This window comes from Arthrobacter burdickii (genome assembly GCF_030433645.1).
GTDB classification, from domain to species: Bacteria; Actinomycetota; Actinomycetes; order Actinomycetales; family Micrococcaceae; genus Arthrobacter_D; species Arthrobacter_D burdickii.
Genome location: NZ_JAROCG010000001.1, coordinates 3,013,397 through 3,071,067, shown reverse-complemented (window position 1 = coordinate 3,071,067; position 57,671 = coordinate 3,013,397). Strand labels below are relative to the sequence as shown.

Sequence of the window (57,671 nt, the reverse complement as noted above, 5' to 3'; positions counted from 1 at the left end):
GGCTGGGTCGCCTTCGGCGGCGTCGGCTGGGTGGTGACGGCGGTGAGCTTGAGCGTCTGCCCCGGGTAGATGGTCGAGGTGAGCGAGAGGTTGTTGGCCGTGAGGAGGCTCTGCAGGCTGACACCGTTGCGGGCGGCGATGGCGCCCAGCGTATCGCCGGCCTTGACCGTGTAGGTACTGACAGCGGGCGCGGGCGCGGGCGCCGGCTTGACGGGCGCGGGTGCCGGCTTGACGGGCGCAGGAGCCTGGCTCGCACCCGAGAGGCGGATCTTCTGCCCGGGGTAGATGGTCGAGGTGAGCGAGAGGTTGTTGGCCGTGAGGACGCTCTGCAGGCTGACGCCGTTGCGGGCGGCGATGGCGCCCAGCGTGTCGCCGGGCTTCACGACGTAGGTCGTCCCCGAGGAGGGAGCGGCCGGGGCGGGAGCGGGCGTGGCCGCAGGCGCGCTGCCTGTCAGCCGGATCTTCCGGCCGGGGTAGATGATGGTGCGCGTGGTCATGCCGTTGAGCTTGAGGACCGCGTCCGTGGACAGGCCGTAGCGCTTGGCGATCGCCCCGATCGTGTCGCCCGGCTTGATCGTGTACTCGCTGGGGACGGTCTGCGCCGAGATGGCGATGTTCCGTGCCGGTACCTGGCCGGCGACGAGGGCTGCAGGCACGACTGCACGCGACGGAAGGGTCACTGCCGCTGCTGCGAAGTGCCGGGCGGAGGATGTCTGCGGGGCGGGGGCTGCCGACGCCGGTTGGGCGAGGGCGACGGAAGAGAGAATCACCGCGGGCAGGGCGGCGGTGGTCACGGCGACGTTCAGGCCGCGCGGGCGTGCGCCGGCAACCTTCCGGCGGTTCCCGTTCAGCGGTGCATTCGATCGCTGGGCAGTCATGTTTCGTTCCTCGTCTGTTGGCGGCTGAGTCCGCGCGGACGCATGTACCCGAAGAGCTGGTCGTGGCCGGGTACCTGCACGTGCTGATGATGCTGGTGAGTTTCCTGTTGATACTGTTACTTGTGTGACTCCTGTGAATCTACACGAAAAAGGGAGTAGCACAAGGGGTGCAGAAAACGCGGAACCCTCCGCCCGGCGTGTCGCTGGGGGAGTGCTCGGGCGTCGGTCGGATCTCCGGCCGGGCTGCGCATGCCGCACGGCCCCTCAAGTGGAGTTGGCTGCCGGAGCATGGCACGCTTGGACGGTGACTGAACTCGAACAACTCGTCCCGGCCTGGCTCAACCTCCCGGAGGTGGCCGAGGCCCTTGATCTGCCGATCACCAGGGTGCACTCGCTCATCAGCGAGCGGTCCCTGGTCAGCGTGCGGATCGGAGAGCGCAACGTCCGCAGCGTGCCCGCCGATTTCCTGGTCGACGGCGATGTCCTCGACAGCCTGCGGGGGACCGTCGTCGTCCTGGCGGACTCCGGCTACGGCGATGAGGACATCATCCGCTGGCTCTACACCGATGACGAATCCCTTCCGGGCCGTCCGATCGATGCGCTCCGCGAGGGGCGGAAGACCGAGATCCGGCGTCGCGCCCAGGCAGCCGCCTGGTAGGAGGTCCTGCCTCGCCGGTGCGGAGGTCCTGCCTCGGGTCGGCCGGCGCTGCGTCTATGCGGTCCGGGTGACCGCCGCTTCCGCCAGCAGGTGCAGTGCGCGCCTGGACACGGCGTCGATCCCGAGCCCGGCCAGAGCCGAGAACGCCTCCTCCGACTTCTCCGCGATGAGTCGCTCGGTGTGGGCCAGCGCGCCGCTCTCGACGATCAGGCCGCGCAGCCTCCCGACTCCGGCGTCGTCCAGGGAGGTGTCGCCGAGCATCGCATTGATCCCGGCGCGGGCCTTGCTCCCGCTGGACCCCAGGGCGCGCGCAATCAGGAAGGTGCGCTTGCCTTCGCGGAGGTCGTCTCCCGCGGGCTTGCCGGTCACCTCCGGATCGCCGAACACGCCGAGGACGTCGTCCCGGAGCTGGAACGCCTCACCGAGCGGAAGGGCGAAGGCGGAGTAGGCCCGCAGCACCGCGTCGTCCGCTCCGGCCAGCGCCCCGCCGAGCATGAGCGGACGCTCCATCGAGTACTTGGCGGACTTGAACCGGAGGATGTTGAGGGCGCGCTCCTCGGCGACGGCCGGTGCCTGGTCCGGGCCGACGGCCTCCTCCAGGAGGTCGAGGTACTGCCCGGCCATCACTTCGGTGCGCATGCGGTTGAAGATCGTGCGGGCGGCACTGCCCGCGGCATCCGCGCACGAGGCCGTGAAGAGCTCCTCGCTGAAGGCGAGGCAGAGGTCTCCGGCCAGGATGGCCGCCGACACCCCGAAGCGCTCGGGGTCGAGGTGCCAGCCCGCGTCCGAGTGTCGGGCCGTGAACTGCCGGTGGACGCTCGGCCGTCCCCGACGCGTGTCCGACCGGTCGATGATGTCGTCATGGATCAGTGCCGCCGCCTGGAAGAACTCGAGCGCCGTCCCGGCGACGACCGGCGCCGAGGCGGACGGTGATCCGCCCGCAGCCCGCCATCCCCAGTAGCACAGGAGCGCGCGCATCCTCTTGCCGCCCCTCGTCAGGGTGGCGATGCTCGAGATGAGGGGGAGGGACTCGTCGGAGATTCCCGCCAGCACCTCCTGCTGCTCCGTGAGGAAGTCCTCGATCGTCTGCGTGAGCGAGGACCGGAAGCGGTCCTGCTCGGCGGAGACGATGTCGGAGATGGATCCGCCCGTGTCGGGGGTGGCAGGTGCGGACGGCATGGATCTCCCGGGCAGCTCGGCTGGTCGTGGTTCGTCCACTCTATCCGGCGGGCCCGGACGTCCTGCCGCCCGGTGTGCTCCGAGGACCATGCGGCAGGCGAGGCAGGTCGGGTAGGTCGGGGGATGGCAGGGGACGGGCCCGATGGCCGAGGTGTCAGTGATGCTGCGTACGATGTGTCCGTGCCGAATGACGAGGGACCGAGGATCGCTGAACACGCGGAGTGCTCCATCCTGCACATCGACATGGACGCCTTCTTCGTCTCGGTGGAACTCCTCGACCATCCCCACCTGCGCGGCGTGCCCGTCGTCGTCGGTTCCCCGTCGGGGCGCTCGGTCGTCCTGTCCGCTTCCTATGAAGCGCGCAAATTCGGGGTGCGCTCCGCCATGCCGATGGCCGTCGCGATGCGGCAGTGTCCCACGGCCGTCATCCTGCCGCCCCATCACGCGCGGTACTCGGAGGTATCGGGGCAGGTCATGCAGATCTTCCGTTCGGTGACCCCCGAGGTGGAGCAGCTGAGCGTGGACGAGGCCTTCCTCGACGTCTCCGGGTCCATCCGGCGGCTCGGCGGACCCCGCGCCATCGGCGAGCAGGTCCGGGCCGAGATCCGATCGTCCCTCGGCATCACCGCGAGCGTGGGAGCTGCGACCACGAAGTTCGTCGCGAAGATCGCTTCGACCCGGGTCAAGCCCGATGGCCTCCTGCTGATTCCGGGGGACCAGACGGTCGCCTATCTGCATACGCTGCCCGTATCCGCGCTCTGGGGTGTCGGCGCCAAGACGCAGGAAGTGCTCGCCCGGATCGGCATCCGGACCGTCGAGGATGTCGCCCATACTCCCCTGCCCACCCTCAAGAGGCTGCTCGGGGTGTCGGGCGAGCACGTCCACCACCTCGCCTGGGGAAGGGACCCGCGGCGGGTGGTCGTGTCGCGTCCGGAGAAGAGCATCGGCGCGGAGGAGACGTTCTCCCGCGACGTCGACGATTCGGATGTCCTGCGGCGGGAACTTCTGAGGCTCGCCCACCGCACGGCGACCCGGCTCCGGGCCTCCGGGTACCGCGCCGGGGGAGTCTCGCTGAAGCTCCGCTACGCGGACTTCTCCACGCTCACCCGGTCGAAGCGGCTCGACGAGCCGGTGGACAGCGCGAACGCCCTGTACGGTGCAGCAACAGCTCTCCTCGCAGCCCTGGGGGAGCGTCCCATGTCGGTCCGGCTGATCGGCCTGCGCGCCGAGTCCCTCGAGAGCGGAGGGGACGGCTCCACGCAGCTGACCATCGACCGGCGGGACGACAACTGGAGGATCGCCGAGCGCGCCCTGGACGACGTAAACCGGAAATTCGGGGACGCAGGGGTCGTCCCAGCGGGCCTCCTGTCTCCCCGTTCGGGGAGACGGCAAACGGGCGGGTCGGGCGAGCGCCCTGCGGGGAACCATGGACCCGATCCCGGGCCCGATGGGGCGAACCGCGCGGGAGTGCCATCGGCACCGGGAGCGCCGCCGGCACAGCGGGGGGACGATGGACGGAAACCGCGCCGTTGAGCCGATCCGAAGGCGAATAGCATTCGCCGGAACGGCCAATCAACCCCGCATTGTGACTTTGCACCTACCCCGTAGCAAACTAGTCTTTAACCCGGTAGCCCAACTGCCGTGGAGTACGCAAATCTCTTCTCCGGAGCCCGTGGTCAATGACCCTTCCGCCGGGAACCTGGTCCGCGTTCGAAACGTTGGTGGGGTGAAGGAACGTTGGTACCCATATCAAGGAGGCGGTCATGGCACTCTCGGAACACGAGCAGAGGTTGCTTGATCAGCTTGAACAGCAGTTGCATGCCGACGATCCGAAATTCGCGCACTCGATGGCCTCGGACACCCGGAAGTCGATGTCGACCCGGCGTCTCGTCATCGGATCGCTCATCACGATCGCCGGAATCCTCGTCCTTCTCGCAGGGATCGTCTACCAGAACATCTTCATCGGGGTGGTCGGCTTCCTGATCATGGGCGGCGGAGTGTATTTCGCGACCACGAAGTCCAGGCAGGTGGAGGCAGGGCAGCCGATGGGCAAGCCCTCGAAGGCGGCGTCCGGTGGCAAGACCGGATTCATGTCCAGCCTGGAGGACAAGTGGGACGAGCGGAAGCGCGACCAGACCTAGACCGGGGCGGCGTCCGCCGCCTGTACTCCTGCTGACGGCACGTGCTGCCGGAACGCCCAGAAAGAACCCGCCACGGCGGGTTCTTTCTTTTTTGCGCAGCTTCGACGCAACGTCACTGCAGCTTCGCCGCAGGTCCGGCGCAGGCTCACGGCAGCTCCGGGAGCCCTTCCACCGCGCCCTCCACTCTCCTCCCCGGAAACGCCCCCGGCCTGGCCCCCGCCGGTGCCGGAAAGGCCCCGGACCACGGGAGGAGCGACACGCGCCGCGCCGCGCCAGGCTGCGTTGACCGTGGAGAGTTGTGGAGTAAAGTGGGGAATATAAGAGCAAGGCAGCACCGGGCTGGGCTTGGCGGACTCAGAACAGGCGGTCAGGGATGTTCCTCGGAACTCACACCCCCCGCCTCGACGAGAAGGGCAGGCTCATCCTTCCTGCGAAGTTCCGGGAGGAACTGAGCGAGGGGCTGGTCCTCACAAGGGGTCAGGAACGGTGCATCTACGTGTTCAGCATGAGTGAGTTCGAAAGGGTTCACGAGCAGATGCGCGCGGCACCGATCTCGTCACGCCAGGCGAGGGACTACAACCGCATCTTCCTGTCAGGAGCCTCCGACGAGGTTCCCGACAAGCAGGGGAGGATCACCATCCCGCCGGCACTCAGGAGCTACGCGGGACTGGACCGGGACCTCGCGGTCATCGGCGCAGGAAGCCGCGCAGAGATCTGGGCGGCGGAGGCATGGGAATCCTATCTCGACGAGAAGGAGGCCGCCTTCTCCGACACGGATGAGGATGCCTTCCCGGGCATCATCTGACTCGGTACCACCAGTACGACCAGCACGACGAGCAGGACCAGCAGGGCACGGACGCAGCAACGACGACGCGGATGGGCAACGTCCCTTGGATGAGATCTCCAGCCGCCGGTGGTCGAACTCCTGGCTTCACTTCCCCGAAGCCAGGCGACGACCTTCCGGCCGGATGGGGATCTGATCTAAGAAGGCGGAGCTTCCTCCCGACAGCCTGCACACACCGAGACGATGTATGACGAGCTGTATGACGAGCTGCAGGGGAGAGAGTGCGCATGGGGGATGACCGGCCGACGGGTGAGCGCCACATTCCCGTCCTCCGCGACCGCTGCGTATCCCTCATCGCTCCAGCCGTCGCCTCCGCGGAATCCGCCGGACGCCGGGCCGTGGTGGTCGATGCCACCCTCGGAATGGGCGGGCACTCCGAGAGCATGCTCGAGCGGTTCCCCCAGGCCCACCTCGTTGGCATCGACCGTGACACCGAGGCCCTCGGACTCGCCGGCGAGCGGCTCGCCCCCTTCTCCGACCGCACGGACCTGGTGCACGCCGTGTACGACGAGCTGCCCGACGTCCTGGCCGACCTCGGCATCGACGGAGTCGACGGCGTCCTGTTCGACCTCGGTGTCTCGTCCCTGCAGCTGGACGAGCGGGACCGCGGGTTCGCCTACTCCTACGACGCGCCGCTCGACATGCGCATGGACACGAGCCGGGGGATCACCGCGGCCGAGGTCGTCAACACCTACGCTGCGGAGGACCTCCTCCGCATCATCCGGACCTGGGGCGAGGAGAAGTTCGCCGGGCGGATCGCGACGGCGATCGTGCAGGCCCGGCAGATCGAACCCTTCCGGACCACCGCGCAGCTGGTGGACGTCATCCGCGGGGTCGTGCCCGCAGCTGCAGCACGCACCGGGGGACACCCCGCGAAGCGCACCTTCCAGGCCCTGCGCATCGAGGTCAACGAGGAGCTGACCGTTCTCGAGCGCGCTGTGCCCGCTGCCATCGACTCGATCGTGACCGGCGGCCGTGTCGTCGCGATGTCCTACCACTCCCTCGAGGACCGCATCGTCAAGAGCGCCTTCTTCGCAGGGACGAAGTCCTCCGCACCCGTCGGTTTCCCGGTGGAGCTCGAGGAACACAAGGCCTATCTCCGCTCCCTGACGCGTGGCACCGAAGCGCCGACGGCGGCGGAGATCGAGGAGAATCCCAGGGCGGCATCGGCCAAGCTGCGGGCAGTTGAACGAATCAAAGCAGGACCCGTCGACAGGAACACCAGATGAGCCAGGCACTGACCGTTGAGAAGCGACACAGCGCTGCGGCCTTCTCGGGACACGGCGCTCTCGCCGTCGCGCCCGAGCGGCTCGCGGGACGCTACGCAGGAACGTCCCCGAAGCCCCGGACCCCGCTGTCGGTCGTGCCCGCGCGGCCGACCCGTCGCAAGGTGCCCTTCGCGGTCTTCAGCCTGCTCGTGCTGGCTGCCGCGCTGGCCGCAGTCCTCATGCTCAATATCTCCGTCTCGGGCACCCAGTACGAACTGGTGCAGCTCCGGAACCAGCAGGTCGCCCTGAGCCAGCAGAACGAGGCCCTGGTCCTCGAGATCGAGGGCAAGGAGGCGCCGCAGAACCTGGCGGCCGCCGCCACGAAACTCGGCATGGTCTCCTCCCCGACCTTCGGGACCATCGAGCTGGATTCGAAGAAGGTGACGGGCACCCCGGAACCCGCGACGGACAGTCCCAAGCCCGAAGTGCTGATCGCCGCTCCGAAGCTCGTCACCGAGCAGCCGGCCCCGGTAGCCGTCGAGGCACCGGTCGAAACGCCCGAGGAGGCTGCGCCCGCAGGCGTGGAGAGCGACGCCGGGCTGTCCGGTGCGGACCCCGGGACCGCGGACCTGGATGTCGCAGCGGACAGCTCGGCCTCGGGGACGATCCCGGGCCCCGAGCAGCTCGGCTCGGACCAGTAGCAGGCATACCCGCCGCTCTCCGCCCTGCACGTACTGATCGACAAGGATTCCTCCGTGACCCCTGCACGCACCGGCAGCCCTGACAGCCTGCGCCTGGCCCTCGGCTCGACCCGGCTCCGTGTGGGGCTGGCCTTCGTCCTCGTGCTGCTCCTGGTCCTCGGGGTGCGCCTGTTCCAGCTGCAGGCGCTCGACCTCAACGGGATGGCGCAGGCGGGCCTGTCCAAACGGCTCACCACCACGGCCGTGCAGCCGATCCGCGGGTCCATCGTCGACATGAACGGCAAGTACTTCGCCCGGAGCGTCGAGCGCTACGACATCGTCGTGGACCAGCGCCTGAGCGCCGTCGAGGAATTCGACCGCAGCGTCCCCGATGCGGACGAGCGCGAGACGGACATCCCGATCGACCAGGGCTTCGCCGAACTCTCGGCCGTCCTCGGCATCGACGCCGAGACCCTCAAGGGCTCCATCATGGGGGACAAGAGCTTTAACTACGTCGCGAAGTCGGTGACCCCCGAGGTCAAGGACCGCGCCCTGGCCGTCGGCATCCCCGGTGTCTACGCCGACAAGACCAGTGTGCGCACCTACCCGGCGGGCCCGGTCGCAGGGTCCGTCATCGGGTACGTGGGCGCGGACGGCGCGCCCCGGTCCGGGCTCGAGGTCTCCCTCGACGACCAGCTCACGGGAGAGGCCGGCAGCCGCACCTTCGAGATCGGCGGCGACGGCATCCGCATCCCCTACGCGACCAACGAGGACGTGCCGGCCGTCGACGGCGAGAGCGTGCGCCTCACGATCGACCAGGACCTCCAGTGGTTCGCGCAGCAGACCATCGCCTCCCAGGTGAAGGACTACAACGCCGAATGGGGCAACATCGTCGTCGTCGAGACGGAGACCGGCGCCATCCGCGCGATGGCCGAGTCGACGACGCTCGACCCGAACGATCCCGAGGCGACACCGGCCGACAAGCGCAGCCCGAACTCCGTCAGCGCCTCCTTCGAGCCCGGCTCGACGACCAAGGTCATCACCATGGCGGCAGCCCTCGAGCAGGGACTCATCGAGCCGACGTCGAAGTTCGTCCTCGACAACCGCTACACGGTGGGCGACCAGACGTTCAAGGACGCGTGGGAGCACGGGACCGAGAAGCGGACGGCCGCTGGCATCCTGGCGAAGTCGATGAACACCGGAACCGTGCAGATCGGCCAGAAGCTGACCAAGCAGGAGCGCTACGACTGGCTCAAGAAGTTCGGCATCGGCGAGCCGCTCGGCACGGGACTCGGCGAGGAGAACCAGGGCCTGCTCACCACCCCGGACAGCTGGGACGACCGCCAGCAGTACACGGTCCTCTTCGGGCAGGGGCTCACGCAGACCGCCCTGCACACCGCGATGGTGTACCAGACGATCGCGAACGACGGCGTGCGCCTGCAGCCCCGCCTGATCGACGCCTACATCGACCCGGACGGCACCGAGCACAAGGTGCCCGAGGCGGAGGGCACGCGGGTCGTGTCCGAGGAGACCGCGGCCGAGACGCGGAAGATGCTCGAGACGGTCACCGAGGAGGGCTCCGGCAAGTCCGGCGAGCTCGACCAGTACCGGGTCGGGTCGAAGACCGGCACGGCCGAGGCCCCCGGCGCCACCGGCGGCTACGACGGCTACACTCTGTCCTATGCCGGGATCGCGCCGATCGAGGATCCCAAGTACGTCGTGGTGGTCACGCTCCAGCGTCCCCAGGGTGACCTGTACTACCTGATCCCCGGTCTGTCCTTCCAGAAGGTCATGAAGCAGGTCCTCAACTCGAACAACGTTCCGGCCTCGACGACGAAGCCGGACATCTACCCGGTCGAATACTGACCCGGAGGCCACAGCACCGTGCAACTGAACACTTCGCAGGGGGCCCCCGCCTCCCTGATGCGGCCGCGCGCCCCGCACCCGGTCGAGCTCTCGGCGGCCCTCGCCGCCGCCGGCGTCGGTCCGGCGGCGCAGGACGGGCTTCCCACCGTCACCGGCATCACCCTCGACTCGCGGTCGGTCCTCCCCGGCGATGTCTATGCGGCCCTGCCCGGCGCGGCCCGGCACGGCGCCGAGTTCGCGGTGCAGGCCGTCCGGGCAGGCGCACTCGCGATCCTGACGGACGAGTCGGGCGCCCGCATCGTGGCCGAGGCGGCCCGTGGCGGCGGCGTCGACCTGCGGATGCCGCCGGTCGTCGTCGTCCCCGATCCCCGGCATGCGGTGGGACCGCTCGCCCGGGAGATCTTCTCCGGTCGCCAGGACGACCGGGCAGGTGCTCCTCCGGCCCTGTTCGGCATCACCGGAACGAACGGGAAGACCACCTCCACCTACTTCCTCAATGCACTCCTCGAAGCGCTCGGCAGGTCCACCGGACTCATCGGCACCATCGAGATCCGCGCCGGCGCCGACGCCATTCCCAGCGCCCTCACCACGCCGGAGTCGCCGCAGGTGCACTCCCTCCTCGCGCTGATGCGGGAGCGGGGCCTCGACGCGGCCTCCATGGAGGTCTCCTCGCACGCACTGGAGTTCGGTCGCGTCGACGGCGTGCGCTTCGACGTCGCCGGCTTCACCAACCTCACGCAGGACCACCTCGACCTGCACGGGACCATGGAGGACTACTTCGCCGTCAAGGCCACACTCTTCACGGCAGAGCGCTGCCGCCGGGCCGTGGTGCTGGTCGACGACGTCTGGGGCCGCAGGCTCGCCGACGCGGCCGATGTGCCCGTCCTGACAGTGCGGACCGGCGAGGACGGGGGAGACCCAGCAGCGGACTGGACGGTGACAGGCGTCGGACCGAGCGGCCTCGGCCACGCGTTCGTCCTGGCGGGGCGCACGGGGGAACACCTCCGCGTCCGTACCGGCCTGCCCGGGACGTTCAACATCTCCAATGCAGCCCTCGCGACGATCATGGTCCTCGCGTCGGGGGTCGCTGTGGAGGATATCCAGCGCGCGCTGGATGCGCACGATCCCTTCACCACCGAAGTGCCCGGACGCATGCAGCTCATCGGCGAGAACCCCGCCGCGATCGTCGATTTCGCGCACAACCCCGACGCCCTCGAGCGGACCCTCGCCTCGGTCCGCCGGCCGGGCGGCCGGGTCATCTCCGTGTTCGGGGCCACCGGCCAGCGTGACGAGACGAAGCGCCCCATCATGGGTGCCGTGGGAGCGCGGCTCTCGGACATCCTGATCGTGACGGATGACGACCCGCACGACGAGGACGACGCCGTCATCCGGGCCGCCGTCCGGTCGGGTGCGGATGCGGCCGTCCGGGAGGAGGGACTCGACTGCGAGGTGCTCGAGGTCTTCCCGCGCGCCGATGCCATCGACCGTGCCGTCGCCCTCGCAACGCCCTCGGACACCATCATCATCGCCGGGCGCGGCCACGAGGTGTGGCAGGAAGTGAAGGGCGTGAACCTGTCCCTCGACGACCGCGTCGAATTGCGGTCCGCGTTGACAAGGCACGGATTCTCTGTGCTTTCCGCCTCCGGGATAGAGTCCTGAACCGTCATGATTGAATTCAGCGCAGCCGAGATCGCGGCACTCACGGGCGGTGTCCTGGTGGGAGCCGGAACCACCTCCATCACCGTCACCTCCGCAGCCACCGACTCCCGCGAGTGCGTGCCCGGGTCCCTGTTCGTCGCCAAGCCCGGCGAGGAGTCCGACGGGCACCTCTTCCTGGGAGCCGCCTTCGAACGCGGGGCCGTCCTGGCGCTGGCCGAGCGCGAGGTCTCCCGTCCCGACGGGACGCCGTTCGCCGCCGTCGTCGTGCCCGATGCCGTCCTCGCGATGGGCGAGCTGGCCGCCGAGACGGTCCGCCGGCTCCGCGGGAACGGAGAGGTGACCGTCATCGGCATCACCGGCTCGGCAGGGAAGACCACCACCAAGGACCTCCTTGCCGGCATCCTGGCGGCGGAGGGGCCGACGGTCGCGCCGCGCGGCTCCTACAACGGCGAGGTCGGGGTTCCGCTGACCGTCTTCGAAGCAGGGTGGGACACGCGGTACCTCGTCATCGAGATGGGTGCCACCAAGCCGGGACACATCGCGTACCTCGCATCGCTCGTCCAGCCCGACGTCGGCGTCGTGCTCGGCGTCGGATCGGCGCATGCGGGCGAGTTCGGCGGGGTCGAGAACATCGCCCGGGCCAAGGGTGAACTCTTCGAGGCCCTCGCACCGTCCGGCACGGCCGTCATCAACGCGGACGACGAGCGCGTCCTCGCGATGCAGGGGCGTACCCGTGCGCGGACAGCGTTCTTCACGTCCTCGGAGGACTTCGCGGCGGACGCGGACGTGGTCCGGGCGCGCAACAGCACCACGAACGCCGACGGCAACCCCTCCTTCCTGCTGGTCTTTCCCGACGGCAGCGAGCACGACGTCGTCTCGCCGCTCCTCGGCCTGCACCACACGACCAACCTGCTCGCGGCGGCGACCGTCGCCTACGAGCTCGGCTGCGCCCCGGAGCGCATCGCGTCGAGCCTCCGGGAGCAGGCCGCGGCGAGCCGCTGGCGCATGGAGCGCACCGATCGCGCCGACGGCGTGACCGTGATCAACGACGCCTACAACGCCAATCCCGAGTCGATGCGCGCAGCGCTCCGGACGCTCGCCGAACTCGGCCGCGGACGCCGCAGGACCTGGGCGGTGCTCGGCGAGATGCTCGAGCTCGGGGACCGCTCCATCGAGGAGCACGACCTCCTGGGCCGCGTGGTGGTGCGCCTGAACATCTCGAAGCTCATCTGCGTGGGACCCAACACCCGGGCGCTGTTCAACGGCGCCGTGCTCGAGGGTTCCTGGGGGAGCGAGGCCGTCCACGTCGACGACGTCGAGGCCGCCGAGCGGCTGCTCGCCGCCGAGCTGGAGCCGGGTGACATCGTCCTGCTCAAGTCCTCGAACGGCGCAGGACTGCGCTTCCTCGGGGATCGTGTGGCCCGGGCCCTCCCCGCCCCGCCGGCGCCGGCCGGCAGCCAGGGTGGCGCCCCGGACGGCCCGCCAGGGAACACCCCGGACGAGGATCCCGCCGCCAAGAACGCACACGTCGAAGCCGGCAGTGGACCTGACGCTTCCGGAAAGGCCCAGCAGCCGTGATCGCACTCCTCATAGCCTCGGCCTCGGCACTCTTCTTCGCCCTCGTCGGCACGCCCCTCTTCATCCGGTTCCTCGTGACCAAGGGGTACGGCCAGTTCATCCGCGACGACGGTCCGACGGCCCACCACACCAAGCGCGGCACTCCCACGATGGGTGGGGCGGTGATCGTCGGATCGGTGCTGCTGGCCTACTTCCTGACGCACCTGCTCATGATGGCGACAGGCTCGACGGTGGGAGGTCCCAGCGCATCGGGAGTGCTGCTGCTGTTCCTGACCGCCGGCATGGGGCTGGTGGGCTTCGCCGACGACTTCATCAAGATCTCCAAGCAGCGCAGCCTCGGCCTGAGCGCACCGGCCAAGATCATCGGGCAGACCGCCGTCGGTGTGACCTTCGGTGTCCTGGCCCTGAAGTTCCCCGACGACGCCGGGCGCACCCCGGCATCGACCGCTATCTCGTTCATCCGTGACACGCCGATCGACCTGGCATTCGCCGGAACCCTGGTCGGGGCGATCCTCTTCGTCGTGTGGTCCAACCTGATCATCACGGGGGCGAGCAACGGCGTGAACCTCACCGACGGTCTGGACGGGCTGGCAGCCGGCGCGTCGGTCCTCGTCTTCGGCGCCTACCTGCTGATCGGTATCTGGCAGAGCAACCAGAACTGCGGTTCGCCCGGCGCGGGAAGCGTCTGCTACGAGGTGCGCGACCCGCTGGACCTCGCGCTGATCGCGGGCGCCATGTGCGGAGCACTCATCGGCTTCCTCTGGTGGAACACCTCACCCGCGAAGATCTTCATGGGTGACACCGGCTCGCTGGCCATCGGCGGCGCGATCGCCGGGTTCGCGATCCTGTCCCGCACCGAGCTCCTCCTGGTGATCCTGGCCGGACTGTTCGTGATGATCACGCTGTCCGTGATCATCCAGGTGGGCTACTTCAAACTGTCGGGCGGCAAGCGCGTCTTCAAGATGGCACCCCTGCAGCACCACTTCGAACTCAAGGGCTGGCAGGAGGTCACGGTGGTCGTCCGGTTCTGGATCCTCGCCGGGCTCTTCGTGGCCAGCGCACTCGGAATCTTCTATGCGGAATGGGTCGTCGGATGAGTGAAGCGGACGGCACCGCCGGTGCCCCTCCCTGGGAGACGCCGCGCGTCAGGGACCTGACCACCTGGGATTCCGGCTGGGCGGGCCTGCGGGTCGTCGTCGCCGGCATCGGAGCGTCCGGCTTCTCCGCAGCTGACACGCTGATCGAGCTCGGCGCCGTCGTCGTCGTGGTGGACGGCGGTGCGACCGAGGAGAACGAGGCGAAGGCCGACACCCTGCGCATCGTGGGAGCGCACGCCGTGCTGCTCGGCCCGGACCATGCCGACTCGCTGCCGCTCGTCGACGGCGAGCAGGCCGACCTCGTCGTGACCTCCCCCGGCTGGCGGCCCACCCAGCCGCTCCTCGCCGAGGCAGCAGCCGCCGGCGTGCCGATCTGGGGCGACGTCGAGCTCGCATGGCGCGTGCGCATCCGCGAGGGCCGCCCCACCGCCGAATGGCTGACCATCACGGGGACCAACGGGAAGACGACCACCGTCGGCCTGACGGAATCCATGCTCCTCGCCGCCGGGAAGCGCGCGGTCGCGGCAGGCAATGTCGGCACACCGATCCTCGACGTCATCCGCGACCCTCAGGGCTACGAGTTCCTCGCCGTCGAACTGTCCAGCTTCCAGCTGCACTGGGCCCACTCCATCTCGCCGCTCGCGAGCGTCTGCCTCAACATCGCCGAGGACCACGTGGACTGGCACGGCAGCTACGAGGCCTACCTCGCCGCGAAGGCCTCGGTCTACGAGCGGACGAAGATCGCCTGCATCTACAACGTCGAGCAGCGCGAGACGGAGGAGATGGTCGAGGAGGCCGACGTCGTCGAGGGCTGCCGGGCCGTCGGCTTCACGACCGGCATGCCGTCCATCAGCATGATGGGCGTCGTCGAGGACCTGCTCGTGGACCGCGCCTTCATCGAACAGCGCAAGGATTCGGCCGCCGAGCTCGCCTCCATCAGCGAGCTCGGGGAGGTCGTCCCGCGGCACCTGGTGGCCAACGCCCTGGCGGCCGCGGCCCTCGTCCGCGCCGCTGGCATACCGGCGTCGGCTGTGCGCGACGGCATCCGGGCCTTCCAGCCCGGGGACCACAGGATCCAGGTCGTCGCGAACGAGGGGGGAGTGCTCTGGATCAACGATTCGAAGGCCACCAATCCCCATGCGGCCTCGGCGTCGCTGGCGTCGTTCTCCTCCGTGGTCTGGATCGCCGGCGGGCTGTCCAAGGGAGTCTCCTACGACGACCTCGTGAAGACCCATGCACGGCGCCTCCGAGCCGTCGTGCTCCTCGGCGAGGACCCGGAACCGCTCCTGGGCGCCCTCTCCCGACACGCAGCCGATGTTCCGGTCTCCCTCCACCCCAGCCTTCACACTGGACAGGGGAGCGGCGGCGGATCGTCCGATCCGGTGACCAGCGATTCCCTGATGCAGTGGGCCGTTGCCGAAGCCGGGCGTCTCGCCCGGGACGGCGACACGGTCCTGATGGCTCCGGCCGCTGCCTCTATGGACCAGTTCTCCTCCTATGCGCATCGGGGAGCCGCCTTCATGGCGGCCGTCGGGGCACGTGGCGGACAGGGGACAACCGCGAAGGAGTCGTAATGGTGGCCACCCCAACCAGGCCCGGAGGACGCAAGCCCTCCGTCCGGCCGGTCCGGATCAAGGAAGCGGGCAGGACCGCCAGCCCCGGCAACGCCATCCCGGCGGGCAGCACGACCGCCGGGAGTGCCGCCGCCAGGGCGAGGACCATCAAGCCCGGCGGGCCGGCGGCGGCGGAGCACCCCACCGACTCCGAGCGGGCAGGCAGGGGCGTCCGCGCGCTGGTGAAGCGCGGCTGGACCTTCCTCGAAGGCTCCGACCGGGCCCCTTCCGGGTCGAGCTACTACCTGATTCTCGGCTCGGCCCTCGCGCTGACCGCCATCGGGCTGATGATGGTCCTCTCGGCCTCGTCCGTCGAGGCCATCTCCGAGGGCAAGCACACCTTCGACCTCTTCCTCAAGCAGGCCATCTGGGCCGGGGCAGGCCTCGTCCTGATGCTCGTGCTGTCCAGGCTCGGGCCCCGCGCCTACAAGGCACTCGCCTGGCCCAGCCTCGGCATCGCCATCGCGCTGCTGGTCCTGGTGCTCCTGATCGGTGTGGAGATCAACGGCAACAAGAACTGGATCCGCATCGGCTCCCAGACCTTCCAGCCGTCCGAGCCGACGAAGCTCGCACTGGCACTCTGGTTCGCCGCGGTGCTCGAGCGGAAGAAGGGGCTCATCCGGGACTGGAAACACGCCATGATCCCGGCGCTGCCCCTCGGCGGCCTGCCGATCGGCCTCGTCCTCATCGGCGGGGACCTCGGAACCGGACTCGTCCTCATGATGATCGCAGGAGCGGCGCTGTTCTTCGCGGGTGCGCCGCTCAAGCTGTTCTCCCTCGCCGGAGCCGTCGCGCTGGCGGGGTCCCTCCTGATGGTGGCGACGAGCTCCAACCGCGGTGGGCGCATCAGCGCGTGGCTGGGCCTGAACTGTGACGACGGCGCCGACCTCTGCCTGCAGTCGAACAACGGCCTGTTCGCCATGGCCTCCGGCGGCTGGTTCGGCGTGGGGATCGGACAGAGCCGGCAGAAGTGGAACTGGATCCCGGAAGCGCACAACGACTTCATCTTCGCGATCATCGGCGAGGAGTTCGGGCTGATCGGCACCCTCGTGGTCGTGCTCCTGTTCGGCATCCTCGCCGTGGCCACCATCCGGGTGGCACTGCGCTACACCGATCCCTTCGTGCGGATCCTCATGGGGTCCGTCCTCGTCTGGATCATCGGCCAGGCCTTCGTCAACATCGGCATGGTCACGGGCCTGCTGCCCGTCATCGGTGTACCGCTGCCCTTCATCTCCTACGGCGGCTCCGCGCTGACGTTCACGCTTGCCGCCGTCGGCGTCCTGCTCTCCTTCGCGCGGAAGACACCGCACGCGCCCGCCCCGGCAGGCGCCCCTGCCACCACCTCCGGAAGAAGCCACGTCCTTTCATGACCTCCCCCTCTGAACGCACGGTTGAACGCACGGTTGAACGGACGGTTGAACGGACGGTTGAACGGACGGTGTCCGTCGTCCTCGCGGGTGGCGGGACAGCCGGGCACGTCAGCCCCCTGCTCGCCATCGCCGGAGCGATCATCGAGCAGCGTCCCGGAACACGCATCACGGCCGTCGGAACCGAAGCAGGCATGGAGACGCGTCTGGTCCCTGCCGCCGGGTTCGAGCTGCGGACGATCGACCGCGTGCCTCTGCCGCGGCGGCCGTCGACCGACCTCGTCAAGCTCCCGGTCCGCCTCGTGCGCGCCGTCCGGCAGGCGCGCACCATCCTGTCCGACGCGGCGGCCGACGTCGTCGTCGGCGTGGGCGGGTACGTCTCCACCCCGGTCTACCTCGCGGCCTGGACGCGACGCGTGCCCGTCGTGATCCACGAGGCGAACGCGCGTCCCGGCATCGCAAATCGAGTGGGTGCCCGGATCGCGGCACGCGTCGCCGTCGCGTTCGAGGGGACGGGACTCGCCGATGCGGTCCTGGTCGGCATGCCGATGCGCAGGAGCATCGCGGATCTCGACCGCGCGGCAGCCCGGGCCGAAGCCCGTGCCTCCCTCGGACTCGAGCCGGACCGTCCGACCCTGATCGTGACCGGCGGATCCTCGGGCGCGGCGAGCCTGAACCGGTCCCTTGCCGCGGCGGTCCCCGAACTGACCGCCGCCGGGGTGCAGGTCCTCCACATCACCGGGCGCGGCAAGCAGGTACCCGGCGACGACGGCGCCCCGCTGGCGGCGCCCGGCTACCATCAGGTCGAGTTCGTCGACGGGATGGAGCGGGTCTACGCAGCAGCAGACCTGCTCGTCGCCCGTGCCGGTGCCGCGACCGTGAGCGAGATCAGCGCGGTGGGCCTGCCCGCCGTGCTCGTCCCCCTGCCGCACGGCAACGGGGAGCAGCGGCTGAACGCTGCCGGACTCGTGGAGTCCGGCGGGGCCATCCTGGTCGACGATGCTGCGTTCACCCCCCGGTGGATCCGGGAGAACGTGCTGACACTCGTCACCGACCCCGTGCGGCTCGACGGGATGTCGGCGGCCTCGTATGCGCAGGGCGTCCGTGACGCGGACCGGCGGATGGCCGATCTGGTCCTCGCCGCGGCGGGAACCGGACGATGAGCGCCGGACACGAGGCGGCAGGGCCGGTGGTTCCGGCCCTCCTGAACATGGCAACGACGACGGCCCGGAGATCGGGCGGAACGGAAGGCAGCGGTATCGCAACGAGCAGCACCGCGCCGGCACGCGAGGCCGGACTGCAGGAACCCGTGCACTTCATCGGACTCGGCGGCGCAGGGATGTCGGCTGTCGCGCGGGTCCTGCTCGGCCAGGGCCTGCGGGTGTCAGGGTCGGACGCCGCCGAGTCCCGGGGCCTCCGCGCGCTGGCGGCGCTCGGCGCGGACGTGACCGTGGGCCACTCCGCCGATGCCGTCCCCGAGGCAGGGACGGTCGTCGTGTCCTCGGCCATCCGCGACACGAACCCGGAACTCGCCGAGGCCCGCCGCCGGGGGCTCCCCGTCCTGCACCGCTCCCAGGCACTCGCAGCCGCCATGACCGGGCGGCAGGCCATCGCCGTCGCGGGCACGCACGGGAAGACGACGACGACGGCCATGATCACCGTGCTGCTCCGCAGCGCCGGGCTCCGCCCGTCCTTCGCCATCGGCGGGGACGTCGCCGCCCTCGGCGTCAACGCCGAGTGGACCGGAGGGGACGTGTTCGTGGCCGAGGCCGACGAGTCGGACGGGTCCTTCCTGAACTACACGCCGGGTATCGCCGTCGTCACCAACGTCGAAGCGGACCACCTCGACCACTACGGCACCGCCGACGCCGTCCACTCGGCCTTCCGGGACTTCGCACAGCGCCTTCCCGAGGACGGGCTCCTCGTCGCCTGCGCCGACGACGCCGGGGCTGCGGCACTCGCCGCAGGCGTCCCCGCGGAACGCCGCGTCCGGACCTACGGCTACGCCGCAACGGCGGACATTCGAATCAGCGGGACCAGGGCTGCCGGCAGCACCACCGCCAGCCTGCTCTCCTTCCTCGTCGACGGCCTCGATGCCCAGCAGGAACTCCAGCTTCGCGTCCCGGGCCGCCACAACATCCTCAATGCCGCCGCGGCGTTCGCCGTCGCGCTGGAACTCGGCGTCGATCCGGCCGTCGCAGCAGCTGGGCTGTCCTCCTTCTCCGGCGCGGCGCGCCGCTTCGAGGCGAGGGGAGAGGGCGACGGCGTCCGGGTCTTCGACGACTACGCGCACCACCCGACGGAAGTACAGGCGGCGCTGACCGCGGCCAGGACGGTGGCGGGGGAGCACCGGGTGCACGTCCTCTTCCAGCCGCACCTCTTCTCGCGTACCCGGGAATTCGCCGCCGGCTTCGCCGACGCGCTGGCCCTGGCCGACACCGCGACCGTGCTCCCGGTCTATGCGGCGCGCGAGGACCCCGTCGACGACGTCGGAGGCTGGACGATCACGCAGCTCATGCCCGGAGCAGGCGCCGCATACAGTGAGGACCCTGCCGAGGCCCTGCGCACGGTGACGGGCCACGCACGGTCCGGCGACATCATCCTCACCATCGGCGCGGGGGACGTCACGCAGTACGGGAACCAGCTCGTCGGCCTGCTGAAGGAGCGCGCCACCGCACCCGGACCATCGGTGGCTGGGGCGTGACGCCGAGGAAGCCTCCCGTCACGCGTGCCGCGGACCGGGGGAGCGGGAAGGTCTCGCTGCTCGACCGGGCGGACGGCCCGCTGCCGCGGGGCAAGATCCTCGATTTCCCGGCTCCACGGCGGACGCACCGGGTGCGCAACGTGGTCCTCGCGATCACCGCGGTGCTGCTGTGCCTGGGCGGCGTCGTCGCGTACGTGGTCTTCTCGCCTGCGCTCGCGCTGCGGACCGTCGTGGTGGAGGGCAACTCGCTGGTTCCCACGGCCGAGGTCGACACGGCGCTCGCTCCGCTGATGGGGACGTCGCTGACGCGGATCTCGCCGGACCAGGTGCGCGACCTGCTGGCGGACAAGGCGCCCATCGAGGACGTCGAGATCGCGGCCGAGCCGCCGTCGACGCTCGTGGTCACGATCCAGGAGCGCGTGCCGGTCGCGGTGCTGCAGAGCAGTCGCGGGTTCGTGCTCATCGACTCCGAGGGGCGCCAGCTGTCGAGTGTCGCCCGACGCGAGGAGGTCAAGCTGCCACTGATCGACGGCGGGACCAACGCGGTCAACTCCGAAGTCTTCTCCTCGATCACCGCGGTCCTGGCCGAGCTGCCCGTCCCCGTCCTGTCCCGGCTCAAGAGCGCATCGGCCGGGAGCGTCGACTCGATCCAGCTGTCGCTGTCCGGGGACCAGAGGATCTTCTGGGGGAGCGCCGAGCGCAGCGCCGAGAAGGCGAAGGTACTCGAGGCGCTGCTGGCGATGCGCGCCACGGACCCGCCGGTGAAGGAGTTCGACGTGAGCACTCCCGACCGTCCCGTGACGCGGTGAGGTCGGAACGTGGTCATCGGAAGGCGGGCGGAAGTCTAACCTTAAGGAGGCGCACAGCGAGCGACATGCCGACACGCGGCGTTCGGTCATTGCAACGCGGAACGCTTGCACCTAGCGTCAAACATAGAAGTTACTTGACATAACGTTAACTCTCAACCTGAACGTTAACGTTTTTCGGGTAAAGGTTGAGGCCGGATTCCCGGCAGCCCCCGTACAGCACACAGATTCGAACAAGGGACACAGGACGTGGCAGCACCTCAGAATTACTTGGCCGTCATCAAGGTCGTCGGCATCGGCGGCGGCGGCGTGAACGCCGTCAACCGCATGATCGAGGTGGGACTCCGCGGCGTCGAGTTCATTGCCATCAACACCGATGCACAGGCGCTCCTCATGAGTGACGCCGACGTGAAGCTCGACGTCGGACGCGAACTCACGCGCGGCCTCGGTGCCGGCGCCGACCCGGAGGTCGGCCGCCGCGCCGCGGAGGACCACTCCGAGGAGATCGAGGAAGTCCTGCGCGGGGCGGACATGGTCTTCGTCACGGCAGGAGAGGGCGGCGGTACGGGTACCGGCGGCGCTCCCGTCGTCGCCCGCATCGCGCGTTCCCTCGGCGCCCTCACCATCGGCGTGGTCACGCGCCCGTTCACCTTCGAGGGACGCCGCCGCTCCAACCAGGCCGAGAGCGGCATCGACACCCTCCGCGAGGAGGTCGACACCCTCATCGTCATCCCGAACGACCGGCTGCTGTCCATCAGCGACCGCAACGTCTCGATGCTCGACGCCTTCCGCTCGGCGGACCAGGTGCTGCTCTCCGGTGTGCAGGGCATCACCGACCTCATCACCACCCCGGGCCTGATCAACCTCGACTTCGCCGACGTGAAGTCCGTGATGCAGGGCGCCGGCTCGGCGCTCATGGGTATCGGCTCCGCGCGCGGTGAGGACCGTGCCGTCAAGGCCGCGGAGCTCGCCATCGCGTCGCCGCTGCTCGAAGCATCCATCGACGGCGCCCACGGTGTCCTGCTCTCGATCCAGGGTGGCTCCGACCTCGGCCTCTTCGAGATCAACGAGGCCGCACGCCTCGTCCAGGAAGTCGCGCACCCGGAGGCGAACATCATTTTCGGTGCGGTCATCGACGACGCGCTCGGCGACGAAGCGCGCGTCACCGTCATCGCGGCCGGGTTCGACCAGGTCGACGCCACCTCGCAGCCCGTCGCGGCCGCTGCTCCTGCATCGAGGCCGGCCGTCGCGCCGAGTGTCGGCGGAGACCAGCACCGCATGGCCGGTGCAGCCACCGCCGGCCTCGGCGCCTGGTCGCAGCAGCGTGCGCAGAACATGCAGGCCGTGCCCGCGGACTCGGGCTTCGACGTGGACCTTCCCGCCATCGTGGAGCCCGACCTGTCCGCCGGGCGCTCGGACGACCTCGACGTGCCGGACTTCCTCAAGTAGTCCGGTCGTCCATGCAGGCAGCCGCAGGTCCCGGACACACGTCCCCGTTCTACTGGAACGAGGAGGTGCGTCTGGGACTCCGGGTGGCCTTCACCTCAACCGGTGCAGGCAACCTCGCCCTCCATGTGGGGAGCGACCCGGAGGGCGTCCGCGGCAACCGGAGCCGCCTCGAGGATGACATGGGGATCGCCGCGGGATCGCTGCGCTTCATGAGCCAGACCCACTCCGACAGGGTCGCCGTCGTGGACGGAACGGCGGATGTGCCCGACGCGGACGGCATGATCTCCCCGCGCGGGACCGAGCCGCTGGCGGTGCTCGTCGCCGACTGCGTGCCGATCGTCCTCGCGGACGCATCGCCCGCCGAGGGCGGTACCGGCGCGACGGCCGTGGTGCATGCAGGCCGGGCCGGTGTCGGCAACGGGATCATCGAGGGCGCCGTCCGCTCACTGCGGGGCCTGGGCGCGAGGGACCTGTCCGCCTGGATCGGTCCATCCGTCTGCGGCGCCTGCTACGAGGTCCCCGAGGACATGATGCGCGCCATGGCACGCACCCTCCCGGAGGCTGCAGCCAGGACGAGGGCCGGAACGCCGGCGCTCGACCTGCCCGCTGCGGTCCGGCGCCAGCTCGAGCAGTCCTCCGTCCGGGTCGAACCGGTCCAGGGCGCGTCCTGCACCCTGGAGAATCCCGCGCTCTACTCCCATCGCCGAGAACCGGGGGCCGGCCGTATCGCCGGCCTGGTGTGGCGGGCGTGACCGCGGACGGACGCATGCAGCGCGACGGTGCCCGGGCACGGGACCTCGAGGCCCGGCTCGCTGCGGTGCGGAAGCGGATCGCGACGGCGGCAGAGGCCGCGGGGCGGACGGCACCGGAGCTCATCGTGGTGACCAAGTACTTCCCGTCCTCCGACGTACGCATCCTCGCGGACCTCGGGGTCCGGGACGTCGGGGAGAACCGCGACCAGGAAGCCGCAGCGAAGGCGGCCGAACTGGACGACCTCGCACTGACCTGGCACTTCATCGGCCAGCTCCAGACCAACAAGGCGAAATCGGTCGTCCGCTATGCGCACAGCGTGCACTCGGTGGACCGCGCCACGCTGGTCGCGGCGCTGGGCAAGGCGGTCGCGGCGGAACAGGAACGGCGGGCGGGCGCCGGCCTCGGAGCCCGGGACGACCTCGAGTGCTTCCTCCAGTTCACGCTCGATGCCGCGGCGACCTCGGGCGGCCGGGGTGGAGCGCTTCCCGGGGAGGCCGGTGCACTGGCCGAGGGCGTCGCGGCCACCGCGGGCCTGCGGCTCGCCGGCGTGATGGCCGTGGCGCCGATCGGCACGCCCCCCGCGGCTGCGTTCGAGCGGCTGCTGCGCATCGCCGACTCGGTGAGGGCCGTCGACCCGTCCGCCACGGCCGTTTCGGCGGGTATGAGCGGGGACCTCGAGGAGGCCGTCGCGGCAGGGGCGACACACCTGCGGATTGGTTCTGATGTCCTCGGTCCGCGTCCGGCCGTGGGGTAGCGTCGAGGCTGTAACGGCGGCACGAAGGGTAGCCGGGTGCGGCATGCGGCACGCCCCCGGAGTCCACGATCCACTCTCTCTCAGAACAGGAGTCACCATGGCTGGCGCACTGCGCAAGACAATGATCTACCTTGGGCTCGCCGACGGTGACGAGCACTACGAGCCCGAAGCGAAAAGCGCGCACAGCAGGAACGAGGACTATTCAGTGGATTACGACCGCGACGAACGCCATCTCGAGCCGGCTCCTGCAGCCCGGGTAGCCCCCGCCGAGGAATACCGTGCCCCCGTCACGCCGATCAAGCGCGCGCCGTCGTCCCGCGAGGACTCCGCCGCCCTGCGCCAGATCACCACGATCCACCCCCGCTCCTACAACGACGCCAAGCTGATCGGCGAGAGCTTCCGCGACGGGATCCCGGTCATCATGAATGTCACCGACATGGGGGAGGCCGACGCGAAGCGTCTGGTGGACTTCTCCGCAGGGCTCGTGTTCGGTCTCCACGGCAGCATCGAGCGGGTCACCAATAAGGTGTTCCTGCTGTCGCCGTCGTATATTGAAGTCCTCGGCGAGGACCTGAAGGCCAGCGAAGCGCAGACCAGCTTCTTCAACCAGAGCTGAGCCCTGCGGCCGTCACGGTCGCGTCGACCCATCAAGGCCCGAAGGACTGGAACCGCTCTGTGAGTTTGGTATTTGCCCTGATCTACCTGGTACTGATGCTGTTCCAGCTCGCCCTGATCCTGCGAATCATCTACGACGCCGTCCAGGGGTTCGCGCGCGACTGGCGCCCGCAGAAGCTGGCCCTCGTGGTCGCATCGGGGGTCTACTCGGTCACCGATCCGCCGGTCAAGGGCCTTCGCCGGCTCATCCCGCCGCTGCGCATGGGCGGCGTGCAGCTCGACCTCGCCTTCCTTGTGCTCTTCATCCTGGTGCTGATCCTGATGTCCGTGTCGGCGGGTCTCGCAGCCTAGCGTCCTCGTCCGTTTCATGATGAAGTCCCAGAAGATATACGCTGAATTCGAGTTCGACGTGAGTCCAGCGGTTCATGTCCACAGTCCGGTACCGCAGCTCGGCCCCGCCAGCAGGCAGGCCGGCTCCTATCAGTATGAGGTGACCATATGGCTCTGACGCCAGAAGACGTTGTCAACAAGAGGTTCCAGCCGACGAAGTTCCGCGAGGGCTACGACCAGGACGAGGTGGATGACTTCCTCGACGAGATCGTCGTCGAGCTCCGCCGCCTGAACGCCGAGAACGAGGAACTGCGCAAGGCCGCGGGAGGCTCCTCGGACGTCTCGCCGGCGACCGCCGTACCGGCGCCGGTCGCCGCCAGCACGAAGACCGACGAGGTCCCCGCCGAGGACAACCTGCCGGAGGTCGCCGCCGACGTCGAAGCGCCCGCGCCGGCCCCCGCTCCCGCCGCACCCGCAGCGTCGACCGGTACTGCCGAGTCCGCCGCCGGAGTCCTCGCCATGGCCCAGCGCCTGCACGACGAGTACGTCACCGCCGGTCTCGAGCAGCGTGACAAGATCATCGCCGAGGCCCAGCTCGAGGCCAACGGCCTGGTCAACGACGCCCAGGACAAGAGCCGCACGATCCTCGGCGAGCTGGAGGACCAGAAGTCCATGCTCGAGAGCACTGTCGAGCAGCTGCGCGGGTTCGAGCGCGACTACCGCGCCCGCCTCAAGGCCTACATCGAAGGCCAGCTGCGCGATCTGGACGCCCGCGGGTCCCTCGCGACCGACGCGGCGGCTTCCTAGCAGGACGTCCCGCCCGGTTCCGGCCGGGCAGCAGGAGAAGGGCCGGTTGCCGGGGGCGCACACCCCGGGGACCGGCCCTTCCGCCGTTTCGGCCGCTCCCGCGGCACACCACCCAGTACCTACACCTTGGACAGATCGTGAACGAGCACCAGCCCGCCGAACCCGCACCCGAGCCGCAGACCGGATCGTCCGCCGTCCCGGACGCCCAGTCCCCGCATGCGAAGTCCCCGGAAGCCCTGTCACCGGACTCCGCGCCGAGCCCCGCGTTCCCGGACGCAGCCGGCCCGGGTTCCGCCTCCCCGTCACCTGCGAGCCCGGAACCTGCGAGCCCGGAACCTGTCTCCCCGAGCCCTGGCCCGGCGGTCGCCGGCGCGGCCCAGGGGCGGAGCCACGCCCGCCGGGTCCCCGCCCGGTACGGCGTCGTCATGCTCCTCTGCACGCTCGCCGCCTACGTGATCGATCAGCTCACCAAGGCCTGGGTGGTGTCGACGATGAGCGAGGGCCAGGTCATCCCCGTGCTCCCGACCCTGCTCAGCTGGCGCTTCATCCGGAATCCGGGAGCGGCCTTCTCGATCGGGACGGACTACACCTGGGTCTTCACGATCATCATGGTGGTCGTGGCCGTGGCCATCGCACTGCAGGTGCGGAACATCGCCTCCTGGGGCTGGTCGGTGGCGCTCGGCCTGGTCCTCGGCGGGGCGCTCGGCAACCTCACGGACCGGCTCCTGAGGGAGCCCTCCTTCGGCCAGGGCCACGTGGTGGACTTCATCGCGCTGCCGAACTTCGCCATCTTCAACATCGCGGACTCGGCCGTCGTGAGCGGAGTGGTGCTCATCTGCATCCTGACCCTGCGCGGCATCGGCATGGACGGCCGGCGCAGCTCAGACACGCAGGCGGCCGCGCGGGCGGCCGACGCGCCGGAGGGCAGGACCGGGGAGCGTGATGGCGATGGCCGATGAGCACCAGGAGGTCGTCGTCCCCGAGTCCGACGGCGGCAGCCGCGCCGATGCGGCCCTCGCACGCCTGCTCGGCGTCTCCCGCTCGGCGGTCGCTCAGTGGTGCGCCGACGGCAGGGTGCTGCGCGGCGGGGCCCGCCTCGCGAAGTCGGACCGCGTCGACGCCGGCGACCGCCTCGACGTGGACCTGCCCGATCCCGAGGACAAGCACCGCGTGATCCCCGAAGCCGTCGACGGCATGGGCATCCTGCTCGACGACGAGGACTTCGTCGTCGTGGACAAGCCGGTCGGCGTCGCCGCGCATCCGTCGCCGGGCTGGGTGGGGCCGACGGTCGTCGGCGCCCTCGCCGCCGCGGGATACCGGATCTCGACGTCGGGCGCGCCCGAGCGCGTCGGGATCGTGCACCGGCTCGACGTGGGGACCTCCGGCGCGATGGTGGTCGCCAAGACCGAGCCCGCCTACACCGCGCTGAAGCGTGCCTTCAAGGAGCGGACGGTCGACAAGGTGTACCACGCCGTCGTGCAGGGCCTGCCCGAGCCGCTGAAGGGGACCATCGATGCTCCCATCGGACGCCACCCCCACCACGAGTGGCGGTTCGCCGTCATGGAGGGAGGCCGGGACTCGGTGACCCACTACGAGGTGCTGGAGGCGTTCGGCCGTGCGAGCCTGGTGGAGGTGCACCTCGAGACCGGCCGCACACACCAGATCCGCGTGCACTTCTCGGCGCTCCGCCACCCCTGCGCCGGCGACCTCACCTACGGCGCGGACCCGCGCCTGGCAGCCGAACTGGGCCTCACGCGGCAATGGCTGCACGCCCACCGGCTCGGCTTCGCCCACCCCCGGACGGGCGAGCCGGTCTCGGTCACGAGCCCCTATCCCGTGGACCTGGCCTACGCCCTGACCGCACTGTCCAGAGGCCTCGTATGACACGCCGGGGCGACCTCGGAGGATAGTCCCGCGACGGTCCCCCGGGCGCCGGAGCACTAGACTTGTCCGGTGGCTACTCCTGCATCGACCGACTCGTTCGTCCATCTCCACAACCACACCGAGTACTCGATGCTCGACGGCGCGGCCCGCCTGACGGACCTGTTCAGCCACACCGAGGAACTCGGGATGAGCGCCCTCGCCACGACGGACCACGGGTTCGTCTTCGGTGCCTTCGACTTCTGGAGCAAGGCGAAGAGCGCCGGCATCAAGCCCATCATCGGCGTCGAGGCGTACCTGACGCCGGGGACCGCCCGGAACGACCGCACCCGCGTCCAGTGGGGCGGCGGCGGGCGCGACGACGTCTCCGGCGCCGGAGCGTACACGCACATGACGCTGTGGTCGGAGACCACCGAGGGCATGCACAACCTGTTCCGGATGTCCTCGCTGGCGTCCCTCGAGGGCTACCTCTACAAGCCCCGCATGGACCGCGACCTCCTCCAGACCTACGGCAAGGGCCTCATCGCGACCACGGGGTGCCCGTCCGGCGAGGTGCAGACGAAGCTCCGCCTCGGTCTGTACAACGAGGCAAAGCAGGCGGCCTCGGACTTCCGCGACATCTTCGGGGCCGAGAACTACTTCTGCGAGCTGATGGACCACGGGCTCGACATCGAGCGCAACGTCAAGGCGGACCTGATCAAGCTCGCCCGGGAGCTCGGCCTGCCGCTCGTCGCCACCAACGACCTGCACTACACCCATGCCGAGGACTCCAAGGCCCACGCGGCGCTGCTCTGCGTGCAGTCGGGATCCACCCTCGCCGATCCCAAGCGGTTCAAGTTCGACGCGGACGAGTTCTACCTCAAGTCGCCGGCCGAGATGCGGGCGATCTTCCGGGACTACCCCGACGCCTGCGACAACACGCTGCTCATCGCCGAGCGGTGCGACGTCGACTTCAACACCAAGGCCAACTACATGCCGCGGTTCCCGGTCCCCGAGGGCGAGAACGAGCAGTCCTGGTTCGTCAAGGAGGTCGAGACCGGGCTGCAGTACCGCTACCCGGCCGGCGTGCCCGACGACGTCCGCAAGCAGGCGGAGTTCGAGGTCGGCGTCATCACCCAGATGGGCTTCCCGGGGTACTTCCTCGTGGTGGCCGACTTCATCAACTGGGCCAAGAACAACGGCATCCGGGTGGGCCCGGGCCGAGGCTCCGGTGCGGGTTCCATGGTGGCGTACGCCATGCGCATCACCGACCTCGATCCGCTCAAGCACGGCCTCATCTTCGAGCGGTTCCTCAACCCGGAGCGCGTCTCCATGCCCGACTTCGACGTCGACTTCGATGATCGGCGCCGCTCCGAGGTCATCCGCTACGTGACGGAGAAGTACGGCGACGAGCGCGTGGCCATGATCGTCACGTACGGCACCATCAAGGCCAAGCAGGCCCTCAAGGACTCCTCCCGCGTCATGGGCTACCCGTTCTCCACCGGGGAGCGCCTCACCAAGGCGATGCCGCCGGACGTCATGGGCAAGGGCCTCGCCCTTGCGGACGTCCACAACAAGGACGCCAAGCGCTTCTCCGAGGCCGAGGAACTGCGGGAGCTCCTCAAGACCGACGCCGACTCCGCGAAGGTCTTCGAGACGGCCCTCGGCCTCGAGGGGCTGAAGCGCCAGTGGGGCGTGCACGCGGCGGGCGTCATCATGTCCTCCGACCCCCTGATCGACATCATCCCGATCATGCGCCGTGAGCAGGACGGCCAGATCATCACCCAGTTCGACTACCCCACGTGCGAGGGGCTCGGACTGATCAAGATGGACTTCCTCGGCCTGAGGAACCTGACGATCATCACGGACGCGGTCGAGAACATCACGGCGAACAAGGGCGTGGACCTCGTCCTCGAGGACCTCGAGCTCGATGACAAGGAGTCCTACGAGCTCCTGGCGCGCGGCGACACCCTCGGCGTCTTCCAGCTCGACGGCGGTCCCATGCGCTCGCTGCTGAAGCTCATGCGCCCCGACAACTTCGAGGACATCTCCGCCGTCCTGGCGCTGTACCGGCCGGGGCCCATGGGCGTGAACTCGCACACGAACTACGCCCTGCGCAAGAACGGGCTGCAGGACATCGAGCCGATCCACCCAGAACTCGAGGGACCGCTCGAGGAGATCCTCGGCGGGACGTACGGCCTCATCGTGTACCAGGAGCAGGTCATGTCGGCCGCGCAGAAGCTCGCGAACTTCACGCTCGGCCAGGCGGACATGCTCCGACGGGCCATGGGCAAGAAGAAAAAGTCCGAGCTGGACAAGCAGCAGGCGGACTTCTTCGCGGGCATGAAGGCCAACGGCTACTCCCAGGCGGCCATGGACAAACTGTGGACCGTGCTGGAGTCCTTCTCCGACTACGCGTTCAACAAGGCCCACACCGCGGCCTACGGGCTCGTGTCCTACTGGACCGCGTACCTCAAGGCGCACTACCCCGCCGAGTACATGGCGGCGCTGCTCACCAGCGTGGGCGACGACAAGGACAAGCTGGCCATCTACCTCAACGAGTGCCGCCGCATGGGCATCACGGTGCTGCCCCCCGACGTCAACGAGTCGAGCGTCAACTTCACCCCGGTCGGCAAGGACATCCGCTTCGGCATGGGCGCCATCCGCAACGTCGGCGCGAACGTCGTGGGAGCCATGGTGGGCGCACGGGAGGAGAAGGGCGCCTTCACGTCCTTCAGCGACTTCCTGCAGAAGGTACCCGCCGTCGTCTGCAACAAGCGCACCATCGAATCCCTCATCAAGGCCGGGGCCTTCGATTCGCTCCGGCACCCCCGCCGGGCCCTCGCGATGATCCACGAGGAGGCCGTGGACTCCGTGATCGTCCTCAAGCGCAACGAGGCGGCCAACCAGTTCGACCTTTTCAGCGCGTTCGACGACGGCCCGGACGCTGTCGGCGGTCTGTCCGTCGAGGTCCCCGACCTGCCGGAGTGGGACAAGAAGGACAAGCTGTCCTTCGAGCGGGACATGCTCGGGCTGTACGTCTCGGACCACCCGCTGCAGGGCCTCGAGGGGATCCTCAGCCAGCACGCGGACTCGTCCATCCCCTCGATCATCAGCGAGGAGGGGCCGGCGGACGGCGCGATCGTCACCATCGCCGGCATGATCACGTCCCTGCAGCGCAGGATCGCCAAGAACAGCGGCAACGCCTACGCGCGGGCCGAGGTCGAGGACCTCGCCGGATCCATGGAGGTCATGTTCTTCGGGCAGGTGTACGGGCCCATCTCGGCGGTCCTGGCGGAGGACCTGATCGTGGTGGTCCGCGGACGCCTGCAGCGCCGGGACGACGGCGCCGTGATGCTCAACGCGCAGGAACTCACGGTGCCGGACCTCAGCGAGGGACACTCCGGGCCCGTGGTGATCTCCATGCTGCAGCACAAGGCCACCGAGACCGCCGTGACCGCACTTGGTGACGTCCTGCGGACGCACCCCGGGACGAGCGAGGTGCTGATCCGCCTGAACGGATCCCGCACGGTCGAGGTGATGAAGCTCGGCGTCGACCTGCGGGTGAACCCGACGCCGGGTCTCTTCGGTGACCTCAAGGTGCTGCTCGGGCCCGCCTGCCTCGACGCCTGACGGGCGGATTCGGCGGGCCCGCTCACGCCGGGCTTCCCGCGGGCCGGCCCGGCGGGGTGGCCGCAGCGCCGGAGACGGAGGGGCCGGGAAACCGCCATCTCAGCTGGGTGCCGCGGAGGACACTCCCGGGACGACGCCCTTGGATGACGTCCTCAGGGGACGCCCTCAGGGGACGCCCTCAGATGACATAGTCGGTGGCGGTCGGCGTGCCGTAGCTGCCGCCGTGGTAGAGCAGGGGAGCGCCGTCCGGCCCGATGTTCCCCGCGATGACCTCGGCCACGACCACGGCGTTGTTCTCGAAGGACAGGCGCATGCTGATGCGGCCCACCAGCCAGCCGGCGACATCCCGGATGATGGGGACGCCCTCCGGTCCCGGCTCCCAGTGGTCACCGGTGAAGCGGTCCTTCGTCCGGGCGAAGCGGTTGGCGAGGCCCTCGTTCTCCGTGCTGAGCATGTGGACCCCCACGAAGTTGGTGTTCGCGACGGCGGGCCATGAGGACGACGTCCGGGCCATGTTGAACGAGAAGCGCGGCGGCTCGGCGGACAGCGAGGCGACCGAGGTGGCCGTGAAGCCGTAGGGGACGTCGTCGTACACCGCGGTGATGATGGCGACGCCTGCGGCATGACGGCGGAAGACCTCGCGGAAGGACTCCCCGTGAGGCTCGGACGGGGACTGCAGGCCTGTCGGTGCGGGGCTCGGGTTGTTCACGTGGTTCCTCCGGGATCGACGTCGGTGGACAACGCGGTTGCGGATGGCCGGTCCGATGCTGACGGCCCTCTACGCTGCCACCACCACACTAGGCGCGCACCCCGCGCCGGGCGCGGTTTGTTAATGTAGAAGTCATGCATGCACGCCAGGAGCCGGACACCGGATCAAGCACGTATCCACCTCCGGTCTACGCCGTGGCCGAGGACCGGAGGTCCGTGCCGCCCCTGGGCGTGGTCTGGTGGCTCGGATCCACGATCCTGCTCGGCGTCCTGGTCGGAGCGTCCTGGTGGCTCCTCGCGCCCACGGGACGCCTCTTCGGCGACCCCGTCTCCGCCGACCAGTGGCTGCTCCGCGACCTGACCCTCGCGGGCCTGGAACTGGTTGCCGGTATCGCCGTCGGGACGGTCGTCGCCCTCCGCCTCGGGCTGCCCGGGGTGGTGCCCCGGATCCTCGCCGCCGTCGGCGGATCGATCCTCGGTTCCCTCCTCGCTCTCGTAGTGGGCGAGGGCCTCGCCCACTACGTCGGCCCGCACGGGCGCGACGACGTACCCGGCTCCGCGTTCCTGCTGCAGTCCTACGGAGCGCTCGCCGTCTGGCCGGCCGTCGCCGCCGTCATCATCTTCGCCACCGCCCTTCTCGGTCTGTCGCGCCGGCGGAGCTGAGCGCTCCGCGGGCGGCGAGGCTGACCGGGCCGACCCCATAAATGTGCGCTCCCTGCCCTCCCGGTAGACTCTCAGGGTGAATCCAGCGCCCACCACCCCGACCGTCGGCTTCCGCACCATCGACCTGCGCGGGCGGACCCTGTCCCCGGGCGAGCTGAAGGGCGCCATGCCCCGGGCAGCCGCCAGCGCCTCCTCCTCCGAGGCGGCCGTCCAGGCCATCATCGACGACGTCCGGTCGCGTGGCCTCGACGCTCTGCGGGACTTCGCCCGGCGGTTCGACGGCGTCGAGCGGGAGCACCCCCGCGTGCCGGCCGGGATCATCGAAGCGGCTGTCGCCGGACTCGACGCCCCGGTGCGTGCGGCACTCGAGGAAGCGATCCGGCGCGCGCGTGTCTTCGCCCGGGCGCAGGTCCCGGACGACGTCGAGGTGGAGGTCGCCCCCGGAGCCCGCCTCACGCACAAGTGGATCGCGGTGGACCGCGTGGGGCTCTACGTCCCCGGCGGACTGGCGGTCTATCCGTCCTCCGTGGTGATGAACGTGGTGCCTGCGCAGGCCGCCGGCGTCGGCTCGATCGCCCTCGCATCGCCACCGCAGAAGGAGTTCGGCGGCTGGCCGCACCCGGTCATCCTCGCCGCGGCATCGATGCTCGGCATCACCGAGGTGTACGCGATGGGCGGGGCCCAGGCCATCGCGGCCCTCGCCTACGGCATCGAGGGGGAGGGCGACGGCTCCGGGCAGCACGCCATCGATCCGGTCAACGTCATCACCGGTCCGGGCAACGTCTTCGTCGCCACGGCCAAGCGCCTGGTCCGCGGGCGGGTCGGCATCGACTCGGAGGCGGGCACCACGGAGATCGCGGTCCTCGCGGATGCCACGGCCGACGCCGGCCTCGTCGCCGCCGACCTCGTGAGCCAGTCGGAGCACGATCCGCAGGCCGCGTCGGTCCTGGTGACGGACTCCGAGGACCTCGCGGCCGCCGTCGTCGAGGCCCTCCAGGGGCGCGCCGCCTCCACACGGCACGCCGACCGGGTCCGTACGGCTCTCTCGGGTCCCCAGTCGGGCGTGATCCTCGTCGACGACCTCGACCACGGCATCGCCGTATGCGATGCCTACGCCGCCGAGCACCTCGAGATCCAGACGGCGGACGCGCGGGCCGTGGCAGGACGGATCCGCAATGCGGGCGCCATCTTCGTGGGCAACTACAGCCCCGTCAGCCTGGGTGACTACTGCGCCGGATCGAACCACGTCCTGCCGACCAGCGGGACCGCGGCCTTCGCCTCGGGCCTGAACGTCACGACCTTCCTGCGTGCCGTCCAGCTCGTCGACTATGACCGCGAGGCGTTGCGCGAGGTGTCGTCCTCGATCGTCGCGCTGTCGCGTGCGGAGAACCTGCCCGCGCACGGCGAGGCGGTCACGGCCCGCTTCGACGACGCCCTCTGAGCCTCCTGGCGTACCTCAGGCACAATATCTGGTAATTACAGTGTTGTTGTTTCACCACATGTAGTCCTAAAATGAGCAGGACGATCGCTAGCGACGGGGAGGGGAGCCATGTACTGTCCGTACTGCCGCAACCCCGACTCCCGGGTCGTCGACAGCCGCCTCGCCGACGACGGGTCGGCCATCCGCCGCCGTCGCCTCTGCCCGCAGTGCGGCCGCCGCTTCAGCACCGTGGAGACCACGAGCCTGAGCGTCATCAAGCGCTCGGGCGCCGGTGAGCCGTTCAGCCGGATGAAGATCATCAACGGTGTCCGCAAGGCATGCCAGGGCCGGCCGGTGACCGAGGACGACCTCGCGCTCCTGGCGCAGGAGGTCGAGGAGAACGTCCGTGCCAGCGGCGTCGCCGAGATCGACGCACACGAGGTGGGACTCGCCATCCTCGGGCCGCTGCGCAAGCTGGACCAGATCGCGTACCTGCGCTTCGCCAGCGTCTACCAGGGCTTCGAATCACTCGAGGACTTCGAAGAGGCCATCCAGACCCTCCGCCAGCAGGCGAAGGACAACGAGCGCGTGCCCAGCGGGGCGCGGAGGCCGTTGACGGCGCACTAGCGCCCCAGAACCCCGGTGGTGGCTGCGGAGGGGAAGCCGACGCCACCACCGGCACCACGTTCGACGCAGAGGAGCCCGGTACGGCGTGCTGCCGTACCGGGCTCCTCTGTCAGTTCAGGGTCGCCTCAGCCCAGGTCGGGTGGGGTCAGGGCGAGGGCGCCGGCTGCCGTATGGCGCTTGGTGCCCAGGAGCAGCGCCGCCTGCAGGGCGCCGCCCACGATGCCGGCGTGGTTCTTCAGCTGTGCCGGGATGATCGGGGTGCGCAGTTGGAGGGACGGCAGGTACTCGCTGCTCCGCTTCGAGATGCCGCCGCCCACGATGAACAGCTCGGGCGAGAAGAGGAACTCGACGTGCGAGAAGTAGCGCTGGAGCCGCACGGCGTATTCGTCCCAGTCGATCCCGTCCCGCTCGCGAGCCACGGCTGATGCCTTCGTCTCGGCGTCGTACCCGTCGATCTCCAGGTGACCGAGTTCGGCGTTGGGGACCAGCCGCCCGTCGAAGATGAAGGCGGAGCCGATGCCCGTCCCGAGGGTGATGACCAGGACGGTCCCCATCTTGCCCTTGCCCGCGCCGTAGCGGACCTCCGCGAGCCCTGCCGCGTCGGCGTCGTTGATGACGTGGACGTCCCGTCCGAGGACCTTCGTGAAGAGGGCATCGACGTCGGTGTTGACCCAGCTCTTGTCGACGTTCGCCGCCGAGCGGGCGACGCCGTGCTGGATGATGGCCGGGAAGGTGACGCCGACGGGCACGTCGGCGGCGGGACCCTCCGGCCGCGAGGAGAGCTCGGCGACGATCTGGGCGACGACCTCGGCGACAGCCTCGGGCGTGGACGGCTTGGGTGTGGGGATGCGGTAGCGCTCCCCGACGATCACGCCCTTCTCGAGGTCGACGATGCCGCCCTTGATGCCCGTGCCGCCGATATCGACTCCGATCACCGTTGCGGGGAGCTTCTTCGATTTCTTCTTGTCGGTGTCCTTGGCCATGATTCTCCGTCGACGAGTGGTTGGGCGGCCGGCGCTAGCCGGAATGGGGGTGGTGCGGTGTGCGGGCAGGGTCCGCGGGGCGGCTGCGCTAGGGCAGGGTCAGGATCTCCGCGCCGCGGTCGGTGACGACGAGCGTGTGCTCGAACTGCGCCGTCCTCTTCCGGTCCTTCGTGACGACGGTCCAGTCGTCCGCCCACATGGTCCAGTCGATGGTCCCGAGCGTCAGCATCGGTTCGATGGTGAAGACCATGCCCGGCTCGATGACGCGGTTGTAGGCGGGGGCGGCGTCGTAGTGCGGGATGATCAGGCCCGTGTGGAACGCTTCTCCGACGCCGTGCCCGGTGAAGTCACGGACAACACCATAACCGAAGCGCTTCGCGTAGGACTCGATGGTGCGTCCTATGACGTTGATCTCGCGTCCGGGCGCGACGGCCCGGATCGCGCGGTTGAGGGACTCCTGCGTGCGCTCGACGAGGAGGCGGGACTCCTCGTCCACGTCGCCGATGCAGAAGGTGTAGTTGGTGTCCCCGTGCACGCCGTCCTTGTACGCGGTGATGTCGATGTTGAGGATGTCGCCGTCCCTGAGTTCCGTGGAGTCGGGGATGCCGTGGCAGATGACCTCGTTGAGGGATGAACACAGCGACTTCGGGAAGCCCCGGTACCCGAGGGTCGACGGGTAGGCGCCGTGGTCCAGGAGGAACTCGTGTCCGATGCGGTCCAGGGAGTCCGTGGTGACGCCGGGTTCCGCGTGCTTCCCGACCTCGACGATGGCCTGGGCGGCGATCCTGCCGGCGATGCGGATCTTCTCGATGGTCTCCGGCGTCTTGACCTCGGAGCCCGTGAACGGGACGGGCGCCTTGCGGCCCACGTATTCGGGGCGCGGGATGCCGGGGGGAACGGGGCGCTGGGGCGAGAGGGTGCCGGGGGTCAGGGTCCCAAGGGGAGCGGTGGGGGAGGACTGGGGCATACCCTTGATCCTATAGCGGGCTCGGGTCACCGGCTGAAAGGCGCGTGATCGCCGGATGACACGGCCGGATGCCACGGATCGAGGAGGTCGCCATGACGGAGTACTGGTTCAACGTTCGCACGCACGAGGTCGAAGAGGACCGGCAGTCGGACTGGTCCCAGCTGATCGGGCCGTATGCGACGCGGGCCGAAGCCGAGAAGGCCCTCGAGAAGGTCCAGCAGCGCAACGATGCCTGGGACAAGGACGACTAGGGATTATCGGCCCGGGCTCGCGCTCCGTCAGGTGGAGGGGCCCGGGTGTACAGGCCGGAGTACGGGCCGGGTGTACAGCTAGAAGGTGTGGTCTGGGCCGGGGAACGTGCCTGCACGCACGTCGTCGGCATAGGCGCGGGCCGCATCGGAGAGGACGCTCCGGACGTCGGCGTACTGCTTGACGAACTTCGCCTGCCGGCCGCCGCGCAGCCCGGCCATGTCCTGCCACACCAGCACCTGGCCCGTCGTGCCCGGGCCCGCGCCGATGCCGATCGTCGGGACGCGAACGGCCGCGTCGACCGCGTTCGCGGTCTCGGCGGGCACCATCTCCATCAGCACGCAGAATGCCCCTGCGTCGGCGAGCGCGACGGCGTCGTCGACGATGCGCTGGGACGCCTCCCCGCGGCCCTGCACGCGGTAGCCGCCGAGCGCGTGCTCGCTCTGCGGAGTGAACCCGATGTGGGCCATGACCGGGATGCCCGCGCGGACGAGGGCGCGGACGGTGTCCGCGTAGTCCGCGCCACCCTCCATCTTCACGGCGTGGACCAGCCCCTCCTTGAGCAGGCGCACGGAGGACTCGACGGCCTGCTGGGGCGATACTTCGTAGCTACCGAAAGGAAGGTCGGCCACGACGATGGCCCGCGTCGTCGCCCTGCTGACGGCACGGCTGAAGAGGATCATCTCGTCGAGCGTGATGGGCAGGGTCGTGGCGTGACCCAGGACGTTGTTGGCCGCCGAGTCACCGACCAGGAGGACCTCGATGCCGGCCTCGTCGAAGACCTGTGCCGCGTACTGGTCGTAGGCCGTCAGCATGGCGAAGTGCCTGCCCTGGTCCTTGGCCTGCTGCAGATGGTGGATCCGGATCCGGCCGGCCGGCATCGCGGGGGCGGCAGGAGAGGTCGCCTCCCGGGCCGGCGTCGTCGTGGCTGCTCCCTCTCCGTAGGGGGCTGGCAATTCCGCGGAAGTCATGCCATGAGACTACTGGACCCTCTGCCTGCGGTCCCCGGAGGCGGATCCTCCCCGGGGCCGGCCGTGGACGGTGCATAGTGTCCGCCAGGGATTTCCGGCGCGACGCAACGGGGTGGGCACGGTGCGCCTCATCAGCGCGCGGGTCAGTAGAGTGTTGACGGCAGGCGCACGCGCGCACGAGGCGCATCCGCGCCCCGGGAACGGTGCAGCCGGACGCGCACGACGTCGGGCATGGACAGCCCGCTGCCCGGACGGGGCGGCCTGGGCGACGAGTCAAGGAATGAGGGTGGTCATGGACCGGCAGCAGGAGTTCGTACTGCGAACGATCGAGGAGCGCGACGTCCGCTACGTGCGTCTGTGGTTCACCGACGTCGTCGGCTCGCTGAAGTCCGTCGCCCTGGCTCCTGCCGAGGTCGAAGGCGCCTTCGAGGAGGGCCTCGGGTTCGACGGATCATCCATCGAGGGACTCGCCCGGGTCTACGAATCGGACATGCTGGCCCAGCCCGATCCGACCACGTTCCAGATCCTGCCGTGGCGCGGTGACAAGGAACAGACGTCGCGGATGTTCTGCGACATCCTGACGCCGGACGGCCAGCCGTCCACCGCGGACCCGCGTGGCGTCCTCAAGAAGACCCTGGCGAAGGCTGCCGACATGGGCTTCACCTGCTACACCCACCCGGAGATCGAGTTCTACCTGCTGAAGTCGGCGGAGCTCGGCCCCGACGGCCAGCCCGTGCCCGTGGACTCGGCCGGCTACTTCGACCACGTTCCGGGCGGGGTGGCCCAGGACTTCCGCAGGACGGCGGTCGCGATGCTCGAGTCCGTGGGCATCTCGGTCGAGTTCAGCCACCACGAGGCCGGGCCGGGGCAGAACGAGATCGACCTGCGGTACGCGGATGCGCTCCAGACCGCGGACAACATCATGACGTTCCGGACCGTCATCAAGGAGGTCGCGCTCACCTCCGGCAGCTACGCGACCTTCATGCCCAAGCCCTTCTCCGAGCACCCGGGCTCGGGCATGCACACCCACTTCTCCCTGTTCGAGGGTGACACCAACGCCTTCTTCGAGGCGGGCGCCGAGTTCCAGCTGTCGAAGACCGCTCGCCAGTTCATCGCCGGCATCCTGCGGCACGCGCCCGAGTTCACGGCCGTGACCAACCAGTTCGTCAACTCGTTCAAGCGCCTGTGGGGCGGCGGCGAAGCGCCGAGTTACCTGTCCTGGGGCCACAACAACCGCTCGGCCCTGGTCCGCGTGCCGCTGTACAAGCCCAACAAGGGCCAGTCCGCGCGCATCGAGTACCGCGGCATCGACTCGGCGAGCAACCCCTACCTCGCCTACTCGGTGCTGCTGGGTGCCGGCCTCAAGGGCATCGAGGAGGGCTACGAGCTGCCGCCCGCCGCGGAGGACGACGTCTGGAGCCTGACCGCCGCGGAGCGCCGGGCGATGGGGCACGACCCGCTCCCGGCCAGCCTGCACGACGCCATCCGGGTGATGGAGGAATCGGAGCTCGTCGCGGACATCCTGGGGGAGCAGGTGTTCGAGAACTTCCTCCGCAACAAGCGCGCCGAGTGGCACGACTACCGCATCCAGGTGACGCCGTACGAGCTGCGCAGGAACCTCAACATCCTGTAGGCCTGCGTGCATCTCCGGCGCTTGGCTAGGGTTGGCCCATGAGCCTTACCCGCAAGCTGATCAGTTACGGCTTCACGGACCTGGAGAAGAGCAGGCGCTTCCTGGATGCGCCCGAGCTGCAGGGGCTGAACGACGACGCCCTGTTCGGAGGGATCGCCGCCGCCGCGAACCCGGACCTGGCGCTGCAGTCCCTCGTCCGCCTCCTTGCCGTCAACCGCAAGGTGTCGCTGGCGGCCTTCTCCGACGAGGGTCGGCGCGGCCCCCTCTTCCGGCTGCTGGGAGCGTCCGAGGCGCTCGGCGAGTTCCTCATGCGCCACCCCGAGCACCTCGACGTCGTCCGCCCGAGTCCTGCGACCCTCCCGGACGTGGCACCAGGCGACCTCCGGGCGCTGCTGCTGCGGTCGGTCGACGCCGAACCCGCCGATGCGAACCCGGTGGCCGGCAGGCTCGGTGTGGACGCGTACCAGAGGCTCCGCGTGACCTATCGACGCCTTCTGACGGACCTTGCGGTCCGCGACCTCTGCCACCGCGCGCCCGTCGACTACCTGCCCGTCGTCGCCCGCGAACTCGCGGACCTCGCAGCCGCCGCCCTGGAAGCCTCCCTCGCCGTCGCCCGCGCCGAACTGGGGGAGGTGTACGGGCCCGACGTCGTGGCCCGGGTGAAGCTCGCCGTGATCGCCATGGGGAAGTGCGGTGCGCGGGAGCTGAACTACATCTCCGACGTCGACGTCGTCTACGTCGTGGAGGGCGAGGATCTCGACGACACGCTGCTCACCAGGATCGGGACGGGCCTGGCCTCCGGCATGTCCCGCGGGGTGTACTCGCCGGGGCCGGAACCCGCCCTGTGGGAGGTCGATGCGAACCTGAGGCCCGAGGGCAAGGACGGGCAGCTCGTACGGACACTGCAGTCCCACGTGTCCTACTACGAGAGGTGGGCCAGGACGTGGGAGTTCCAGGCGCTCCTCAAGGCCCGGGCCGTCGCAGGGGATCCTGACCTCGGCCGGCGCTACGAGGCGGCCATCGCCCCGTTCGTCTGGGCGTCCTCGCAGCGCGAGGGGTTCGTCGAGGCGGTGAGGGCCATGCGCCGCCGCGTCACCGACAACATCCCGCGCGACGAGGAAGCACGCCAGCTCAAGCTCGGACCGGGAGGCCTGCGGGACGTCGAGTTCACCGTCCAACTGCTGCAGCTCGTCCACGGGAGGCTCGACGAATCCCTCCGCGTGAGGGATACGGTGACCGCGATCGGTGCGCTCAGCTCCGGCGGATACATCGGTCGTTCGGACGCGCTGGACCTCGACGACTCCTACCGCTACCTGCGGGTCCTCGAGCACCGGATCCAGCTGACGCAGATGCGCCGGACGCACCTCATGCCGGAGGACAACTCCGCCCTGCGCGCGCTCGCCCGGTCCTCCGAGGGCTGCATGGTCACAGTGAGACCGAGCGCGCAGAGCCTCGTCGACAAGTGGCAGCGGACCCGGAGGCTCGTCAAGCGGCTCCACGAGTCGATCTTCTACCGGCCCCTGCTCAACAACGCGGCAACGCTGCAGCCCGAGGACGTCCAGCTCACGGCCGAGGCCGCGCAGGCCCGCCTCGCCGCCCTCGGCTACCAGGACCCGCGCGGGGCCATGCGCCACATCGAGGCACTGACCGGCGGCCTGCGGCGCCGCGCCATGCTGCAGAAGCAGCTGTTGCCCATCCTCCTGGGCTGGTTCGCGGACGGCGTCGACCCCGATGCCGGCCTGCTCGGGTTCCGCCGGCTCAGCGAATCCCTCGGTGACAGCCACTGGTATCTGGGCATGCTCCGGGACTCCAATGCCGCCGCGGAGAGGCTGTGCGCCGTCCTGTCGAGCAGCCGGTTCATCACCGACCTCCTGGAGGTGTCGCCGGAGTCGACACAGTGGCTCGGATCCGACGCGGCGCTGGTGCCGGAGACCTTCGACGCCCAGTGGCAGGAGATCCAGTCGAAGATGTCGCGGCACCCGGAGCCCGGCGAAGCCATCCGCCTGATCCGTCTGATCCGCCGCCGGGAGCTGCTGCGCATCGCCATCGCCGACAGCTCCAACCTCCTGTCCCAGGCGGAGGTGGGGGAGGCTCTCGCCGACGCGGACCGTGCGGCCATCCTCGGCGCGCTGCACGTGGCGGAGAGCCAGGTGTTCGGTCAGGAGGAGCAGCTCACCGACGTCGTCGTGATGGCGATGGGACGCCAGGGCGGCCGGGAAATCACCTACGGCTCCGATGCGGACGTGATCTACGTGCACCGGCCGTTCCCGGGGGCCGACGAGGCAGCGGCGCAGAAGCAGGCTGAGGCCCTGGTGTCCCGCATGGCTGCACTGCTCACCCAGCCCTGCAAGCCGCCGGTCCTGGCCGAGCGGGTCCTGGAAATCGACGCGGCGCTCCGGCCGGAGGGCAAGCAGGGGGCGATGGTGCGGTCCATCGGCTCCTACCGCGAGTACTACCGGCGCTGGTCCCTCGTCTGGGAGGCGCAGGCCCTCCTGCGGGCCCGTCCCCTCGCGGGCGACGACGGGCTCGCCGCGGAATTCATCGATCTCATCGACCCGGTGCGGTACCCGCGGGAGCTCGGCGAGCCGGACGTCCGCGAGATCCGGCGGATCAAGGCGCGTGTCGAGTCGGAGCGGCTTCCGCGCGGAGCCGACCCCTCGAGGCACCTCAAGCTGGGGCGGGGCGCACTCAGCGACGTCGAATGGCTCGTACAGCTGCTCCAGCTGCAGCATGCCTCCGCGGTCCCCGCCCTGCGGGTGCAGTCCACGCTCGCCGCGCTGGACGTGATCGAGGCGGAGGGCCTGCTCCCCGCGGAGGACGTCGCCACGCTGCGGGGGAGCTGGAGCCTCGCCACCCGCATCCGCGGGGCGAACGTCATCTGGAGCGGACGTGGTTCGGACCTGCTGCCGGCTCCGCGCCGGGACCTGGAAGCCGTCGCCCGGTGGTGCGGGTACGGTCCGGGCAGCGGATCGGACCTCGAGGAGGACTACCTCCGCATGACACGCCGGAGCCGTGCCATCTTCGAGCGGCACTTCTACGGGTACTAGGCCCTCCTGGTACGGCTCCCGCCGCTCACCCGTTGGCGTCGTCGAAGCGCTGGGCGAGGACCGGCGTGAGGGACCGCATGTAGGTGCTGGTCACGTGGTTGGAGTCGAAGTACACATGCACTCCGCCGACCACCGAATAGCAGCGTCCGCCCGGGCAGAACTGGTCCTGCAGGTCGAGGACCTTCACCATCGGCGAGTCCATCGCCAGGGCGGCCTCGGCGAGCGGGTCGGCGGCAACGGCCTCCTCCGAAGGGAGCGAGCAGGTTCGGGGCGAGGAGGCGTGGGCCGCGAGGCAGTCGGGGCCGATCGCGTCGAGCGTGAGGGGGGTGTCCCGCAGGACGTAGACACGCACACCGGCGTCGATCCAGGTGCTGATGCGCGCGGCGAAGGCGTCCCTGTACTGGCTGGCCTGGTCCCGTCCGGAGCCGTCGTCGATCACCTCGCGCGCGCCGAACGCCGAGACGAAGACCAGATCCGGCTTCTCCGCGACGATGCGGTCGGACACCGCCTGGCTCCACCCGAGGCAGGCGTCCTGCGACGACCTGGCCGACTGCTTCCCGTTGAACTCCGTCCGGCGCACGCCGACGTACGGGCACCCGCCGACCAGGCTCTCCTGGAGGTGCCACCGGGACTCCCGGGCCAGCCCGTAGAGCGCGGTCTTCCAGTGCTCGGCGTGCGAGTCGCCGACGAGCCACGCTTCACCCGAGGCCTCGTCCGAGCCCGCGAAGTCACATGTACTCAGGCGGGCTCCACCGCTCACCATGATCGGGTCGCTCGCTTCGACGCACTCCTCGCCGGTGAACCAGGGTGCCTCGTCCGGTCCGACCTGGGGTAGCGCTGGTGGACCGAAGGGATCACCGCACTCGGCGTTCGAGAGGCTCTTGGCGCCGAAACAGGGACCGCCCGAGATCGCGTCGAGGGCCGCCTGCTGGCGATTCCCGGCGGCACCGGCCGCGACCATCATGGCGGTCGCGAGGAGGACCATGGCCAGCATGACCGACAGCAACAGGACCAGACTCCTGCGGACGCCGTAGCGGCGCAGCAGCGACGTCCTGCCCGGGTCCTCGATCAGCTTCTTGCTGGTGAAGGCGAGCACGAGGGCCCCTACCAGGAGGAACGCCATGTCGATCGGCCGGAGCTCCCGCCCGAGAGCGGCGGGCACGAGGAGCAGCATGGGCCAGTGCCACAGGTAGAGCGAGTAGGAGATGTCCCCGAGTAACTGCACCGGTCGTGCCGCCAGGAGTGCGTTCGGGGACCAGTAGGGGGAGGCCGGGCCGGAGACGATGACCAGGACCGTGCCGACGACGGGGATCAGTGCGAAATAGCCGGGGAAGAGCGTGCGCTCCGAGAACCCGACGGCGGAGAGCAGGATGAGCGCGTATCCCAGCACCTGCGCGATACCCGCGAGGGAGTGCCGGGTAGGGAGGGCACTTCGGCTCCTCATGGCCTGCACCGCGATGAGCGATCCAGCCGCGAATTCCCATGCCCGCACCGGAGTCACGAAGTAGGCGGCGTTCCTGCTCGCCAACGTCATGTAGATGCACAGGAGGAGGGAGAGGATGAACGCGGCGCCCAGGACCAGCGCGAGCAGGGCGCGGCGGCGGATCCGCTGTCGGCGGGCGAGGGTGAACGTGACGACGAGGAGGACGGGCCAGACGAGGTAGAACTGCTCCTCGACCGACAGCGACCAGTAGTGCTGGACGGTGGATGCGGATTCGGTCTGCGCGGAGTAGTCCACGGATTTCAGCGCCAGGATCCAGTTTTCGACGTAGAGATTCGCCGCCAGGGTCTCCTGCGCGAGACCGGCCCAGCGGCTGAACGGGAGGACGATCCAGGCGGTGACGAGCGAGACCAGGGACACGACGAGGGCCGCCGGCAGGAGGCGGGCCGCACGCCGGGCGTAGAAGGATCCGAAGCGTATCCGTCCGGTGCGTTCCAGCTCACCCAGGAGGTGCTTCGTGATGAGAAAGCCGGAGATGACGAAGAAGATGTCGACACCGACATAACCACCGGGCAGCAGGTCCGGCGCGGCGTGGTTCACGACGACGAAGGAGACGGCGAGGGCTCGCAGGGCCTGGATGTCCCTACGCGGCGCCGCCTTCGTCGCCCTCGGGGCGGTCGAGGGGTCGCCGTGGAGCGGCTGGGCCGGTGGGGCAGCCGTGTCGGTATAGGTCATCGGTCCTCCTGAGACGCCGCGAGAAACACCTCGCCCAGATTCGGTGGCGTTGATCAAGGACATTCACGGCCTTGACGAGTATAGAAGGGGGAGGAGCTGGTAGCGCTTTCGACACGGGCAGTCGGAGGCGTTCGGCAACAACCCGGGGAGGACAGGGAACGCCTTCACCGGGTTGCTGCAGGACGGGACCTGCGTCAGGACTTCGTGATGGTCAGCTGCAGAACGGGGCACGCGTCAGCGATCCGGACCAGGGCCGCCTTCTCACGGGAGTCCACGGTCATGCCCCAGCGGGACTTCACTGTCACCCATCGCGCCAGGTAGGCACACCTGTTGGCCGGCGGCATCCAGTCCTCCGGCCCCTTCGCCTGCTTCTGCTGGTTCAGGAGGGTCGTCTGGGCTTCGAGGGCGCCGGCGTAACCGATGTCGTTGTAGAACGCCACGCGACGGGTCTGGGTCCAGTTCCTCGCCCCGGATCCCCAGGCCTCGGCCACGGGCACCGTGTGGTCGATCTGCACGGTGGTCGCGGAGGTGTGGATCTTGTTGTCGAACGTCGTCACCCAGCGCCCCGTTGCAACCGTGCAGCGACGGGTCGATGTGTAGGTCATCGCGGCCTTGGTCTCCGCGACGAGTACTTCGGCCCGGGTGTTCTGGCAGTCGCCGTCGGCGTCTTTCCAGTCGCCGAAATAGCGGGCCCGGTCGTAGCCGGCGTTGTTCTCGACCGCGAGGGGCAGAGCGCGCGCGGCTGCACGGAGATTTGTCACGTAGGTGACCCCTGCCTCTGCAGGAGCGGCGAGGCCGGTGAACAGGAGTCCGGCTGTCAGGACGGCGATGAGCCCGGATGTAATCTTCATGTGTTCCCTCGGATGACGGCGTCCCCTTTTGAACGCCAACCAAACTTTTGCACGATCTGTCACACATCCGAGGCCGGCGTGCCGGACCTTGGCTGAAATTCAGCCAACCCTGCGTCTGACGGGGATGTCCCGCACACCTCCTCGCCGGGTAAGGGGGGAACGACGAACGGAGGGTCCCTCGGATGTCATCCGAGGAACCCTCCGCACAGGTGTCCGGGCCGGAGGCGGACTGACCCCGCTTTCGACCCGTTCTGCTGCTAGACGCCGTAGTAGAGCTCGAACTCGTAGGGGTTCGGGCGCATCGACAGCGGCAGGATCTCGACCTCGCGCTTGTAGGCGATCCAGGTGTCGATCAGGTCCTGCGTGAAGACATCACCGGCTTGCAGGAACTCGTTGTCGGCTTCGAGGGCCAGCAGGGCCTCCTCGAGCGACCCGGGAGCCTTCTGGATGTCCTTGGCTTCCTCGGCGGGGAGCTCGTAGAGGTCCTTGTCGATGGGCTCGGCGGGCTCGATGCGGTTCTTGATCCCGTCGAGGCCTGCCATGAGCTGCGCAGCGAAGGCCAGGTAGGGGTTCGACGACGGGTCCGGCGCGCGGAACTCGATGCGCTTGGCCTTGGGGTTCGATCCGGTGATCGGGATACGGATACCGGCGGAGCGGTTCCCCTGCGAGTAGACCATATTGACCGGGGCTTCGAAGCCCTTGACCAGGCGACGGTAGGAGTTCACCGTCGGGTTGGTGAAGGCCAGGACGGCGGAGGCGTGCTTCAGCAGGCCGCCGATGTACCAGCGGGCCATGTCCGACAAGCCGGCGTAGCCGCGCTCGTCGTAGAACAGCGGCTGCCCGTTGCTCCACAGCGACTGGTGGCAGTGCATGCCGGAGCCGTTCTCACCGAAGACCGGCTTCGGCATGAAGGTTGCGGACTTGCCCCAGGCGTCGGAGACGTTCTTCACGATGTACTTGAACTTCTGCAGGTCGTCCGCAGCGTGCGTCATGGTCGTGAACTTGTAGTTGATCTCGGCCTGGCCTGCACCGCCGACCTCGTGGTGCGAACGCTCGACCTCGAGGCCGGCCTTGTCCAGCTCGACACAGATCGCGTCGCGCAGGTCGGCCTGCTTGTCCACGGGGGAAACCGGGAAATAGCCGCCCTTGAACGGGGTCTTGTTGCCGAGGTTGCCGCCGACTTCCTCGCGCCCGCTGTTCCACGGAGCCTCGATCGAGTCGACCTTGTAGAAGCTCCCCTGCGGGGAGGACTCGTACTGGACGTTGTCGAAGATGAAGAATTCCGCCTCGGGGGCGAAGAACGCCGTGTCCGCGATGCCGGTGGAGGAGAGGTACGCCTCGGCGCGCTCTGCGACACTGCGGGGATCGCGGTGGTAGGGATCGCCCGTGCGGGGGTTGACGATGGAGAAGTTCAGCGCGAGGGTCTTCTCGGTCCGGAAAGGATCGATGAACGCCGTCGTCACATCCGGGATGAGCTGCATGTCCGACTCCGCGATGCCCTGGAAGCCGCGGATGGAGGATCCATCGAAGAGCTGGCCGTGCACGAAGAAGTCCGCGTCGACCGACTTGGCGGGAACGTTGAAGTGCTGCTGCACTCCCGGGAGGTCGGTGAACCGGACATCGACAAACCTGATGTCTTCGTCGGCGATGAACTTGAGGACCTCGTCCGCATTCTTAAACATCGATTCATGCTCCTAACGCATGGCTGGGGGAAAACCGGCGCCAGCGCGTGTCCCTGCGCCGCACGGTATGTCACGGGCTCTGGCAGGCTGGTACGCTACCGCCGACTCGTCCCAACTGTATGAGCAGGCAGTTTCCCGCTGGTGTCGTCTTTGTTTCCGGGACGTTACAGGACGTGAACTGCGCCTCCCACCCTAGCGCCCCCGGGAGCGCGACGGCATAATACGGTCGGACCGGAGCCTGACACCGCGCGGGTAGGCTTGGGGCGTGGTGAACAGGAAGAACATCGGTTCGTGGATGGAAGGCCCGCCGCCGTCGGGCGATCAGCAATGGCCGGGACAGCGACTCGGCCGGCCCGAGTCCGGACCCGGATCCCTCGCCCGTTTCGGGCCCAGGGCCGCTGCGCTCCTGATCGACTGGGTTCTCTGCTCGCTGATCTCCGCCGCGTTCTTCGACTACGACGGCTTCGCGACGCTGTACATCTTCCTCGTGGAGCAGATCCTGTTCGTGGGTTTCTTCGGCTACAGCATCGGGCACCGACTCCTGCGGATGCAGGTGCAGACGCTCGACGGCAGACCGGCCGGTTACCTGACGGCCATCGTCCGCAGTGTGCTCGTCTGCCTCGTCATCCCGGCCTTCATCATCGACGCCGACCAGCGCGGTCTCCACGACCGGGCCCGGAACACCGGCCTGTTCCGTATCTAGCACTGCTGCACTCCGGCGGGGGACCGGGCAACAGATCCCGCAACGCGAAGAGCCCCTCCCGTCGTCGGGAGGGGCTCTTGTGGTCACGCGGCCTGGAGTCAGCGCCCGCGCATCGCCTTGCGGTCGGGGCGGGCCTTGAAGGGGTCCACGCCCTTGGGGATCGGAAGCTTGGTGCCCAGTGCGGACAGGCGCTTGTCGACCGCGTGGACCTCCTGCTTCGTCAGCGTCTTCTTCAGCTTCTGCACGGTCTTCGGGACCTTGGAGAGGGGTACCTGGCGGTCCCCGCGGCCCGTCTCGATCACGTGCACCGGCACGTTCGGGATGATCCGCGCCATCTTGCGCTTCTCACCATCGAGGAGCTGCTTGACCCGCGTGGAGGGGCCCTCGGACACGAGCACGACGCCCGGCCGGCCGATGATCCGGAACACGGCGTCCTGCGTCCGCGGGTTCACCGCGACCGGCTGCTCCTGCAGGATCCACCCGCGGCGAAGGACGCTCAGCGCGGCGCCGGCAGCGCCGGGCTTTCCCTCGATCTGGGAGAACGCCGCGCGTTCGGCCCGGCGGGACAGGATGAAGATGGCCGCAAGGACGGCCAGCGGGACCGCGATGATCATCAGCGTGATGACGTTGTTGATCAGGAGTCCGACGAGCAGGCCCAGTGCAATGATCCCGACGAACGCCAGCAGCATGAACCAGACGGCGCTGGGATCGTTGCGCCGCGTCATCTTGAAGACTTCGACAACCTGCTTCATCCGCCCGGTCTGCTTCGGCGCAGCCCCGGCTTTCGGCTTACGCGAGAAGAGGCGGCGTTTGGGCGTGGGGGAGCCTGAAGGATCGATTGCGTGCGACATAGTACTTCGATTCTACGGGATGAGATCAGGATGACCGCCGGTTCACCGACGACGTGCTGCGGTTCCGCGGGCGGAGGTAGCCGCCGGGACGGTACCTGCGTCAGCCCGCGAGGAGCGAGGTCGCTTCCTGGGAGGCTGAGCCGGATTCGTCGAGGTGCGCGAGTTCGGGGGGCAGCTCGAGGCCCTTCTTCCGCATGGCGCGCGCCCAGAGGCGGCCCGCCCGATAGGACGAGCGCACGAGCGGGCCGCTCATGACGCCGAGGAAGCCGATCTCTTCCGCCTCTTCGCTCAGTTCGACGAACTCGCCGGGCTTCACCCAGCGGTCGACGGGGAGGTGTCGTTCGCTGGGGCGCAGGTACTGGGTGATCGTGATGAGGTCGCACCCTGCGGCATGCAGGTCCCGGAGGGCCTCGGAGATCTCCTCGCGCGTCTCGCCCATGCCGAGGATGAGGTTGGACTTCGTGACCATGCCACGGTCCCGCCCCTGGGTGATGACGTCGAGTGAGCGCTCGTAGCGGAAGGCCGGACGGATGCGCTTGAAGATGCGCGGCACCGTCTCCACATTGTGTGCGAACACCTCCGGGGCGGCATCGCAGATCGCGGCGATGTGTTCGGGGCGCCCGGAGAAGTCGGGGATCAGGATCTCGACGCCCGTGCCGGGGTTCATGCTGTGGATCTGGCGGATGGTCTCGGCGTAGAGCCAGACTCCCTCGTCGGCGAGGTCGTCGCGGGCGACGCCGGTGACCGTCGCGTAGCGCAGGTTCATGGACTTCACCGACTGGGCGACTTTGAAGGGCTCGCTGCGGTCCAGCGGCTGCGGCTTGCCCGTGTCGATCTGGCAGAAGTCGCACCGGCGGGTGCACTCGGAGCCGCCGATGAGGAAGGTGGCCTCACGGTCCTCCCAGCACTCGAAGATGTTGGGGCACCCCGCCTCTTCGCAGACGGTGTGCAGGCCCTCCTTCTTCACCAGGTTCTTCATCGCGACGAACTCGGGTCCGATGTTGACCTTGGCCTTGATCCAGTCCGGCTTGCGCTCGACCGGCGTCTCGGCATTGCGCGCCTCGACGCGCAGCAGGCGGCGGCCCTCGGGGGCAAGGCTCACAGTAAAGCTCCTTCTGGCTGGATGCCATGGGTGGCGCCGGAGGTGGCGGCAGTGCCGGCGGCGCCGATCTGGGCTGAGGCGGCGTCGTGCTCGGCCACCAGCAACGCCTCATTCTTGCGCAGTTCGGCCTCGATAAGCGAAACGACGTCCGCGGGAGGCACGGTCCGGCCGCACTCGGCGGAGATGGACGTGACTCCGGCATCACTGATGCCGCAGGGAACGATCTGCTGGAATGGCGCGAGGTCGTTGCTGCAGTTGACGGCGAAACCGTGCATCGTGACCCGATTCCTCACGCGGATGCCGATCGCGGCGATCTTCCGCGCGGGCCGGTCATTCGTTGCCGCCAGCCAGACGCCGGACCGGCCGTCGATCCGGATGCCGTCGATGCCGAAGTGGCGGAGGGCGGTGATGATGACTTCCTCGAGGGTATGGACGTAGTCCGCGACGCGTGCAGGATTCCGCAGGGCGAGGATCGGGTATCCCACCAGCTGTCCGGGCCCGTGCCATGTGAGCTTCCCGCCGCGGTCCACGGGGACGACGGGCGTGCCGTCGAAGGGGCGCTCGTGGTCCTCCGTGCGCTTGCCCGCGGTATACACGGGAGTGTGCTCGAGCAGGAGGACCGTACTGGGCGCGGCGCCGTCGACCACCTTCGCGTGCAGGTCTTTCTGCATCTCCCACCCCTGCGTGTACTCGATGTAATCGGGAGCGAGGCCGACGCGCGACAGCACAAGAGTCATGGAGCAATCGTAGTCCCGTCCGTGACGTTCCTTTCCACCGGTTCCGCCTGGTTCCGTACGCTCCGCTGAGCAGTACGGCGCTGCCTCGCCGTACTGCTCAGCGGCGTCGATCTGTCGAGGGGTGTCGAACTGCCCAGGGACGTCGAGCGTCGCGTCGCGCCGGACCAGGCGCCATCCCCGGTCGGCCCGCCGTACTTCGAAGCACGCCACGGGCGAGACCGGATCAGCCTGTGCCCGGAATCGCCAGAAGTCGGCCCTGAGGCCCCGCGTCGTCGGCCCCTCGCCTGCGGAGAGGGGCGCCACGGGCAGTGCGTGCCACGTGGACCAGTGACGGCTGTGTCCGACGACGCGCCAGAGCGACCCGCGCCAGCGCAGGCAGGAGGGCGCGGGCGTTCCGCCGGTCTCCTCGAAGGTGAGCGCGACCGCTTCGTCGCATGGCTGCCAGGGGCCGGTCGTGTCGGGGATGGTCTTCATGACGCTGCCTGTCTCGTCGATGCCTGAGGGTTAAAAATAGAACGCATGTTCGAAGAAAGCAACGGGGTCGGGAGTAGTTGCGGGAGGCCCTGTGGATAACGCCGGACCCCCTGCTCCGGTGGCCTAGAACTGATGCATGAGCGACGCCGCACCATCACTGCCCGCGGGGGATCACCGGGGGACTGCCCCGGGCGGGGTCCTGCCGGATGCTCCGTCCGGCCCACTACCGTCCGGTTCCTCCGCCGAGGACGTGCCACCGCCTGTGGTGCAGGGGCTGCGCGTGGGACGGCTCCTCGGCAGGGGCGGGTCCTCCGCCGTCTGGCTGGTGACGGACGACGGCGGACAGCGGTTCGCCCTCAAGGTGGCGGGTCCGTGCCGGGCGGGCGAGGGCGCATCGGATCGTACCGTGGGCGGGCCACCCGCCGGGCGGGGCCGTCGTGCTGCGCAGACCCTCACCGGATCATCCGCCTCGGAACCTCCTGCTGTCGCATCGGCGGCGGAACAGCTCCAGACGGCGGGCAGGGAGCGGCCGGACCCGGGAGTCGGGGAGGAGGACATGGTGCGGGAGCTCCGGCTCCTCCAGCGGTTCGCCCATGAACATCTCGTCAGGGTGCACCGGATGGTCCGGACCGACCAGGGGCCGGGCATGCTGATGGACCTGGCACCGGGCGGTTCCCTGCTGGGCCTCGTCAGCAGCAGGGGCCCGCTTCCCATCCCGGAAGTCGTCACGGTTCTCGTGCCCATAGCGCAGGTGCTCAGCCACCTCCACGGCGCCGGAGCGCTGCATGGCGACGTCACGCCTGGAAATATCCTGTTCACTGCCGAGGGCAAGCCGCTGCTCGGAGACTTCGGAACGGCGCGGCTCCTCGGATCCGGCAGGGGAGCCACTGCGGGCACGCCGGGTTTCCTCGATCCGACGCAGCGTGGTCCGTTCGATTCCGGAGCGGACGTCTTCGCGCTCGCGGCGGTGTCCTGGTTCGCGCTGACGGGCAGGGTTCCCGGCCCGACGGAGCAAAGGCCACCCCTCGTCCTGATCGTTCCCGAGGTCCCCCAGCAGCTCATGCAGCTCATCGAGGACGGACTGAGTTCCACCCGGGACCGCAGGCCCACGGCCGACCACTTCGCCCGCATCCTGCTGTCCAGTGCTGCGCCGGACCCCGTGAACCTCGTGCCGGCAGTCCACTCCAGCGTGCTTCCCGAACTGGTGACGAGGCGTGCAGGCCCTCGTCCTGCCGTCCCGGGGTCGGGGTGGAGGCGGATCCTCGGCGGCCGTGGAAGCACCACGAAGGAAAGGTCGGGAGGAGCACGCAGACCGCCCCCGCGCGGGCACACGGTTCCCTCCCGCGGCACGTCGGTCGGCGCCCCTGCCCGTCGCAGGACAGGCCGACCGGGTGAACGGGCCCGGAACGGTCTTGCCCTGGCGGCAGCCCTGGCCACCGTCGTGCTTCTGATTGCGGGGATCGCCGTGACGCTGGGCGGCTTCGGCGCACCATATGCTGTCCCTCCCGGCCCCGGTTCGATCGCAGAATCCGGTTCGAGCGCAGGCCTCGGTCCGGTGCCCAGCCCCGGTTCGAGCGCAGGGTCCGGCCCGGTGCCCGGCCCCGGTTCGCGCGCAGCGTCCGGTCCCTCAGCAGGGCAGGGGATCACGGGCCGGGAGGGCGCCGACTTCGGATCGGAAGGACAGGAAGGCGCTGGAGGATCCGGGGGAGCGGGCGTACCGTCCGAGCCGCCGGCCGAGGCGCTGCTGGCCGGCGATCCTGTCACCGCGCTCAGGGGCCTCGCGGATCTTCGGGCAGCAGCCTTCAGAACGGCGGACACCGCCGTCCTCACGAGCGTCGACGTCGAAGGATCCCCTGCGCTGTCGGCCGACCGGAAAGCCGTGACGGCGCTCGCGGACTCCGGTCGGAGCCTTCAGGACCTGTCGATCGACATCCGGAATCCCGTGGTGCTGGGGGAGGCCGACCTCGTTGCGGCGCCGGCGGTCGGCAGCCTCCCGGGTGTCACCGGAGCACCCGTCGGCACGCTGGTGTCCCTCATCCGGGCGACGGCGGCGCTCTCGTCGTACACGGAACGGGCGGCGTCGACACCGCCGGCGGATGCCGAGCCGAGTCCGCTGATGGCTGCGGGCCAGCAGGAGCTCATCTTCATCCTGTGGAAATCCGGCTCCGCCTGGCGGATCCACTCCGTCGTATCGCCTCCGGACTGAGATGGCGCAGAACCGGCAGGTGCCCGAGCTGCGCCGGGTGCACGACCCGGGCCGATCCAGAGGCCGGTCGGGTCGCGCCGCGTGACCGGGTGGCCTACCGTTCGGTCGACCCGGCGGTCCTGCGTACCCACTCGGCGAGTGCCTCAGGCGTGGGCTCGTCGAACGCGAAGCCGGCACCGGTCAGGGCTCGGGGCTCCATGCGCTGACTCACGAGCAGGAGTTCGTACGCGAGCTGGCCGACGACCGATGTCAGGATGGCGGCGGGAACACGGAACCACACGGGCCGGTGGAACGCCCTGCCGAGCTGCAGCGTGATGGTGTCCAGGGTGGCCGGTGCCGGAGCGCTCACGTTGACGGGACCGGCAAGGGGTGCGGTCAGGAGGAATTCGAGGGCCCGGACCTCGTCGTTCAGGCTGATCCAGGGCCACCACTGCCGGCCCGAGCCGAGAGACGTCCCGGCGAAGAACCGGATGGGGATCAGGAGGTTGGGTAGCGCCCCGCCGTCCCTGGCCATCACGATGCCCGTGCGGGGCAGCACGACGCGGACGGAGTCGGGAGCGCGCAACGCTTCGGCCTCCCACCGGCGGCAGATATCGGCGAGGAGCGTCCCGCCCGACGCCGAGCCCTCCGTGAGGACATCGTCGCCCCGGTCCCCGTAGAAGCCGGAGGCCGACTGGCTGATGAAGACCTCCGGCGGGTTCCCGGCCTTGCGCATCGCCTGGACCAGGGTCCGGGTCGCCAGGATCCTCGAGGAGTACAGCGTCTCCTTGTAGCTCCTGGTCCAGAGACCGCCCGCGATGCCGGCTCCGGACAGGTTGATGACGGCGTCGGCACGCTCGACGGCCGCGACATCCAGTTCACCCGCCGACGGGTTCCAGCGGACCTCCGAGGGGCCCTTCGGCGCCCTGCGGACGAGGCGCGTGACCTCGTGGTTCTTCTCGAGCTGGCGGGTGAGGGCTGTTCCGATGGTCCCGGACGCGCCGGCGAGGAGGATGCGCATGAATCCATCGAACCACTTGTTCCGGGCGAAGGGTACCGGGGCGTCCCCGCCGCAGGCTGCGCTGGGCGCTGCCGGATCCGGGACGGCGGTCGCGTTCGCGGAGGGATGCGCCCCCTGGCCGGCCGGCTGTCGTCCGCTGCCGAACGCAGAAGGACCCCGGAGAGTGTCCGGAGTCCTTCCCTGCGGCTGTGCAGTGGGGCGGGTCAGCCGTGGAGCGTCGCGGTCAGCGAGATGTCCTTGACGGCGGCGAGGGCCTGCGACACGGGGCAGCCCTCCTTGGCGGCCTGCGCCACGCGCTGGAAGTCCTCCTCGGACAGGCCCGGCACCGTGGCGTCGAGCGTGAGGCGGATGGCCGTGATACCGGTACCCGGCTGGAAGTCGACTTCCGCCTTCGTCTCGACGCGCTCAGGGGTCTTGTCCTCCTCGCCCAGGGCGTGGCTGAAGGCCATCGAGAAGCAGGCGGAGTGTGCGGCGGCGATGAGCTCCTCGGGGCTCGTCTTGCCCTCGGCCTGCTCGGCGCGTGCCTTCCATGTGACGTCATAGGTCCCGAGACCGGACGAATCAAGCGTTACCTGGCCTGAGCCGGAGGGGAGGTCTCCACTCCAGACGGTGTGGGCTGTGCGAACGGTAGCCATGGTTCTCCTTGCTGTCGAACGGGCGCGGGTGTCGCGTCCGGTACTTCACCCCCATCCTAGGGAGCCACAGGACGTAGTTCCATCGCCTGCAGGCCCTCACCCTGGACGTGGTAGGGGAGCAGGAGGGCCCGGCCGACCGCGACAGGTGGGCGAACGCAGAGGAGCCGCCTCCCGAGTGGGAGGCGGCTCCTGTGCAGCCGGCTGAAGCCGGGGCGAACCTACAGGCCGAGGTCGGCCTCGAAGGCGCCGCCTTCGAGGCGTGCCTTCAGCGTCTGCAGGAAGCGGCCTGCATCGGCGCCGTCCACGAGGCGGTGATCGTACGTGAGGCTCAGGTACATCATGGAGCGGATGGCGATGGTGTCGTCTCCGTCGACCCCCGTGATGACCACGGGGCGCTTCACGATGATGCCGGTTCCGAGGATGCCGACCTGCGGCTGGTTGATGATCGGGGTGTCGAAGAGGGCGCCGGCCGATCCGATGTTCGTGATCGTGAAGGTGCCGCCCGAGAGCTCGTCCGGACCGATCTGGCCGTTGCGGGTGCGCGCACCGACGTCGGCGATCTTCTTGGCGAGCCCACCCAGGTTGAGGTTGCCCGCATCCCTGATGACCGGAACGAGCAGGCCCTTCTCGGTGTCGACCGCGATCGCGAGGTGCTCTGCGTCGTGGTAGGTGACTTCCTTCTTCTCCTCGTCGAAGGAGGCGTTCAGCTTCGGGTGCTGCTTGAGCGCCTCCGTGACGGCCTTCGAGATGAAGGGGAGGAAGGTGAGCTTTGCGCCGTTCTGTGCCTGGAAGGTGTCCTTGGATGCCGCACGGAGCTTCACGACGCGGGTCATGTCGACCTCGATCACCTGGGTGAGCTGTGCGGAGACCTCGAGTGACTCGCGCATGCGCTTCGCGATGGTCTGGCGGATCCGCGGTGCCTTCTCGACCGTGCCGCGGAGCTTGGACGGCTCGACGGCGGGAGCCGCAGGCTTGGACGGCGCGGCGGGTGCCGACGCGGCCTGGGGCGCAGCTGCGGGCTGTGCCGCGCTCTGGGCCTTCCGGGCCTCTGCGGCCTCGAGGACGTCCTGCTTGCGGATGCGGCCGCCGACACCGGTTCCCTTGACGGCCGAGAGATCGACGTCGTTCTGGTTCGCCAGGCGGCGGACGAGGGGCGTGACATACGCGGAGGCGTCGGAGGTGCCGGAGTCTTCCGACGTCGAGGACTTCTCTGCAGGAGCGGCGGGCTTCTCCTCGGCAGCGGCGGGCTGCGGGGCCGGGGCGCCGCTGGCATCGTCGTCGGGCTCGGAGGTGCCGGAGGCCCGCCCGGCTTCCTTGTTGGCGGCAGGCTTTTCCGTGGGGGCGTCGTTGCGCTCCTCGAAGGGTGCGGCGACGAGGGGCTCACCCGAGGCGGCTTCGACCTTCTTCGGTGCGGCTGCACCGGACCCGATCACGGCGAGGACGGCGCCGACCTCCGCGGTCTCGTCCTCGTTGACGCGGATCTCCTGCAGCTTGCCCGCGACGGGGGAGGGTATCTCGGTGTCGACCTTGTCGGTGGAGACCTCGAGGAGGGGCTCGTCGACCTCGACATCGTCGCCGACGGCCTTCAGCCAGCGGGTGACGGTGCCCTCGGTGACACTCTCACCCAGCGCAGGGAGTGTGACCTCGGTGCCCTCACCGGACGCGTCGGAATCATCGCTTGCTGCGGGTGCGGCGGGTGCTGAGTCGGCCTGCGGCGCTTCTTCGGCGGGCGCGGCCGGCTGCTCGGGCTCGGTCGACGCGGCGGCGGGGGCTGCACTGCCCGAATCGCCACTGCCCGAGCCGTCACCGATGCGCACGAGCGGGGCGCCGACCTCTGCGGTCTCGTCCTCCGCGACGAGGATCTCCTCGATGACGCCCGCGATGGGCGAGGGGATCTCGGTGTCGACCTTGTCGGTGGAGACCTCGAGGAGGGGCTCGTCGACCTCGACACGGTCGCCGACCTGCTTGAGCCAGCGGGTGACGGTGCCTTCGGTGACGCTTTCACCGAGAGCGGGCAAGTTCACGGATTCAGACATAATGCGCCCGTTTCTCCTTCGTAGATCGTTCCTGACAGCTGGTCGACGAGCGGTGCCGGTTCAGCTGGAAATGCTTGACGTTCCTGCGTCCGAGCTTAGTCCACGCCCTCGGGGCGTGGACTAAGCCGGTGGTGTGCTGGTGCCCGGCCTCAGCCGTGCAGCGGCTTGCCGGCGAGCGCGAGGTGCGCCTCGCCGAGGGCCTCGTTCTGCGTGGGGTGCGCGTGGATGAGGGGGGCGACGTCCTCGGGGTACGCCTCCCAGTTCACGATGAGCTGTGCCTCGCCGATCTGCTCGCCCATGCGGCTGCCGAGCATGTGCACTCCGACGATCGGGCCGTCCTTCTCGCGGACGAGCTTCACGATGCCGCCGGTGCCGATGATCGAGCTCTTGCCGTTGCCGGCGAGGTTGTACTCGTGCGTCTCGACGCGGTCGTCTCCGAACTTCTCGCGGGCGGCCTTCTCGGTGTAGCCGACGGAGGCGATCTCGGGATCGCTGTAGGTGACCTTGGGGATGTTCAGGTCGGCCACGACGACGGGCTTCAGGCCGGCGATCTCCTCGGCGACGAAGATGCCCTGCTGGAAGCCGCGGTGGGCCAGCTGGAGGCCGGGGACGATGTCGCCGATCGCGTAGATGCTGCCGACGCCGGTGTGCAGGCGCTCGTTGGTGATGACGAAGCCTCGGTCCAGGGTGAGGCCCGCTTCCTCGTATCCGAGGTTCTGGGTGACGGGTCCGCGGCCGACGGCGACGAGCATGAGGTCGGCTTCGAAGGTCTTGCCGTCCTCGAGGGACACGACGACGCCGTTGTCGTTCTGCTGGACGGACTTGAACCGGGTGCCGGTGTTGAACTTGATGCCGCGCTTCTTGAACGCGCGCTCGAAGTTCTTCACGATCGAGGCGTCCTCGTTCGGCACGAGCGAGGGGAGGGCCTCGATGATCGTGACGTCGACGCCGAAGGACTTCCAGACGGACGCGAACTCGCACCCGATGACGCCGCCGCCGAGGATGATGGCGGTCTTCGGCACGAAGTCCATCGTCAGTGCCTGGTCGGAGGTGATGACCTTGCCGCCGATCTCGAGACCGGGGAGGCTGCGGGAGAAGGAGCCGGTCGCAAGGATGATGTGCTTGCCCGTGTAGACCGTGCCGTCGACGTCGATGGTGTTCTGCGAGGCGAGCTTGCCGGCACCCTCGATGACGGTGATGCCCTTGGACTTGATGAGTCCCTGGAGTCCGCGGTACTTCCCGGCGATGATGCCGTCCTTGTACGCGTTCACGGCGGCCATGTCGATGGACTCGAAGCTGGCCTTCACGCCGTACTTCTCGGAGTCGCGGGCGCCGTCGGCGATCTCGGCCGAGTGCAGGAGTGCCTTGGTGGGGATGCAGCCGTTGTGGAGGCAGGTTCCGCCGAGCTTGCCCTTCTCGATGAGCCCGACGGTGAAGCCCAGCTGCACCGCCCGGAGTGCCGCGGCGTAAC

At 69.2% G+C, this 57,671-nt stretch carries 48 protein-coding genes (2 of these 48 running past the window's edge); 32 read left to right on the top strand and 16 right to left on the bottom strand.

What is annotated here, in order from left to right:
- Positions 1–878, bottom strand: partial view of a lytic transglycosylase domain-containing protein gene (locus P5G52_RS14455; RefSeq protein ID WP_301228496.1) — the 5' portion only. It extends 685 nt beyond the left edge of the window; the window shows 878 of its 1,563 coding nt (coding positions 1–878); it begins with the start codon at positions 876–878; the stop codon falls past the left edge of the window.
- A 304-nt stretch (positions 879–1,182) separates the two neighbouring features.
- Here P5G52_RS14455 and P5G52_RS14450 point away from each other — a divergent pair, with 304 nt between their 5' ends.
- Positions 1,183–1,536 (top strand): Rv2175c family DNA-binding protein, encoded by a 354-nt coding sequence (locus P5G52_RS14450; protein WP_301228494.1) that lies wholly within the window; start codon positions 1,183–1,185, stop codon positions 1,534–1,536.
- 54 nt (positions 1,537–1,590) lie between these two features.
- Here P5G52_RS14450 and P5G52_RS14445 read toward each other — a convergent pair whose 3' ends face one another.
- Positions 1,591–2,715, bottom strand: a complete 1,125-nt coding sequence (locus P5G52_RS14445; protein ID WP_301228492.1) for a polyprenyl synthetase family protein — start codon at positions 2,713–2,715, stop codon at positions 1,591–1,593.
- Between the two features lie 174 nt (positions 2,716–2,889).
- On the opposite strand from P5G52_RS14445, the gene dinB reads away from it, so the two are divergent.
- The 23 genes from dinB (at position 2,890) to dnaE (ending at position 30,479) form a co-directional block, all read left to right on the top strand.
- A complete protein-coding gene (gene dinB, locus P5G52_RS14440) occupies positions 2,890–4,248 on the top strand; it encodes a DNA polymerase IV (protein WP_435868683.1) in 1,359 nt (452 codons plus the stop codon).
- Between the two features lie 230 nt (positions 4,249–4,478).
- Positions 4,479–4,856 carry a DUF3040 domain-containing protein gene (locus P5G52_RS14435; protein WP_087073715.1) on the top strand — a complete coding sequence of 126 codons (378 nt, stop codon included), beginning with the start codon at positions 4,479–4,481 and terminating at the stop codon, positions 4,854–4,856.
- A 373-nt stretch (positions 4,857–5,229) separates the two neighbouring features.
- Complete coding sequence (gene mraZ, locus P5G52_RS14430) at positions 5,230–5,661, top strand: division/cell wall cluster transcriptional repressor MraZ (RefSeq protein ID WP_301228487.1); 432 nt, start codon at positions 5,230–5,232, stop codon at positions 5,659–5,661.
- A 266-nt stretch (positions 5,662–5,927) separates the two neighbouring features.
- On the top strand, positions 5,928–6,929 hold the full coding sequence (gene rsmH / locus P5G52_RS14425; RefSeq protein WP_301228485.1) for a 16S rRNA (cytosine(1402)-N(4))-methyltransferase RsmH: 1,002 nt from the start codon (positions 5,928–5,930) through the stop codon (positions 6,927–6,929).
- Positions 6,926–7,609: a cell division protein FtsL gene (gene ftsL, locus P5G52_RS14420; protein ID WP_301228483.1), complete on the top strand. Its 684-nt coding sequence runs from the start codon at positions 6,926–6,928 to the stop codon at positions 7,607–7,609. The genes rsmH and ftsL overlap by 4 nt, the downstream gene beginning before the upstream one ends.
- 54 nt (positions 7,610–7,663) lie before the next feature.
- A complete protein-coding gene (locus P5G52_RS14415; RefSeq protein ID WP_301228481.1) occupies positions 7,664–9,454 on the top strand; it encodes a peptidoglycan D,D-transpeptidase FtsI family protein in 1,791 nt (596 codons plus the stop codon).
- A 57-nt stretch (positions 9,455–9,511) separates the two neighbouring features.
- A complete protein-coding gene (locus P5G52_RS14410) occupies positions 9,512–11,113 on the top strand; it encodes a UDP-N-acetylmuramoyl-L-alanyl-D-glutamate--2,6-diaminopimelate ligase (RefSeq protein WP_301228832.1) in 1,602 nt (533 codons plus the stop codon).
- A gap of 6 nt (positions 11,114–11,119) precedes the next feature.
- Positions 11,120–12,691 (top strand): UDP-N-acetylmuramoyl-tripeptide--D-alanyl-D-alanine ligase, encoded by a 1,572-nt coding sequence (locus P5G52_RS14405; RefSeq protein WP_301228479.1) that lies wholly within the window; start codon positions 11,120–11,122, stop codon positions 12,689–12,691.
- Complete coding sequence (gene mraY / locus P5G52_RS14400; protein WP_301228477.1) at positions 12,688–13,788, top strand: phospho-N-acetylmuramoyl-pentapeptide-transferase; 1,101 nt, start codon at positions 12,688–12,690, stop codon at positions 13,786–13,788. The genes P5G52_RS14405 and mraY overlap by 4 nt, the downstream gene beginning before the upstream one ends.
- Positions 13,785–15,362 carry a UDP-N-acetylmuramoyl-L-alanine--D-glutamate ligase gene (gene murD, locus P5G52_RS14395; protein WP_301228476.1) on the top strand — a complete coding sequence of 526 codons (1,578 nt, stop codon included), beginning with the start codon at positions 13,785–13,787 and terminating at the stop codon, positions 15,360–15,362. Before mraY ends, murD begins: the two co-directional genes overlap by 4 nt.
- Positions 15,362–16,771 (top strand): putative lipid II flippase FtsW, encoded by a 1,410-nt coding sequence (ftsW, locus tag P5G52_RS14390; protein ID WP_301228475.1) that lies wholly within the window; start codon positions 15,362–15,364, stop codon positions 16,769–16,771. Before murD ends, ftsW begins: the two co-directional genes overlap by 1 nt.
- A complete protein-coding gene (gene murG / locus P5G52_RS14385; protein ID WP_301228473.1) occupies positions 16,768–17,931 on the top strand; it encodes an undecaprenyldiphospho-muramoylpentapeptide beta-N-acetylglucosaminyltransferase in 1,164 nt (387 codons plus the stop codon). The genes ftsW and murG overlap by 4 nt, the downstream gene beginning before the upstream one ends.
- Positions 17,928–19,472: a UDP-N-acetylmuramate--L-alanine ligase gene (gene murC / locus P5G52_RS14380; protein ID WP_301228471.1), complete on the top strand. Its 1,545-nt coding sequence runs from the start codon at positions 17,928–17,930 to the stop codon at positions 19,470–19,472. The genes murG and murC overlap by 4 nt, the downstream gene beginning before the upstream one ends.
- Positions 19,469–20,281 (top strand): cell division protein FtsQ/DivIB, encoded by an 813-nt coding sequence (locus tag P5G52_RS14375; RefSeq protein ID WP_301228469.1) that lies wholly within the window; start codon positions 19,469–19,471, stop codon positions 20,279–20,281. Before murC ends, P5G52_RS14375 begins: the two co-directional genes overlap by 4 nt.
- Positions 20,282–20,527: 246 nt before the next feature.
- Positions 20,528–21,727 (top strand): cell division protein FtsZ, encoded by a 1,200-nt coding sequence (gene ftsZ / locus P5G52_RS14370; protein ID WP_087073693.1) that lies wholly within the window; start codon positions 20,528–20,530, stop codon positions 21,725–21,727.
- 11 nt (positions 21,728–21,738) lie between these two features.
- Complete coding sequence (locus P5G52_RS14365; protein WP_301228466.1) at positions 21,739–22,479, top strand: purine nucleoside phosphorylase YfiH/LACC1 family protein; 741 nt, start codon at positions 21,739–21,741, stop codon at positions 22,477–22,479.
- 14 nt (positions 22,480–22,493) lie between these two features.
- On the top strand, positions 22,494–23,234 hold the full coding sequence (locus tag P5G52_RS14360) for a YggS family pyridoxal phosphate-dependent enzyme (protein WP_301228830.1): 741 nt from the start codon (positions 22,494–22,496) through the stop codon (positions 23,232–23,234).
- A gap of 97 nt (positions 23,235–23,331) precedes the next feature.
- Positions 23,332–23,850: a cell division protein SepF gene (locus tag P5G52_RS14355; RefSeq protein ID WP_301228464.1), complete on the top strand. Its 519-nt coding sequence runs from the start codon at positions 23,332–23,334 to the stop codon at positions 23,848–23,850.
- A 59-nt stretch (positions 23,851–23,909) separates the two neighbouring features.
- Positions 23,910–24,200 (top strand): YggT family protein, encoded by a 291-nt coding sequence (locus tag P5G52_RS14350; protein ID WP_301228463.1) that lies wholly within the window; start codon positions 23,910–23,912, stop codon positions 24,198–24,200.
- 147 nt (positions 24,201–24,347) lie between these two features.
- Complete coding sequence (locus P5G52_RS14345) at positions 24,348–24,986, top strand: DivIVA domain-containing protein (protein ID WP_301228461.1); 639 nt, start codon at positions 24,348–24,350, stop codon at positions 24,984–24,986.
- Between the two features lie 137 nt (positions 24,987–25,123).
- Positions 25,124–25,945 carry a signal peptidase II gene (gene lspA / locus P5G52_RS18375; protein ID WP_435868682.1) on the top strand — a complete coding sequence of 274 codons (822 nt, stop codon included), beginning with the start codon at positions 25,124–25,126 and terminating at the stop codon, positions 25,943–25,945.
- Entirely contained in the window at positions 25,929–26,870 is a 942-nt protein-coding gene (locus P5G52_RS14335) for an RluA family pseudouridine synthase (RefSeq protein WP_435868681.1), read from the top strand. The genes lspA and P5G52_RS14335 overlap by 17 nt, the downstream gene beginning before the upstream one ends.
- 69 nt (positions 26,871–26,939) lie before the next feature.
- Positions 26,940–30,479 (top strand): DNA polymerase III subunit alpha, encoded by a 3,540-nt coding sequence (dnaE, locus tag P5G52_RS14330; RefSeq protein WP_301228459.1) that lies wholly within the window; start codon positions 26,940–26,942, stop codon positions 30,477–30,479.
- 178 nt (positions 30,480–30,657) lie between these two features.
- Here dnaE and P5G52_RS14325 read toward each other — a convergent pair whose 3' ends face one another.
- Positions 30,658–31,188 carry a flavin reductase family protein gene (locus P5G52_RS14325; RefSeq protein WP_301228457.1) on the bottom strand — a complete coding sequence of 177 codons (531 nt, stop codon included), beginning with the start codon at positions 31,186–31,188 and terminating at the stop codon, positions 30,658–30,660.
- 134 nt (positions 31,189–31,322) lie between these two features.
- On the opposite strand from P5G52_RS14325, the gene P5G52_RS14320 reads away from it, so the two are divergent.
- The 3 genes from P5G52_RS14320 (at position 31,323) to nrdR (ending at position 33,897) form a co-directional block, all read left to right on the top strand.
- Positions 31,323–31,850 carry a hypothetical protein gene (locus P5G52_RS14320; RefSeq protein ID WP_301228455.1) on the top strand — a complete coding sequence of 176 codons (528 nt, stop codon included), beginning with the start codon at positions 31,323–31,325 and terminating at the stop codon, positions 31,848–31,850.
- Positions 31,851–31,926: 76 nt separating this feature from the next.
- Positions 31,927–33,291, top strand: a complete 1,365-nt coding sequence (gene hisD / locus P5G52_RS14315) for a histidinol dehydrogenase (protein WP_301228453.1) — start codon at positions 31,927–31,929, stop codon at positions 33,289–33,291.
- 108 nt (positions 33,292–33,399) lie between these two features.
- Complete coding sequence (gene nrdR, locus P5G52_RS14310; RefSeq protein WP_301228451.1) at positions 33,400–33,897, top strand: transcriptional regulator NrdR; 498 nt, start codon at positions 33,400–33,402, stop codon at positions 33,895–33,897.
- A gap of 125 nt (positions 33,898–34,022) precedes the next feature.
- Here nrdR and ppgK read toward each other — a convergent pair whose 3' ends face one another.
- Entirely contained in the window at positions 34,023–34,880 is an 858-nt protein-coding gene (gene ppgK / locus P5G52_RS14305; protein WP_301228449.1) for a polyphosphate--glucose phosphotransferase, read from the bottom strand.
- A gap of 88 nt (positions 34,881–34,968) precedes the next feature.
- On the bottom strand, positions 34,969–35,847 hold the full coding sequence (map, locus tag P5G52_RS14300) for a type I methionyl aminopeptidase (protein ID WP_301228447.1): 879 nt from the start codon (positions 35,845–35,847) through the stop codon (positions 34,969–34,971).
- A gap of 92 nt (positions 35,848–35,939) precedes the next feature.
- Between map and P5G52_RS14295 the strand changes: the two genes are divergently transcribed.
- Complete coding sequence (locus P5G52_RS14295; protein ID WP_301228824.1) at positions 35,940–36,098, top strand: SPOR domain-containing protein; 159 nt, start codon at positions 35,940–35,942, stop codon at positions 36,096–36,098.
- A gap of 78 nt (positions 36,099–36,176) precedes the next feature.
- Here P5G52_RS14295 and panB read toward each other — a convergent pair whose 3' ends face one another.
- Entirely contained in the window at positions 36,177–37,067 is an 891-nt protein-coding gene (panB, locus tag P5G52_RS14290) for a 3-methyl-2-oxobutanoate hydroxymethyltransferase (protein ID WP_301228445.1), read from the bottom strand.
- 292 nt (positions 37,068–37,359) lie between these two features.
- Between panB and glnA (P5G52_RS14285) the strand changes: the two genes are divergently transcribed.
- Positions 37,360–38,700, top strand: a complete 1,341-nt coding sequence (gene glnA / locus P5G52_RS14285) for a type I glutamate--ammonia ligase (RefSeq protein ID WP_301228443.1) — start codon at positions 37,360–37,362, stop codon at positions 38,698–38,700.
- A 38-nt stretch (positions 38,701–38,738) separates the two neighbouring features.
- Positions 38,739–41,747, top strand: coding sequence for a bifunctional [glutamine synthetase] adenylyltransferase/[glutamine synthetase]-adenylyl-L-tyrosine phosphorylase (locus P5G52_RS14280; RefSeq protein ID WP_301228441.1), 3,009 nt, complete (start codon positions 38,739–38,741; stop codon positions 41,745–41,747).
- Between the two features lie 25 nt (positions 41,748–41,772).
- Here P5G52_RS14280 and P5G52_RS14275 read toward each other — a convergent pair whose 3' ends face one another.
- The 3 genes from P5G52_RS14275 to glnA (P5G52_RS14265) form a co-directional block, all read right to left on the bottom strand.
- The gene (locus tag P5G52_RS14275; RefSeq protein ID WP_301228438.1) at positions 41,773–43,923 is read right to left on the bottom strand and encodes an acyltransferase family protein; all 2,151 of its coding nucleotides are present in this window, start codon (positions 43,921–43,923) and stop codon (positions 41,773–41,775) included.
- Between the two features lie 194 nt (positions 43,924–44,117).
- The gene (locus P5G52_RS14270; RefSeq protein ID WP_301228436.1) at positions 44,118–44,774 is read right to left on the bottom strand and encodes an HNH endonuclease family protein; all 657 of its coding nucleotides are present in this window, start codon (positions 44,772–44,774) and stop codon (positions 44,118–44,120) included.
- 257 nt (positions 44,775–45,031) lie between these two features.
- Positions 45,032–46,456 carry a type I glutamate--ammonia ligase gene (gene glnA / locus P5G52_RS14265; RefSeq protein WP_301228434.1) on the bottom strand — a complete coding sequence of 475 codons (1,425 nt, stop codon included), beginning with the start codon at positions 46,454–46,456 and terminating at the stop codon, positions 45,032–45,034.
- Between the two features lie 265 nt (positions 46,457–46,721).
- Here glnA (P5G52_RS14265) and P5G52_RS14260 point away from each other — a divergent pair, with 265 nt between their 5' ends.
- The gene (locus tag P5G52_RS14260) at positions 46,722–47,159 is read left to right on the top strand and encodes an RDD family protein (protein WP_301228432.1); all 438 of its coding nucleotides are present in this window, start codon (positions 46,722–46,724) and stop codon (positions 47,157–47,159) included.
- Positions 47,160–47,257: 98 nt separating this feature from the next.
- Here the strand turns inward: P5G52_RS14260 and P5G52_RS14255 are convergent, their stop codons facing one another.
- From P5G52_RS14255 to lipB, 3 genes are all read right to left on the bottom strand, one after another.
- On the bottom strand, positions 47,258–48,010 hold the full coding sequence (locus P5G52_RS14255) for a DUF4191 domain-containing protein (protein WP_301228431.1): 753 nt from the start codon (positions 48,008–48,010) through the stop codon (positions 47,258–47,260).
- 100 nt (positions 48,011–48,110) lie between these two features.
- Entirely contained in the window at positions 48,111–49,112 is a 1,002-nt protein-coding gene (gene lipA / locus P5G52_RS14250) for a lipoyl synthase (protein WP_301228429.1), read from the bottom strand.
- Complete coding sequence (gene lipB, locus P5G52_RS14245) at positions 49,109–49,849, bottom strand: lipoyl(octanoyl) transferase LipB (protein WP_301228822.1); 741 nt, start codon at positions 49,847–49,849, stop codon at positions 49,109–49,111. The genes lipA and lipB overlap by 4 nt, the downstream gene beginning before the upstream one ends.
- Before the next feature lie 610 nt (positions 49,850–50,459).
- Between lipB and P5G52_RS14240 the strand changes: the two genes are divergently transcribed.
- Complete coding sequence (locus P5G52_RS14240; protein ID WP_301228427.1) at positions 50,460–52,529, top strand: protein kinase domain-containing protein; 2,070 nt, start codon at positions 50,460–50,462, stop codon at positions 52,527–52,529.
- 94 nt (positions 52,530–52,623) lie between these two features.
- On the opposite strand, the gene P5G52_RS14235 is transcribed toward P5G52_RS14240, so the two are convergent.
- From P5G52_RS14235 to lpdA, 4 genes are all read right to left on the bottom strand, one after another.
- On the bottom strand, positions 52,624–53,529 hold the full coding sequence (locus P5G52_RS14235; protein WP_301228426.1) for a TIGR01777 family oxidoreductase: 906 nt from the start codon (positions 53,527–53,529) through the stop codon (positions 52,624–52,626).
- A gap of 203 nt (positions 53,530–53,732) precedes the next feature.
- A complete protein-coding gene (locus P5G52_RS14230; protein ID WP_301228424.1) occupies positions 53,733–54,164 on the bottom strand; it encodes an OsmC family protein in 432 nt (143 codons plus the stop codon).
- A 218-nt stretch (positions 54,165–54,382) separates the two neighbouring features.
- Complete coding sequence (gene sucB / locus P5G52_RS14225) at positions 54,383–56,200, bottom strand: 2-oxoglutarate dehydrogenase, E2 component, dihydrolipoamide succinyltransferase (protein WP_301228422.1); 1,818 nt, start codon at positions 56,198–56,200, stop codon at positions 54,383–54,385.
- Positions 56,201–56,349: 149 nt separating this feature from the next.
- Positions 56,350–57,671, bottom strand: partial view of a dihydrolipoyl dehydrogenase gene (lpdA, locus tag P5G52_RS14220; RefSeq protein WP_301228420.1) — the 3' portion only. It continues 61 nt past the right edge of the window; the window shows 1,322 of its 1,383 coding nt (coding positions 62–1,383); the start codon falls outside the window, past its right edge; its stop codon occupies positions 56,350–56,352.

What these genes read in the sequence shown, in the direction of transcription:
- P5G52_RS14410 (WP_301228832.1), top strand. Translation starts at nt 9,512, where the DNA reads ATGCGGCCGCGCGCCCCGCACCCGGTCGAGCTCTCGGCGGCCCTCGCC.
- P5G52_RS14405 (WP_301228479.1), top strand. Translation starts at nt 11,120, where the DNA reads ATGATTGAATTCAGCGCAGCCGAGATCGCGGCACTCACGGGCGGTGTC.
- map (WP_301228447.1), bottom strand. Translation starts at nt 35,847, where the DNA reads ATGCCCCAGTCCTCCCCCACCGCTCCCCTTGGGACCCTGACCCCCGGC.
- P5G52_RS14230 (WP_301228424.1), bottom strand. Translation starts at nt 54,164, where the DNA reads ATGGCTACCGTTCGCACAGCCCACACCGTCTGGAGTGGAGACCTCCCC.
- P5G52_RS14280 (WP_301228441.1), top strand. Translation starts at nt 38,739, where the DNA reads ATGAGCCTTACCCGCAAGCTGATCAGTTACGGCTTCACGGACCTGGAG.
- ppgK (WP_301228449.1), bottom strand. Translation starts at nt 34,880, where the DNA reads ATGGCCAAGGACACCGACAAGAAGAAATCGAAGAAGCTCCCCGCAACG.
- P5G52_RS14235 (WP_301228426.1), bottom strand. Translation starts at nt 53,529, where the DNA reads ATGCGCATCCTCCTCGCCGGCGCGTCCGGGACCATCGGAACAGCCCTC.
- P5G52_RS14255 (WP_301228431.1), bottom strand. Translation starts at nt 48,010, where the DNA reads ATGTCGCACGCAATCGATCCTTCAGGCTCCCCCACGCCCAAACGCCGC.
- P5G52_RS14345 (WP_301228461.1), top strand. Translation starts at nt 24,348, where the DNA reads ATGGCTCTGACGCCAGAAGACGTTGTCAACAAGAGGTTCCAGCCGACG.
- P5G52_RS14365 (WP_301228466.1), top strand. Translation starts at nt 21,739, where the DNA reads ATGCAGGCAGCCGCAGGTCCCGGACACACGTCCCCGTTCTACTGGAAC.
- murC (WP_301228471.1), top strand. Translation starts at nt 17,928, where the DNA reads ATGAGCGCCGGACACGAGGCGGCAGGGCCGGTGGTTCCGGCCCTCCTG.
- glnA (WP_301228443.1), top strand. Translation starts at nt 37,360, where the DNA reads ATGGACCGGCAGCAGGAGTTCGTACTGCGAACGATCGAGGAGCGCGAC.
- lipB (WP_301228822.1), bottom strand. Translation starts at nt 49,849, where the DNA reads ATGACTCTTGTGCTGTCGCGCGTCGGCCTCGCTCCCGATTACATCGAG.
- murG (WP_301228473.1), top strand. Translation starts at nt 16,768, where the DNA reads ATGACCTCCCCCTCTGAACGCACGGTTGAACGCACGGTTGAACGGACG.
- ftsW (WP_301228475.1), top strand. Translation starts at nt 15,362, where the DNA reads ATGGTGGCCACCCCAACCAGGCCCGGAGGACGCAAGCCCTCCGTCCGG.
- sucB (WP_301228422.1), bottom strand. Translation starts at nt 56,200, where the DNA reads ATGTCTGAATCCGTGAACTTGCCCGCTCTCGGTGAAAGCGTCACCGAA.
- P5G52_RS14275 (WP_301228438.1), bottom strand. Translation starts at nt 43,923, where the DNA reads ATGACCTATACCGACACGGCTGCCCCACCGGCCCAGCCGCTCCACGGC.
- P5G52_RS14270 (WP_301228436.1), bottom strand. Translation starts at nt 44,774, where the DNA reads ATGAAGATTACATCCGGGCTCATCGCCGTCCTGACAGCCGGACTCCTG.
- mraZ (WP_301228487.1), top strand. Translation starts at nt 5,230, where the DNA reads ATGTTCCTCGGAACTCACACCCCCCGCCTCGACGAGAAGGGCAGGCTC.
- P5G52_RS14335 (WP_435868681.1), top strand. Translation starts at nt 25,929, where the DNA reads ATGGCGATGGCCGATGAGCACCAGGAGGTCGTCGTCCCCGAGTCCGAC.
- ftsL (WP_301228483.1), top strand. Translation starts at nt 6,926, where the DNA reads ATGAGCCAGGCACTGACCGTTGAGAAGCGACACAGCGCTGCGGCCTTC.
- P5G52_RS14355 (WP_301228464.1), top strand. Translation starts at nt 23,332, where the DNA reads ATGGCTGGCGCACTGCGCAAGACAATGATCTACCTTGGGCTCGCCGAC.
- P5G52_RS14240 (WP_301228427.1), top strand. Translation starts at nt 50,460, where the DNA reads ATGAGCGACGCCGCACCATCACTGCCCGCGGGGGATCACCGGGGGACT.
- panB (WP_301228445.1), bottom strand. Translation starts at nt 37,067, where the DNA reads ATGACTTCCGCGGAATTGCCAGCCCCCTACGGAGAGGGAGCAGCCACG.
- P5G52_RS14435 (WP_087073715.1), top strand. Translation starts at nt 4,479, where the DNA reads ATGGCACTCTCGGAACACGAGCAGAGGTTGCTTGATCAGCTTGAACAG.
- glnA (WP_301228434.1), bottom strand. Translation starts at nt 46,456, where the DNA reads ATGTTTAAGAATGCGGACGAGGTCCTCAAGTTCATCGCCGACGAAGAC.
- P5G52_RS14320 (WP_301228455.1), top strand. Translation starts at nt 31,323, where the DNA reads ATGCATGCACGCCAGGAGCCGGACACCGGATCAAGCACGTATCCACCT.
- P5G52_RS14295 (WP_301228824.1), top strand. Translation starts at nt 35,940, where the DNA reads ATGACGGAGTACTGGTTCAACGTTCGCACGCACGAGGTCGAAGAGGAC.
- rsmH (WP_301228485.1), top strand. Translation starts at nt 5,928, where the DNA reads ATGGGGGATGACCGGCCGACGGGTGAGCGCCACATTCCCGTCCTCCGC.
- P5G52_RS14360 (WP_301228830.1), top strand. Translation starts at nt 22,494, where the DNA reads ATGCAGCGCGACGGTGCCCGGGCACGGGACCTCGAGGCCCGGCTCGCT.
- murD (WP_301228476.1), top strand. Translation starts at nt 13,785, where the DNA reads ATGAGTGAAGCGGACGGCACCGCCGGTGCCCCTCCCTGGGAGACGCCG.
- nrdR (WP_301228451.1), top strand. Translation starts at nt 33,400, where the DNA reads ATGTACTGTCCGTACTGCCGCAACCCCGACTCCCGGGTCGTCGACAGC.
- P5G52_RS14445 (WP_301228492.1), bottom strand. Translation starts at nt 2,715, where the DNA reads ATGCCGTCCGCACCTGCCACCCCCGACACGGGCGGATCCATCTCCGAC.